General features: G+C 42.1%; 51 protein-coding genes (1 of these 51 running past the window's edge). 7 read left to right on the top strand and 44 right to left on the bottom strand.

Annotated features, from left to right (window positions below; translation table 11 throughout):
- Positions 1–315: 315 nt before the first annotated feature.
- From ACNQGS_RS02690 to ACNQGS_RS02665, 6 genes are all read right to left on the bottom strand, one after another.
- Positions 316–1,920 (bottom strand): FAD-binding oxidoreductase, encoded by a 1,605-nt coding sequence (locus ACNQGS_RS02690; protein ID WP_491486012.1) that lies wholly within the window; start codon positions 1,918–1,920, stop codon positions 316–318.
- 15 nt (positions 1,921–1,935) lie between these two features.
- Positions 1,936–2,337 (bottom strand): acyl-CoA thioesterase, encoded by a 402-nt coding sequence (locus ACNQGS_RS02685; protein WP_491486011.1) that lies wholly within the window; start codon positions 2,335–2,337, stop codon positions 1,936–1,938.
- Between the two features lie 14 nt (positions 2,338–2,351).
- Positions 2,352–3,503: an iron-containing alcohol dehydrogenase gene (locus tag ACNQGS_RS02680; protein ID WP_491486010.1), complete on the bottom strand. Its 1,152-nt coding sequence runs from the start codon at positions 3,501–3,503 to the stop codon at positions 2,352–2,354.
- Positions 3,504–3,632: 129 nt separating this feature from the next.
- Complete coding sequence (locus ACNQGS_RS02675) at positions 3,633–4,685, bottom strand: zinc-dependent alcohol dehydrogenase family protein (protein ID WP_213140032.1); 1,053 nt, start codon at positions 4,683–4,685, stop codon at positions 3,633–3,635.
- A 96-nt stretch (positions 4,686–4,781) separates the two neighbouring features.
- Positions 4,782–6,272, bottom strand: coding sequence for a long-chain-fatty-acid--CoA ligase (locus ACNQGS_RS02670; protein WP_491486009.1), 1,491 nt, complete (start codon positions 6,270–6,272; stop codon positions 4,782–4,784).
- A gap of 201 nt (positions 6,273–6,473) precedes the next feature.
- A complete protein-coding gene (locus ACNQGS_RS02665) occupies positions 6,474–7,574 on the bottom strand; it encodes a metallophosphoesterase (protein WP_491486008.1) in 1,101 nt (366 codons plus the stop codon).
- Between the two features lie 195 nt (positions 7,575–7,769).
- Between ACNQGS_RS02665 and ACNQGS_RS02660 the strand changes: the two genes are divergently transcribed.
- On the top strand, positions 7,770–8,138 hold the full coding sequence (locus ACNQGS_RS02660; RefSeq protein WP_378581737.1) for a hypothetical protein: 369 nt from the start codon (positions 7,770–7,772) through the stop codon (positions 8,136–8,138).
- Positions 8,139–8,190: 52 nt separating this feature from the next.
- Here ACNQGS_RS02660 and ACNQGS_RS02655 read toward each other — a convergent pair whose 3' ends face one another.
- The 4 genes from ACNQGS_RS02655 to ACNQGS_RS02640 form a co-directional block, all read right to left on the bottom strand.
- Complete coding sequence (locus tag ACNQGS_RS02655; protein ID WP_491486007.1) at positions 8,191–9,780, bottom strand: amidohydrolase; 1,590 nt, start codon at positions 9,778–9,780, stop codon at positions 8,191–8,193.
- Positions 9,781–9,906: 126 nt separating this feature from the next.
- Positions 9,907–10,683, bottom strand: coding sequence for a dioxygenase family protein (locus ACNQGS_RS02650; RefSeq protein ID WP_491486006.1), 777 nt, complete (start codon positions 10,681–10,683; stop codon positions 9,907–9,909).
- 17 nt (positions 10,684–10,700) lie between these two features.
- On the bottom strand, positions 10,701–11,132 hold the full coding sequence (locus tag ACNQGS_RS02645) for a DoxX family protein (RefSeq protein WP_491486005.1): 432 nt from the start codon (positions 11,130–11,132) through the stop codon (positions 10,701–10,703).
- A gap of 22 nt (positions 11,133–11,154) precedes the next feature.
- A complete protein-coding gene (locus ACNQGS_RS02640; protein ID WP_491486004.1) occupies positions 11,155–11,805 on the bottom strand; it encodes an alpha/beta hydrolase in 651 nt (216 codons plus the stop codon).
- 260 nt (positions 11,806–12,065) lie between these two features.
- Here ACNQGS_RS02640 and ACNQGS_RS02635 point away from each other — a divergent pair, with 260 nt between their 5' ends.
- Positions 12,066–12,605, top strand: coding sequence for a helix-turn-helix domain-containing protein (locus ACNQGS_RS02635; protein WP_491486003.1), 540 nt, complete (start codon positions 12,066–12,068; stop codon positions 12,603–12,605).
- A 58-nt stretch (positions 12,606–12,663) separates the two neighbouring features.
- On the opposite strand, the gene ACNQGS_RS02630 is transcribed toward ACNQGS_RS02635, so the two are convergent.
- From ACNQGS_RS02630 to proB, 10 genes are all read right to left on the bottom strand, one after another.
- Positions 12,664–13,515: a fumarylacetoacetate hydrolase family protein gene (locus tag ACNQGS_RS02630; RefSeq protein WP_491486002.1), complete on the bottom strand. Its 852-nt coding sequence runs from the start codon at positions 13,513–13,515 to the stop codon at positions 12,664–12,666.
- 65 nt (positions 13,516–13,580) lie between these two features.
- Entirely contained in the window at positions 13,581–14,357 is a 777-nt protein-coding gene (locus ACNQGS_RS02625; RefSeq protein WP_491486001.1) for an alpha/beta fold hydrolase, read from the bottom strand.
- Positions 14,358–14,469: 112 nt separating this feature from the next.
- Positions 14,470–14,721, bottom strand: coding sequence for a hypothetical protein (locus ACNQGS_RS02620; RefSeq protein WP_464494247.1), 252 nt, complete (start codon positions 14,719–14,721; stop codon positions 14,470–14,472).
- Between the two features lie 285 nt (positions 14,722–15,006).
- Positions 15,007–15,288 carry a DUF1292 domain-containing protein gene (locus ACNQGS_RS02615; RefSeq protein WP_491486000.1) on the bottom strand — a complete coding sequence of 94 codons (282 nt, stop codon included), beginning with the start codon at positions 15,286–15,288 and terminating at the stop codon, positions 15,007–15,009.
- Between the two features lie 69 nt (positions 15,289–15,357).
- Positions 15,358–16,731, bottom strand: coding sequence for a nucleoside recognition domain-containing protein (locus ACNQGS_RS02610; protein WP_491485999.1), 1,374 nt, complete (start codon positions 16,729–16,731; stop codon positions 15,358–15,360).
- Complete coding sequence (locus tag ACNQGS_RS02605; protein WP_491485998.1) at positions 16,732–17,424, bottom strand: FeoB small GTPase domain-containing protein; 693 nt, start codon at positions 17,422–17,424, stop codon at positions 16,732–16,734. It abuts the gene before it with no gap.
- On the bottom strand, positions 17,414–17,668 hold the full coding sequence (locus ACNQGS_RS02600) for a FeoA family protein (RefSeq protein WP_491485997.1): 255 nt from the start codon (positions 17,666–17,668) through the stop codon (positions 17,414–17,416). Before ACNQGS_RS02600 ends, ACNQGS_RS02605 begins: the two co-directional genes overlap by 11 nt.
- A 138-nt stretch (positions 17,669–17,806) precedes the next feature.
- Positions 17,807–20,074, bottom strand: a complete 2,268-nt coding sequence (locus ACNQGS_RS02595; protein WP_491485996.1) for an ATP-dependent DNA helicase — start codon at positions 20,072–20,074, stop codon at positions 17,807–17,809.
- A gap of 77 nt (positions 20,075–20,151) precedes the next feature.
- Positions 20,152–21,393: a glutamate-5-semialdehyde dehydrogenase gene (locus ACNQGS_RS02590; RefSeq protein ID WP_491485995.1), complete on the bottom strand. Its 1,242-nt coding sequence runs from the start codon at positions 21,391–21,393 to the stop codon at positions 20,152–20,154.
- A gap of 5 nt (positions 21,394–21,398) precedes the next feature.
- Positions 21,399–22,511 (bottom strand): glutamate 5-kinase, encoded by a 1,113-nt coding sequence (gene proB, locus ACNQGS_RS02585; RefSeq protein ID WP_491485994.1) that lies wholly within the window; start codon positions 22,509–22,511, stop codon positions 21,399–21,401.
- Positions 22,512–22,959: 448 nt separating this feature from the next.
- On the opposite strand from proB, the gene ACNQGS_RS02580 reads away from it, so the two are divergent.
- The gene (locus ACNQGS_RS02580) at positions 22,960–24,198 is read left to right on the top strand and encodes an MFS transporter (RefSeq protein ID WP_491485993.1); all 1,239 of its coding nucleotides are present in this window, start codon (positions 22,960–22,962) and stop codon (positions 24,196–24,198) included.
- Between the two features lie 35 nt (positions 24,199–24,233).
- Here ACNQGS_RS02580 and ACNQGS_RS02575 read toward each other — a convergent pair whose 3' ends face one another.
- From ACNQGS_RS02575 to ACNQGS_RS02535, 9 genes are all read right to left on the bottom strand, one after another.
- Positions 24,234–25,970, bottom strand: a complete 1,737-nt coding sequence (locus ACNQGS_RS02575; RefSeq protein ID WP_491485992.1) for an AMP-binding protein — start codon at positions 25,968–25,970, stop codon at positions 24,234–24,236.
- Between the two features lie 42 nt (positions 25,971–26,012).
- Positions 26,013–27,617 carry an acyl-CoA carboxylase subunit beta gene (locus ACNQGS_RS02570; RefSeq protein WP_491485991.1) on the bottom strand — a complete coding sequence of 535 codons (1,605 nt, stop codon included), beginning with the start codon at positions 27,615–27,617 and terminating at the stop codon, positions 26,013–26,015.
- A gap of 66 nt (positions 27,618–27,683) precedes the next feature.
- Entirely contained in the window at positions 27,684–29,297 is a 1,614-nt protein-coding gene (locus ACNQGS_RS02565; protein WP_491485990.1) for an AMP-binding protein, read from the bottom strand.
- A 60-nt stretch (positions 29,298–29,357) separates the two neighbouring features.
- Positions 29,358–30,326, bottom strand: a complete 969-nt coding sequence (locus tag ACNQGS_RS02560; protein WP_491485989.1) for an ABC transporter ATP-binding protein — start codon at positions 30,324–30,326, stop codon at positions 29,358–29,360.
- A complete protein-coding gene (locus ACNQGS_RS02555; protein WP_491485988.1) occupies positions 30,319–31,335 on the bottom strand; it encodes an ABC transporter ATP-binding protein in 1,017 nt (338 codons plus the stop codon). The genes ACNQGS_RS02560 and ACNQGS_RS02555 overlap by 8 nt, the downstream gene beginning before the upstream one ends.
- Positions 31,336–31,346: 11 nt before the next feature.
- Complete coding sequence (locus ACNQGS_RS02550; RefSeq protein ID WP_491485987.1) at positions 31,347–32,186, bottom strand: ABC transporter permease; 840 nt, start codon at positions 32,184–32,186, stop codon at positions 31,347–31,349.
- 15 nt (positions 32,187–32,201) lie between these two features.
- Entirely contained in the window at positions 32,202–33,149 is a 948-nt protein-coding gene (locus ACNQGS_RS02545; RefSeq protein ID WP_491485986.1) for an ABC transporter permease, read from the bottom strand.
- 24 nt (positions 33,150–33,173) lie between these two features.
- Positions 33,174–34,736 (bottom strand): ABC transporter substrate-binding protein, encoded by a 1,563-nt coding sequence (locus ACNQGS_RS02540; protein WP_491485985.1) that lies wholly within the window; start codon positions 34,734–34,736, stop codon positions 33,174–33,176.
- Positions 34,737–34,807: 71 nt separating this feature from the next.
- Positions 34,808–35,020 (bottom strand): acetyl-CoA carboxylase biotin carboxyl carrier protein subunit, encoded by a 213-nt coding sequence (locus ACNQGS_RS02535; protein WP_491485984.1) that lies wholly within the window; start codon positions 35,018–35,020, stop codon positions 34,808–34,810.
- 260 nt (positions 35,021–35,280) lie between these two features.
- Here ACNQGS_RS02535 and ACNQGS_RS02530 point away from each other — a divergent pair, with 260 nt between their 5' ends.
- Positions 35,281–37,239 carry a helix-turn-helix domain-containing protein gene (locus ACNQGS_RS02530; RefSeq protein ID WP_491485983.1) on the top strand — a complete coding sequence of 653 codons (1,959 nt, stop codon included), beginning with the start codon at positions 35,281–35,283 and terminating at the stop codon, positions 37,237–37,239.
- A gap of 92 nt (positions 37,240–37,331) precedes the next feature.
- Complete coding sequence (locus tag ACNQGS_RS02525) at positions 37,332–37,769, top strand: Rrf2 family transcriptional regulator (RefSeq protein ID WP_491485982.1); 438 nt, start codon at positions 37,332–37,334, stop codon at positions 37,767–37,769.
- A 42-nt stretch (positions 37,770–37,811) separates the two neighbouring features.
- Here the strand turns inward: ACNQGS_RS02525 and ACNQGS_RS02520 are convergent, their stop codons facing one another.
- From ACNQGS_RS02520 to ACNQGS_RS02470, 11 genes are all read right to left on the bottom strand, one after another.
- Positions 37,812–39,167 (bottom strand): aspartate aminotransferase family protein, encoded by a 1,356-nt coding sequence (locus ACNQGS_RS02520; protein ID WP_491485981.1) that lies wholly within the window; start codon positions 39,165–39,167, stop codon positions 37,812–37,814.
- Between the two features lie 34 nt (positions 39,168–39,201).
- Positions 39,202–40,668, bottom strand: coding sequence for a CoA-acylating methylmalonate-semialdehyde dehydrogenase (locus ACNQGS_RS02515; protein WP_491485980.1), 1,467 nt, complete (start codon positions 40,666–40,668; stop codon positions 39,202–39,204).
- Between the two features lie 150 nt (positions 40,669–40,818).
- Positions 40,819–42,435 (bottom strand): PucR family transcriptional regulator, encoded by a 1,617-nt coding sequence (locus ACNQGS_RS02510; RefSeq protein WP_491485979.1) that lies wholly within the window; start codon positions 42,433–42,435, stop codon positions 40,819–40,821.
- A gap of 76 nt (positions 42,436–42,511) precedes the next feature.
- Entirely contained in the window at positions 42,512–42,730 is a 219-nt protein-coding gene (locus ACNQGS_RS02505; protein WP_213139999.1) for a hypothetical protein, read from the bottom strand.
- A gap of 13 nt (positions 42,731–42,743) precedes the next feature.
- Complete coding sequence (locus ACNQGS_RS02500; RefSeq protein WP_491485978.1) at positions 42,744–44,219, bottom strand: NCS1 family transporter; 1,476 nt, start codon at positions 44,217–44,219, stop codon at positions 42,744–42,746.
- A 135-nt stretch (positions 44,220–44,354) separates the two neighbouring features.
- Positions 44,355–45,773 (bottom strand): dihydropyrimidinase, encoded by a 1,419-nt coding sequence (gene hydA, locus ACNQGS_RS02495; RefSeq protein ID WP_491485977.1) that lies wholly within the window; start codon positions 45,771–45,773, stop codon positions 44,355–44,357.
- 22 nt (positions 45,774–45,795) lie between these two features.
- On the bottom strand, positions 45,796–47,082 hold the full coding sequence (preA, locus tag ACNQGS_RS02490) for an NAD-dependent dihydropyrimidine dehydrogenase subunit PreA (RefSeq protein WP_491485976.1): 1,287 nt from the start codon (positions 47,080–47,082) through the stop codon (positions 45,796–45,798).
- 44 nt (positions 47,083–47,126) lie between these two features.
- Positions 47,127–48,494 (bottom strand): NAD(P)-dependent oxidoreductase, encoded by a 1,368-nt coding sequence (locus tag ACNQGS_RS02485; RefSeq protein ID WP_491485975.1) that lies wholly within the window; start codon positions 48,492–48,494, stop codon positions 47,127–47,129.
- 490 nt (positions 48,495–48,984) lie between these two features.
- A complete protein-coding gene (locus ACNQGS_RS02480; RefSeq protein ID WP_491485974.1) occupies positions 48,985–49,794 on the bottom strand; it encodes a uroporphyrinogen-III synthase in 810 nt (269 codons plus the stop codon).
- 58 nt (positions 49,795–49,852) lie between these two features.
- A complete protein-coding gene (locus ACNQGS_RS02475) occupies positions 49,853–50,620 on the bottom strand; it encodes a cobalamin-binding protein (RefSeq protein ID WP_491485973.1) in 768 nt (255 codons plus the stop codon).
- A 97-nt stretch (positions 50,621–50,717) separates the two neighbouring features.
- Positions 50,718–52,298 (bottom strand): DHA2 family efflux MFS transporter permease subunit, encoded by a 1,581-nt coding sequence (locus ACNQGS_RS02470; protein ID WP_491485972.1) that lies wholly within the window; start codon positions 52,296–52,298, stop codon positions 50,718–50,720.
- 187 nt (positions 52,299–52,485) lie between these two features.
- Between ACNQGS_RS02470 and ACNQGS_RS02465 the strand changes: the two genes are divergently transcribed.
- Entirely contained in the window at positions 52,486–53,388 is a 903-nt protein-coding gene (locus tag ACNQGS_RS02465; RefSeq protein ID WP_491485971.1) for a TetR/AcrR family transcriptional regulator, read from the top strand.
- 52 nt (positions 53,389–53,440) lie between these two features.
- Here ACNQGS_RS02465 and ACNQGS_RS02460 read toward each other — a convergent pair whose 3' ends face one another.
- The 4 genes from ACNQGS_RS02460 to ACNQGS_RS02445 form a co-directional block, all read right to left on the bottom strand.
- Positions 53,441–53,926: a PaaI family thioesterase gene (locus tag ACNQGS_RS02460; protein WP_491485970.1), complete on the bottom strand. Its 486-nt coding sequence runs from the start codon at positions 53,924–53,926 to the stop codon at positions 53,441–53,443.
- Positions 53,927–53,938: 12 nt separating this feature from the next.
- Entirely contained in the window at positions 53,939–55,090 is a 1,152-nt protein-coding gene (locus tag ACNQGS_RS02455; protein WP_491485969.1) for a lactate 2-monooxygenase, read from the bottom strand.
- 209 nt (positions 55,091–55,299) lie between these two features.
- The gene (locus ACNQGS_RS02450) at positions 55,300–55,989 is read right to left on the bottom strand and encodes an LrgB family protein (RefSeq protein ID WP_491485968.1); all 690 of its coding nucleotides are present in this window, start codon (positions 55,987–55,989) and stop codon (positions 55,300–55,302) included.
- Positions 55,973–56,350, bottom strand: a complete 378-nt coding sequence (locus ACNQGS_RS02445; RefSeq protein ID WP_491485967.1) for a CidA/LrgA family protein — start codon at positions 56,348–56,350, stop codon at positions 55,973–55,975. The genes ACNQGS_RS02450 and ACNQGS_RS02445 overlap by 17 nt, the downstream gene beginning before the upstream one ends.
- Before the next feature lie 247 nt (positions 56,351–56,597).
- Here ACNQGS_RS02445 and pepF point away from each other — a divergent pair, with 247 nt between their 5' ends.
- Positions 56,598–57,671: the 5' portion of an oligoendopeptidase F gene (gene pepF, locus ACNQGS_RS02440; protein WP_491485966.1), read on the top strand. It continues 744 nt past the right edge of the window; the window shows 1,074 of its 1,818 coding nt (coding positions 1–1,074); it begins with the start codon at positions 56,598–56,600; the stop codon falls past the right edge of the window.

The raw sequence follows: 57,671 nt of genomic DNA, 5'->3' as shown, positions 1-57,671 counted from the left end.
CCCAACCCTTGAAAAAATCGCCGGTTGGGTAGCATAGGCCCTTTATATGCGCCCCAACCCTTGAAAAAATCATGGGTTCGGTAGCATAGGCCCTTTATATGCGCCCCAACCCTTGAAAAAATCGCCGGATCGGTAGCATAGGCCCTTTATATGCGCCCCAACCCTTGAAAAAATCATGGGTTCGGTAGCGTAGAGCCTTTATATGCGCCCCAATTCTTGAAAAAATCATCCGATCGGTAGCATAGAGCCTTTATATGCACCCCACCACTTGAAAAAATCAACGGATCGGTAGCATAGGAGCCCTTATATTCAGCTTTAATCAATGAGCACTCCTGGGTTAAGAATATATCCAGGGTCCAGTGTGCGTTTCACCGATTTTAATGCAGAGGCAAACAGGTCCGGCCGCTGCTTGTCATACCATGGCCGGTGGTCACGGCCGACTGCGTGATGGTGGGTAATCGTGCCGCCAAGGGAAATGATCGCCTCAGATACAGCTGCTTTGATTTCGTCCCACTGCTCCAGTTCACTGCCAGGCTTCCCAAGTGCCTTAACAGTGTAATATGGTGCCGGTCCATCAGGGTATACATGTGTGATTCGGCATGTCACCCATCCGTTATGGCCGGAAATTTCTCTAACCGCCTTTTGGGCCGTCTCCATTACTCCGGTATGAAATGCTTCAAAACGGTCCCATGTTATTGCTGTTTCGAAGGTTTCCACGATAATCCCTAAGCTGACAAGGACATCCCTTAGATACGGTGCCTGGATAAATGCATTTCGCCACGTACCCACATCACCTTCCCTGCTTGCAGAAGAATCGCTTCTAGTTTTGATAACATCCTGCCCATATACTCCGCCAAATTCCTTACAGCATTCCAACGCCCTAATCATCCAAACGTCAAGAAGATGATCATGCGATTTAAAGCCAAGCATAAGTACTGCTGTTTGACCGTCCCCTGCCCCAGAGTCATGCGCCTCTCCTGCATCAAGCAAACGGCAATTGGAAGGATATAAACCAGATTGGCTTAACACCCGGACGGCTTTCACTCCGGACTGAAAATCTGGGAAACGTACCGATGCTGCAGTCCGATAAACTGGACGATCCTGCAGCCTGACCCAGGCCTCAGTGATTATTCCAAGGGTACCTTCAGAGCCAATAAACATCCTGTCAGGGCTTGGTCCTGCACCAGAACCGGGCAGCCTTCTTGTTTCAACCACACCTTTTGGAGTAATGACACGGAGCGATTGCACCAAATCATCGATATGTGTGTGCAGGGTGGCAAAATGGCCCCCGGCCCGGGTAGCAATCCATCCTCCTAACGTGGAAAATTCGAAAGACTGTGGGAAGAAGCGGAGAGTTAGATCCTGTTCCTTTAATTGCTTTTCAATAGCCGGCCCGCGAATCCCCGCCTGAATACGTGCAGCACGAGAAACTTTGTCAATTTCTAGGACTTGATTAAATTTCTTTAAATCAATCGATACTGAACCCGAATATCGGTCATCAATTTCAGGCTCAACCCCTCCTACTACACTTGTTCCGCCGCCATAAATAATGGCAGCAGCATGAATATCATTACACCAATCTAGAATATTAATAAGCTCAGTTTCCGTACGGGGGAATGCCACTATGTCTGGGGCATTCGTAAAATCACGACGAAAAGCCCTCACGACATCCCGGTAGGATTTTCCATATGTGTGCGATAAGCGCTCGTGGGTATCATTCGTACAAAGATGCTGAAGAGATTGTGGTATGTTTATGCGAGGCTGCTTGAGAGATATTTCAGCAATAGCTGGCGGCGGCGTCTTCTTCCATTCGCTTACTCCAAACCGCTTTGCCATTGCTGCTTCCACTTGATACTGAACCTGAGGGGACAGGCCATCTTCATAGCCCCATCCCCAAAATTTCATTTTGCGAGGTGTCACTTAAATTCCCCCTCATTAATTAATACTCTCATTTAAATGAAGCTCCAATTCTTGTCTAATATCATTAGGAATTGGTTCGGATTTCTGCGTTTGGAGGTTAAAATTCACATATACTGCAGTACCAATAACGCATAGTCTGCCCTCTTGATGAATTTCCTCGTATAGCTCTAAACTGGAATTGCCGATTTTTTTCACCCACGTTTTTACCTCTACGTCTTTACCAAAATAAATTTGTGCGACGTATTCTACATTTGTTTTTAAAATAATCATCTTCCAGTCATGAAAGGTATCATCCGGGTTGAATAATTTAAAAAGCTTGTTTCGGCCTGCCTCCAGCCAAATTGGGATCGTCGTATTATTGATATGGCCGACACCGTCAGTTTCAGAAACCCTTGGTTCGATTACGGTCAAATACATGAGATAACCACCTTTTAATTTAAGCCGTTAAAAGCCATTTGATAAATTTGATAGATTTCATCTTTGCCAAGAGGTTTTGGGCTTCGGGCCAGCAGTCTTTTTTGTTTGATTGCATCTTCAGTTAAGCTTGTAAGACTGGATTCTGGTATGCCATATTCTTTTAGTGTCGTTGGAAGCCCGACACTTTCGACCAGTTTATAAAATAACGTTAAAATTTCCTCTTCAGTTTGTCCCTCACCGTGATTGGTTAATATGCTGCATACTCGATTTAATTTGTCACTGCAGCTCGAAGAAATCGATTTCATAACATATGGAAGTAACACAGCGTTGGACTCTCCATGCGGTAATTTGAATTGGCTGCCGAGCGGATAGGCTAGTGCGTGAACACCGGCGACACCCGCATTGAAAAAGGCCAGTCCGGCTAGATAGCTGCCATAGCTCATCACAGTTCTTGCTTCTTTGTCTTCCCCATTCTCAACAGCATTCCATAATGAGCCACCGATTAATTCGACTGCTTTAATGGCAAGTGCATCTGTTGCCTCGTTTGCATTAACAGAAAGAAAGGCTTCCACAGCATGTGTTAAGGCATCAATTCCAGTGGCCGCAGTTATTCTTTTAGGAACAGACAGGGTTAATTGTGGATCAACGATTGCAATATCAGCTAGTAAGAAATCGTGAGTTACGACATCCTTGGTCCCTTCAAGGGAAACAACGGCAATATCTGTTACCTCACTGCCAGTTCCAGATGTTGTGGGAATTAATATTTTCGGGATGCCCCTCGTTTTTAGCTTCCGTGTACCAGAGAGATTAAGATAATCTGCTGTATCACCCTCATTTTGTGAAATGACGGCAGCGATTTTTGCCAAGTCCAATGCACTACCACCGCCTAAACCGATAACACAATCAAACCCGCCTTCGCGGGCATACGCCGCCAATCTCTCTGCACAAGCGAGCGATGGTTCCGGCTCAACATCAGTATAAAGGCTAACATCATATTGTTCATTTAGAGGAGATAAGTATTGTTGGACCAATCCAATTTTAACAAGGGTTTGGTCGGTAACTACTAGTATACGGCTGGGCTTCATATCCTCCAGTTCTTCAAAAAGCTTCGCTATGGAGCCCCAGCCGGTATATGAACGTTTTGGGAATCTTAAGGTTGAAATCATTTACGTTGACCCTCCTTTAAAAGTTTTCAGTACCTATTAAACTATTTCAACAAGGAGTGCAATATCCCTGCTGATTTTTACATAATAAATAGCCCGGCAGACACCAGGCTATTTATTCGAAATCAATGCTTATTTAAATTTTGTAATGACATTAAAACCATATGTTTTAAAATTAGTCATATCATTGAGGACGTCATTCACTTGGTCTAGCGCAATCTCCCTAGATACCAAGGAACGTGGATTTAATTTGCCTTGGGCAATCATTGACAATAATCCATCGTACTCCGACCGTGGATTCCCAAGGCTTCCGACGATTTCTAATTCCATTGCCGTGATTGCATCAATTGGAAGGCCGGCAATTCCTTGTTCGTTATGGGTTGTTAAGCCAATTTGCACATGGCGGCCGCCCTTTCGTAGGCAAAGGACAGAATTAAGGATCGTTTCCTGAATTCCCAGCGCTTCAATAGATGCATGGGCACCGCCCCTGGTGATTTCCTTTACAGCTGTCACCACATTCTCATTTCGAGCATTCACCGTAGCAACCGCACCTTCTTTTCGGGCCATTTCCAATTTGGCATCATCCACATCTACCGCAATGACTTGGGCTCCAATAGCATTTCCAACCTGAACTGACGACAACCCTACACCGCCTGCCCCGTGGACCACCAGGAAATTTCCTGGCTTCAAGTTGGCACGCACCACACCATGAAAGCCCGTCATGTAGCGGCAGCCAATCGCAGCAGCCGTCACTGTATCGACCTCATCTGGAAGCGGGACCAGATTAAAATCACCATTCGGAACCTTTACATATTCCGCATAGGCACCATCATGGGCGAACCCAAAAATTTGCAGATTGTCACAGCGGTTAGAATGTCCGCTCAAGCAGCTTGAGCAGTGTGAACAGCCTTCATGAAACGGTGCCGTCACCCGGTCGCCTGGCCTGAAGTTTTTTACTTCTTTTCCGACGGCTTCAACAACTCCCCCAAATTCGTGCCCTGGTATAATTGGCAGCACTGGACTCAGGCCAAGCCATGCCCAGTCTCCCATCCACGCATGCCAGTCACTCCGGCATACACCGCTTGCCTCTACCTTTACAATCACATCATGTGGACCTGGTGTTGGATCAACTACATTTCCGATTCTTAATGGCTGTCTTTGCTCAATAATTTGTGCAGCTCTCAAATAGATTCCCTCCCAAGCTTTAACCTATCAATTTGTAAGTATTTACCTTAAAAGATATTCTTTGTCCTATCGAAAAAAGAACAAACTGTTGGAGATTTATTTCTTTTTTAATGGTGTTTTAAGAATCTTTCCAGTTGTTGTTTTAGGAAGTTCTTTCATAAAATATATTTTTCTAGGAATCTTGTAATGAGCCAGCTGCTGTTTACAGAAACTAGTGATCTCGTCTGGTGTGATTTCCGATTTCGTCACAACGTAAGCAGCTACTTCTTCTCCAAAAACAGGGTCTGATTCGCCAACTACCGCGCACTCTACAATATTTGGGTGAGTATAAAGAACCTCCTCTATTTCACGTGGATAGACATTGTAGCCGCCGCGGATAATCATGTCCTTTTTGCGGTCAACAATATAAAGGTATCCTCGCTCATCCCTCCTGCCCAGGTCTCCCGTATAAACCCAGCCTTCTTTTATCGTCTCGTTCGTTGCTTCTTCCTTTTTATAATAGCCTTTCATGCCGTTAGGCCCTTTAAAAATAATTTCCCCGACTTCGTTAACAGGGACTTCCCTGCCATTCGGATCGACTATTTGCAGCTCGAGACCAGGAACGGGTACCCCGACTGACCCTGGAACTTTTTCAATATTGCTAGGGAAACAGCTAATCATGACAGTGCTTTCGGTCTGGCCATAGCCTTCGCCGATTTGTACACCCATTTCCTCCTCCACTTTTTCTAGAATTTCAACCGGGAGACTGGCTCCGCCTGAACCCGCAAGTCTGAGGCTGGAAAAATCTAATTCTTTTATTTTTGGAGAATGGATAAACATTGTGTACATGGTAGGAACACCGAGGAAAATGGAAATTTGGTTGTCTGCAAGCTTCTGTAGGATAACATCTGGAATAAAGCGTTCTTCTAAGTAGATCGTAGCCCCTCTTAACACACAGATAAGTAAGCCCTGCAGCTTTGCATACGCATGAAATAATGGGAGAACGACAATAACCCGGTCTTCCTTTGTTAGCTCCAAAAGGTCAGCACTCGTTTCTGACATCCATCCCAGATTTCCGTGCGTAATCAATGCCCCTTTCGGCTTGCCAGTTGTTCCTGAAGTATAAATTATTTGGGCATTATCATATTGATTTTTTGGTTCAATATAGAAATCTGCTGGTTTACCGGAGACTTCCTCCCACGCGACATAAGCTTCTGTTTCGGTTAAATTGAAGATAGATTTTACTGACGAGAGAGATTTGTGAGCCTTTTGAACTTCACCAAGGCCAATTTCATCAACAATAAGGGCAACAGCATCGGAATCATTTAGAATATAGGTTATTTCATTTTCTTTGAAGGTAGGATTAAGAGGAATCACAGTGGCACCAATTGCTAGCAAGGAAAAATAGGCAATTACATACTCCGGCTTATTGGCCATCATGAGACCGACATGGGAACCGTTTGTAATTCCATACTTTCGAAGTCCTGCTGCTTTTTCCTTCACCTTATCAGCTAACTCCTGATAGGTAATTTTCTCGTTCCGAAATACAATAGCAGCATGATTGGGCATTTCTTTTGCCGTTTGAAACAAAACTTCACTAATATTCAACAATGTTCCCTCCCTATTCTATTGTTCAGAAAAATAGGCATATAGAAAAAGTGTATGCGCTTACATATTAATCTATGAAAAAGAAAAGTGTCAAGTAATATGGTAATATTTTCATATTGCTTGACACTTAGGTTTAATATATTTTTAATTAAATCCTGCCATCCAATAGACAATAAAAAAAGAACCAACTTGGCCCTCATTTCATTGATTAAACTCTACTTTTAATTGAACAATTTCAGACTGAGTACCGATTCTTAGGGGCGTTCCCCAGAACCCATATCCGGACGTGACAATTGAATGTAGCTGTCCTTTTTTAAGGTAGCCCCAATCATTTTCATAAATCTTATTTGTTATCAAATTAGCTGGAAACAATTGTCCACGGTGAGTATGTCCGGACATCATCAGGTCTACTCCATTATTTTCGGCAACATCCAAATCATACGGCTGGTGGTCAAGGAGAATAACCGGCTTTGATAAATCCACCTGTTTCATTAAATCGGAAAGCTTCATCCTAACCACATCCTGATAACCGCGGTCTTTCCTGCCAACCAAGGTAATCCCATTATCTAAAACAATTACTTCATCTGCCATCAGCCTCATACCACTGTTATTAAAAATTTTAATTAGATCAATACCAGGGGCCTCACGATCATGATTTCCTAATGAGGCGTAAACCGGTGCCTTTATCTTTTTCAAAATATCCGGAATTCCCTTATCGAGAAAAGGATCCACATCATCATCAATAATATCCCCTGGAAACAGCACAAGGTCAGGTTTCAAGGCATTGATGTGCTTAACGAGATTTTTAGCATGGTTTGAACCCGACATTTCACTAAAATGCATGTCGGATGCCATGACAATGTTAAGACCTTTTACCCCCTCCACATGCTTCGGAATGTTGATTTCATAGGTTCTTACGACAGGAGTAAAGGCATTGTATAAGCCTAATGTAAATAATCCTGAAATAATTAATACAGTGGTAAAACCGGACCATTTTACAACCTTTTCTTTTTGAATACGGGTAAACCGTGTTAAAAATACAAAAAGATTCACAAATGGAAGCAGTAGAACCGAATAATAAAAAATCCCTAGCCAAATCCCGCCAAGCCATGTAAAGATGGCACTGTCATCCAAAAACCTGGCGTAGACAAATGTATAGGCAACAAAAACAAGGATCAGCCAGTAGAAAAACCTTGCCCGTTTTTTTTCTATAATAAATGTTTTCATCCATTTCCAGCCATTCCAGCCGATATAGAACAATAGTAAATTATAGATGACTAAAACACCTGCAAAAAACCCCACACATGATTCCCCTTTACGATACAAAAATACTAATTCTATTAGACCTTATTTAGGATAAATTGACAACTTTTAGGGCAACTGACACAATTTCGGCATATATTTGGTGTTTTTCAAAAATATTACCGGGTATTATGGAGGAGATTGTCGAAATAAACAGAATGATAGTACAGAGTTTAATTAAAGGAGGAAAAAAGTATGAAGAAAAAAATGTTAGCCCTTATTTGTGGTGGATTTATTGCTCTTTCACTTTTTGCTGCACCCGGTAATCCTGTAAAAGCAGCGGAAGATGAAGATTGTACTTGTCATGATGTTACTCCTATTTACGGGGCACAAAAAAACAAAATAATTGCTAATTTAATCAGCAGTCAGGAATTTAAAAATGCAAAACTTTCTATTATTAAGGATGGAGATAACTGGAGAGGGATAAATAACACTGAAGTACTCGTACATAATTCTTATGGAATTACAATTGTAGGGGTACCTTTTATAGATCAAGATGGCAAAATTATGATGGCAACTTTCATTGATGGATTCTTTATGGGTTCTGCACCAAAATATGAATAGGGGTTTATAATTCCTTCCCAATTTCATTTATTGGGAAGGAATTAATTTAATTTTATTGTATTTCTCCATCAATAATAGTCATTTCAACCGAAGTTTGCAGCAGTTCATCCGGGTCTTCAAGTTGGAATAGATTTTTCGAGTAAACTGTCATATCCGCCAGCTTTCCTCTAGAAATTGTTCCTTTTAAAGTTTCTTCGTTGGTAGCGTAGGCACCACCAACCGTAAACAATCTCACAGCTTCCTGTATAGATAGCTTTTCTCCCACATTCCAGCCTTCATGGGAATCCCATGGTGCTCTGCGGGTAACGGCAGCGTGAATGCCTAACAGTGGATCCACAGGTTCGACTGGTGCATCAGAACCACCCGCACATATGACACCTGCCGCAAGCAGCGATTTCCAAGCGTACAAATACTGCTCCCGCTTCTCCCCTAATCTTTCCTTAATCCATGGATAATCACCGACCACAAATCTCGGTTGAATGTCGGCAATCCGGCTCGGTACCGCCAGTCTTTTAATCAAATCCGGCCTAACTAAAGAAACATGGATAATCCGGTCACGATACTCGACCGACGGGAATTGCTCAAGCACATCTAGAACATTTTCCAATGCTTGATCACCAATGGTATGTACCGCAATTGGCATGCCATGATCCCTTGCGTTTTTAACGATCTCATATAGTTTTTCTTGGCTAAGCATTGCATCCCCATACGCATCAGGTTTATCATGATATGGCTCGGATAATAGCGCCGTTCTTCTGCCAAAAGCGCCGTCTGCGAATATTTTAATAGAGCCGATTTTCAATTTCTCATTCCCGTAACCGGCATACATTCCCTTCGCTTTCAAAGCCTGAAGGTAAGGATTATCGATCAATAGATTGCAGCGTAAGGCCTTTCCTTCCTGATTAATTAATTCATCATACATTCTATAGGTTTGCTCAAATCCGCCAAAAAAGGCTGGATCATTCGTGTGAACACTTGTTAACCCTTTTTTCACAGCAAAGTTCATTGCCTTTTCTAGACCGCTTTTTAACTCTTCGTAGTTTTTATCCGGAATGTGTTTGGTAAATAGTTTAGATGCTGATTCCAAAATCATTCCTGTCGGTTTTTTCGTAATAGGATCTAATACAACCGTTCCCCCGGCGGGAACCTCAGTGGTAGGGTGGTAACCAGACACTTCAAGAGCCTTGCTGTTTACTAGAAAGGCGTGGTGGCAAATCCGTTTTAAATAAATTGGACAATGCGGTGCTGCATAATCCAGCTCTTGAAGAGTCGGAATTCCGCCTTCGGTAAACAAATTCTCATCCCAACCCATTCCGACCAGCCATTTTCCAGGCGAAACGCTGTTTGCTTTTGAACGGAGCTTATCAAGCATTTCTTGTTTTGATTTGACCCCCGTTAAATCAAGGTCTAAGAAATTAAAGGCCACGCCAGAAAGATGCAGATGACTGTCAATCAATCCGGGAGTAACCGTCCTCCCTTGCAAATCTACAACATTAGACCCATCTCTACCCCATTGAAGGGTCATTTCAGCATGAGTACCCACATCAACAATTCTTCCATTCTCTATTACAACTGCCTCTGCCAATGGCTGCAGTTCATCCAGCGTATAGATTGCTCCGTTCGTGAAAATTGTCTTCGCCATCCAAACATTCCTCCAAAAAACTGATATGTATACCTTCCTATATAATACCAAAGCCGACAGGGAAATGGACTAAATGTATAGTCATTTCCCTGTCGGCTTGTTAAATGAATTTGAATCTATAAACAATTATCCAAATTGCCAAACACTATGTGTCAAGTTTCCATATCGGAAGCTGCGGTGCAGCAAGGCCGCTTTTTTCCCATTGTCTGCCGCTCCCATCGCGTAAAACAGCGGGATAAAGTGTTCTCTTCCATACGGAGGAACGGCATATTCCGCATTTGGAGCTAAGGTATCATAATGGAATAATGAGTCTAGATCCCAATGGTTCAGATGGTAGGCAAGCCAATCTTCAAATTCAAGAGCCCACTGGTCCACTCCGCTGTCTGCCCAATTGACGGCTCTTAAGTTATGAGAAGTTCCCCCGCTTGCGATGATTAAGATATCTTTTTCTCGTAGGCCGGTTAAGGTTTTGCCGATTTTATACTGTTCCTCAGGCGACAAGCGGGAATTGACCGACATCGCAATAACAGGAATATCAGCGTTCGGATACAGCATCCGAAGGACAACCCATGAACCATGGTCGAGGCCGCGCTGCATTTCAGTTTCAAACGGAACCTCATTGGCAGCAAACAGATCCATTATTTCTTGCGAAAGTTCATGATTTCCCTGGGCGGGATATTGAATCGTATATAATTCAGGAGGAAATCCTCCAAAATCATAAATGGTACTATATTGTTCAACATCGCTTACTTTTTGCAAACGGGATTCCCAATGGGCTGAAAAAATGACAATAGCCTTTGGACGAGGCAGATTTTTTCCTAATTGACTTAAAAACTGAGTGTATTCATTGTTTTCAATTGCCAGTAATGGTGCACCATGTGCGATAAATAATGATGGAAGCATAATTATTCCTCCTTTAATTAAGCCGCTTTTCTAATATTAGTGTCTTTCTTTTCTTTATTAAATAATAGTTGGTCAAGAGCGAACAGCTTACTGTTATTGATAGCGATAAATAAAGCCATGGCCATAAGTGCAAGATCTAATTCATAACCAGCACCTTGTCCATTCCCTAAAAAGCCACCTGCTAATTTTACTTTAATAATGGCACCAGCCATTAACAATACAAATAAAGCGGAAACGATTCTGCTTCCAAATCCGACAATTAAGGCGATACCCCCAACTATTTCAATAAGACCAACCGCATAGGCCATGAAACCTGGCAGCCCAATACTTGCAAACCAGCCGGCAATATTATCGATTCCGCCTTGAAATTTTACCAGTCCGTGGACAAAGAACGTTGCTCCTAAAACTACACGTAAAATGAATGTACTTACCTCATATTTTTTTAACATTTTCTCATCTCTCCTATTATGTTTAATTTTCTAGTTTGTTTACTAACCATTTTGTAAAATCTTGTTGATTTTTTAATGTGACAGTATGACCTGCCGGATACGTGTGGAAATTGACTTTTGCTCCCACACTTCTAAAGTATTCCTCGTTTTCAAGACCCCATTGGTATGGAAGAATCTGGTCAAATTCACCGTGGGATATAAACAACGATAGTTCATCTAACGGGTTCTTTTCATATTCTTCTTTTACAAATCCAGGAATGTACCCACTTAAAGCGGCAATGCCTTTAATACGGTTACCCAGCTTTATTGCGAGGGTCATCGAAAGAATTGCTCCCTGACTAAAACCGGCCAAATATAGTTGATTTGGATCTACTGGATATTCAGTTAAAACATCATCAATAAAATTGGCGATCTTCCCTACTGTCTCATCAAAAACATCGCGGTGCGGTTTTCCAAAGCCTTCAATCGTAAAAAACGCGAAGCCAGGTGGCTGCATTAATGGACCACGGATACTAAAAATGAAAAATTTCTCTTCCAAACCGGCAACTAATGGAAGCAAATCTTGTTCATTACTGCCCATTCCATGCATCAAAAATAAGGCAGGATAGGATTTATCGGGATCAACTTGTCCAGGCTTAAGAAGTGCGTAAGTCAATGATGATTTCAATGCCATCACCCTTTCTATAAGTTTAAATTATTGATATCTATAGGTTGGCTATAGACGTAAATACTAATCCCAAAGATTTGAGAGCCGGTGTATCTAAATAATAAATAAAGATTCATATAAGAAAACTGAAATGCAAAAAAATAAATATGTTTCTTAATATGAATATTTGTTATTTATAAGATAACAACAGATTATATGGATTGTCAATTATTTTTTTGCTAATATATAAATAAGTTCTATATAAGAAAACGTTAGAGGTGGAAAACTTGGATATTGGATCGAAAATTCGCGCTATCCGAAACAGAAAAAAGATAACAATTGCCCAAATGTGTGAAGGCACAGGTCTTTCAAAAGGGTTTATTAGCAATGTTGAAAATAATAACACCTCTCCATCGATCAATACTTTGCAAACGATTGCTAATTATTTAGAAATCCCATTACCTTATTTATTATTAGAGAAAAAACAGCACATGCGAGTTGTCAAAAAAAATGAGCGGACCTACTCCTCTTTTAATGAGTTGAAAATCGAGCATATCGCATCAATTGGCGGATTGAGATTGATGAGTGTGGAATTTCCCCCCGGAGCATCAATGGGGGAAGCAAATGCCCATGAGGGTGAAGAATCACATTTAGTCTTGGAAGGCAAGGTGCTTGCTGAACAAGGAGAAGACTCCTACATGTTAGAGGAAGGCGATTCCTTTAGCTGGAATGCGAGTGTCCCGCATTTTGTTAAAAATATCGGAGATCAAAAAGCAGTCATCCTGATTGCAACTTATACTGATTCTGAACATAATGGCATTTATTAAAAAACAGACCTCAGGATCATAAAATCTTGAGGTTTGCTCTTTCTGTAATATAAATGGATTAAGCTAAGACGTTCCTTAATGTCCCAATATTCTCAATCGTGACTTCCATTTCATCACCAGGCTTCAACCATACCTGCTCATTCTCCGGCAATCCTAAAATAACTCCTTCAGGTGTTCCGGTGAATATTAAATCTCCCGGTTTTAAGGTCATATGTTTGGATATGTAACTTACGATTTTGGCACTATTAAATATCATATGTTTGGTATTGGATGATTGGCGGACTTCACCGTTTACTTTACATTCAATATTTAAATTGAATGGATCAACTTCTTCCGCTGAGACAACATACGGTCCTATCGGAGCAAATCCGTCTGGCGATTTCCCAATCAGCCACTGGCCGGTCAAAAACTGCAGGTCACGGACAGATAGATCATTTCCTGCTGTATAGCCGAAAACATAGGACAGAGCTTCCTCTTCTGATACATCCTTTGCTTCTTTCCCCACCACCATAACAAGCTCAGCTTCGAAATCAAATTTTTCCCCAACTTTAGGCAGTGGGATATTTTCACTGTGTGCTGCTAAAGCATTGTTAAATTTACTAAATAAAACAGGGTTCTCAGGTACATTTACCAGCTTTGCTTCCTCTACGTGGCTTTGATAATTCAGGCCTACACATATAATTTTTTCCGGATTCAGTAATGGCGGTAGAAATTCGATTTCTGCCTCACTTAAGTAGTGTTCTGAGTCCGTGCTATTGATGATTTCTTTCACAAGTGACAGACTGTTTTCATTTTTTACTAAATCTTCGAGATTTAAATCAAGTCCTGATTGATTTAGGTCAAGGATGCCATTGTCTGTCTTCACACCAAGCCTGACTACATCGTCTTTTTTAAAGGTTAGTAATTTCATACGTAACTCCTCTCTCCTGAAAAAATATATATCTAACTTTAAGTATTACCGAATTGTCAAAATTGTCAAGAAAATGTCGTGATAAGTTTTATAAGCTCATCTGGATTTTCATACATACTCATATGGCCGGCATTTTTTATTATAGCTTGCTTGATGTTTGTTCTTGAAACTGAAAAAGTTTTTTCAACTGGGACAATTTGATCCTGCTCTCCCGCAATTAATATGACGGGTACTTTGGTATTTTGTAATACATGATTGCGGTCAGGGCGATTTTTCATTGCTAAAAGGGTATCCATTGCTCCCTGTGGTGAAGTGTTGTATCCAATTTGTTTTGCTTTTTCTACATAGCTTTCATTTAGGTTTTCTGGGGAGAAAAGCTTCGGAACCAACCCATCAATAAAAGTATGAATGCTTTCGTCCTTTATTTTTCGGGCGCCTGCCTCTCTTCCCTTTTTCGCTTCATCAGAATCCGGGAAGGCAGTAGAGTGTACAAGGGAAAATCCATTTAAATAGGAATTAAATTTTTCCGCAAAGGCAACCGTTATGTATCCGCCTAGGGAGTGGCCAAACATCGACACCTTCTCAATGTTTAATGCATCTAATAATTCTTTAATTTTTTCTGCGAGGTCGTCTATTGAAAATCCGGGCTTTAGTGGTGAAGATTGCCCATGCCCTGGCAAATCAGGGGCGATGACACGATAATGTTTGGCCAACTCAGGAATTACTTTTTCCCAATACTGAGAACTTCCGCAGAAACCGTGCAGAAGTACAACAGGATTCCCAGCGCCTTCGTCTATGTATGCTAGTGTGGATTCATTTAATTGATGTTTCTTTAAATTCATCAGTTTTCACCTGTCCTTTTTGTATATTTATCCCATTAAATATTCTGGATTTATAGTTCATTTCCTACCCCTGTAAAATAAAAAAGAGAGAGATTTATTTATCCCTCTCCATCTAACTAATATGTTCTTCAGTGTCTTCGCTTGGACTCAATAAAGCTCGTTTATTTTGAATTTTTGTCAGGTTTGATCTTTTAAGAAGATAGTTCATATGGTCAACCGGCATCGCCCCGTAACCCTTTCCTTCCCCCAGTGTAAATTGAACGGTTACGCCATTATTTGAAATGACCGTTAATAAATCTGCGGAGTTAAACAAACCTTGTGCACCTTGAGAAATTTGAAACTTGGCACCTTCTTCAATAGGCATTTTGTCTCTCCTTTGAATCTTATTATCCCTAACATTATGCCAAGTATTTTTTTATTCATACATATATTTTCCAAAAACAGATACGTCTTTGGTACTGAATTTAAGACCGGAATGTTTCGTAAAATTCTAGATTGGCAGTTATAAGCCTTTCATAACGAATGAACCATCATCAAAAATCTGACTTCGGGAGTTATAAGCCTTTCATATCGACCGAACAAAATAATAAAACCCTGTTAAGGTCGTTATCAACTACAGATAACTTCCTAACAAGGCTTTAAATCAAAATTATTCCTCTTCTTCTTCCGCTTCCATCATTTCTTCAAAAGCAGCGACAACCTTATCAAATTCCTCGTCACTTTCAATGGCTGAAAAATCGCCATCTCCATCGACCTTTAAGAAAAAGATATCAATATCTTCTTCGCCAGCCTCAAGGATATCCTCTACAAATCCCACAGCCACATAATCGGTTCCCTCAAGGGTCATGACACCAAGAACTTCAACTTCCTGCCCCTCTTCATTTTCATCATCACTGATTGTAAAAATTTCGCCTACTTCAACTTTACTCATCGTAAATTCCTCCCAATAGAAAAATCCATCCTTATTCATTATCTCATTAAGGATGGATTTTAAACAGCATTATATTAAGCCAAGCATTCTGACGGTTTGTGTAATAACGAACGGAACGATAATGGCAATCACTGTTGGAATAAGGAACGATAGGAAAGTCCATTTTTTACTTTTCGTTTCTTTATAGACATTCAGAAGTGTCGTCCCGCAAGGATAATGCAGTAAAGAGAATAACATCATATTTAAAGCCGTCAGCCAGGTCCAGCCGTGGTCCACTAAAATCTTTTTCAAAGCAACTAGACTATCAACCTCTGTTAAGGAACCCGTTGATAAATAGCCCATCAGCAAAATCGGAAAAACAATTTCATTGGCCGGCAGCCCAAGAATAAAGGCCATCATGATATAGCCATCTAGCCCAAGCAGCTTTCCGAATGGATCTAAAAACTGAACGGCGTACATTAAGATGCTGGTGTCACCTATATAAATATTGGCAAAAACCCAGGTTAGGATTGCTGCTGGAGCGGCTACTTTCACTGCCCTTACCAAAACTGACCAAGATTTAGTCACCGAGGAACGAATAACGGTATCAAAAATTTTCGGCTTGCGGTATGGCGGCAGTTCCAGTGTGTAATGAGTTGGGACCCCCTTTAAAGCTGTTTTGGATAAAACCCAAGAGACAAAAAAGGTAACAATAACCCCAAACATAACAATTCCTATCAGGACACCAGTTGTCACGAGGGATTTCACTCCTCCTGTATAACTGGCTGCCATGAACAATGAGGACAGAACAATCAGCGTTCCCCAGCGCCCGTTACAAGGGACAAAATTATTTGTTAAGATGGCCAGCATCCGTTCGCGAGGAGATTCTATGATTCTCGTAGAAATAACCGCTGCCGCATTACAGCCGAAGCCCATAGCCATTGTAAGTGACTGTTTTCCATGAGCCCCAACTCTTTTAAATAACCGATCCATATTAAAGGCAACACGCGGCAGGTAGCCGTAATTCTCCAATAAAGCAAACGTTGGAAAGAAAATGGCCATAGGCGGAAGCATGACACTGATTACCCAAGTTGTGCCGCGATATAAGCCAAGAACCAGTATCCCATTCACCCACGCAGGAGCATGAATAAATGTAAAAAAGCTAGTTATATATTTTTCAAGCGAGCCAAAGAACTCAGCCAGCATCGCAGAAGGTATGTTGGCCCCTGCTATCGTGATATAAAAAACCAAACCAAGCATGGCAATCATAATCGGAAACCCAAGGATCGGTGAGGTGAAAATAGCATCCAATTTTTCCGTCCTTAGGTCTCGATCGGATTTGGTATAGGAAACGCCTTCGCGGCATAATTGATGGCTTCGATCATAAAGCTGCTGCACGATATCGTCCCGCATCTTTGCCGTCGACAGCTGCTGAGCCTCATTATAAAGCTCTTGAATGCCCATTTACCTCACCCCTTCTGGTACGAACCGCTTATTTAATTCATTCAATAGGGCCTCATCCCCATCAAGCAGACGTAATGATACCCAGCGCGACGAAATGCGGTCGCCAACCATCTCCCGGACTTTTGGTTCAATTTTTCGAATTTGTTCCTCAATTTCATCCGAATACTTCATTTGTGCCGGATGACATTCAATTGCACCAGTAATAATGCGGTCAATTGTATCCAAAAGCAGCGGAAAACCTATTTTATTACGGGCAGAAATTTTTATAACGGGTACTCCCAAACGGTTCATCAGTAATTTTTCATTAATTTTAATGCCTTGTTTTTCTGCTTCATCAATCAAATTAATGCAAACAATTACATTCTTGGTCATTTCCAATACTTGCAGGGCGAGATTCAAATTCCTCTCAAGAGAAGTGGCATCTAAGACTACCAGAGTAACATCCGGCTTTTCAAAGACGATGTAATTTCTTGCCACTTCTTCATCCTTGGAATTGGAAAAAAGCGAATACGTTCCAGGCAAGTCAACCAATTGAAACACTTTATCCTTAAACGGGACACTCCCTTGTGCCATTGAGACGGTTTTCCCAGCCCAGTTTCCTGTATGCTGTCTAAGACCAGTCAAGGCATTGAACAATGTGCTTTTACCAGTATTCGGATTACCGGCCAAAGCAATTCGGTATTCATTTCCCACTGGAAACCAGCTCCCCTTCAATTTTCGCACTTTCCTCTTTGCGAAGGGCAATGGTCGTTTGACTGACTCGAAAAGCGATCGGGTCGCCGAGCGGACTTTTCCGAACAACCTCAACCAATGCACCCACAACGAACCCTAAATCTAATAATCTTCTTCGCATGACACCTTCTAGATTTATAGAAGTAATTTTTATAATATTTCCCTTTTCACCATTAACCAACTTAACAAGTTTTGGCTCATCCATCACTCTTGCGCCACCTTCAAAGTTTTTACCTCGTGCAACTTTTTGTTAATTATATGATAAAGATTCTAATTTTGTCATCAAATTTGCAAAAATTCCGCAATAAAAAAAGCACCATTTCCATGTCTGGCAAAAAGTGCTTTAAATAATCGTATACGTAAGCCATTCTTCCGGCATGAGCGCTTGATATTTCCGCTGAAGAAACCGGTCATCAACAAGGACGATGGTGCCCTGGTCCGTTTCTGAGCGAATCAGCCGGCCGCCTGCCTGCAAAACCTTGTTCATCCCAGGGATAACATAGGCATAATCATAGCCATTTTTATTTTTTTTCAAAAAATGATCCTTGATGAGATTCCGTTCAAAACATAGCTGAGGCAGCCCAACACCAACTACGACCACCCCATTCAACCGGTCTCCTTTTAAATCAATACCTTCGGAAAAAATGCCGCCAAGAACGGCAAAGCCTACTAATGTTTGCTGTAAATCTGGTTTAAATTCAGCTAAGAACTCTTCTTTTTGTGCTTCCGTCATACCCGTTGACTGCAGAAGTAATTTCGCTTCTTCATTGAACTGTTGAAACTGTTCATAAACCGTCATCATGTATTGATAGGAAGGAAAGAAAATTAGATAATTCCCCTGCTGGTTTCGTGTTAATGAATGTATTAATGTAGCGATTTCACCAGCCGTTTGTTCCCGATCGTTGTACCTTGTAGATAATGGTTTAATGTAAACCTCAGACTGTTCCTTGGAAAATGGAGATTTGACTGACAGCCTATAGTCCTCTACTTCACCACCAAGAATGTCCTGATAATAGGACATTGGTTCTAGCGTTGCCGAAAAGAATACTTTGGAGCGAAATCCTTTTCCCATTTGCTTAAGTAGGTTTGAAGGGTCAATGCAAAATAGCTTGACCATTACGTCGTTTTTATTCCTCTCTCCATAGATGATATAATTCTCATCCAGTAGGTGGAGAATTTTCAGGAAGGATTGAACTTGAAAGTATGCATCTAATAACGGTGGGGTGCTTCCTAATGCCAATACCTTTTCCGCTTCCGCTGCGAATCCTTCCAGTAGTTCTGAAAAGGGTTCATCCAGCTTTTCCAACACAAATTCTGTCTTATTTACTTTTTTTAAAGCAATAAACCAGGCATTTATTTTAGTGGCTATTTCATAGACAGGTCTATTCAGTTCTTTGAATTCACGTTTTATTTGCAGAAACATGTCTTTATTGATAGAAGCTGAAAACATTTGCCGGCCGCGGTCAACCAAATTATGGGCCTCGTCCACTAGAATTGCGGTGGATTTCTTTTGATCTTCATACAATCTTTTTAAAGACACTTGGGGATCAAAGATATAATTATAGTCGCAAATGATGGTATCTACTGCATAGGCAAGATCAATCGAAAACTCAAATGGACAGACTGTATGTTTTCGGGCATAGGCTTCTATTACATCGCGTGTCATTTCGTATTCATTCGTCAAAATATCGAGAATGGCATCATTAATCCGGTCATAATAGCCATTGGCAAACTCGCAATATTCCTTTTGGCAATTGGTTTCGTCTTTAAAACAAACTTTGTCCTTCGCCGTAATCGTGACACTATTCACGCATAGACCGCAACTGCGCATTTGTGCGAATGCCTCTTCAGCCGTTGTTCGGGTAATCGTTTTAGCTGTTAAATAAAAGATCCTATCAAGGTGACCTTCACCTATGGCCTTTATGGACGGAAACAGGGTTGAAATGGTTTTGCCGATTCCGGTGGGAGCTTTGGCGAACAGATTTTTACCTTCTGCAATGGTTTTGTAAACAGCACCAGCTAATTTCCGCTGGCCTTCCCGGTAAGATGGGAATGGAAAGCATAACTCTTTACTGGATTTATTCCTTTTTGAACGGTGTTTTGTCTGCCAGCTTGCATAGGGTGCATAGCTTTTTATAACGTCGAAGACAAAATGCTCTAGTTCCTCTGCCATGTACTTTCTTTTAATATGTTTCTTTTCTTCGGTATCAACCTGGACATATGTAAGCTGAACATCAATTTCGGTTAGCTGATGATCCAACAAGTACATATAGGCATACATTTTAGCCTGTGCCCAGTGGACCGGATAGCCCTCGCCTTCTAGTTCATCAAAAGGGTGGGAAAATGATTTAATTTCATCGATGGTTACCTCTTCACCATCGAAAAGCAGCCCATCGCAACGTCCATCAATAACATAATGAAGTCCTTCGAAAGGTATCTCGGCACGAAGGTAGACTTCCTTCTGGTCACCTTCGTTATATGTCTTTTGTATTTTTTGATGGGCTCTCGTCCCCTCTAAAAGCGTTGATGTCGAACGAAACCGCGAATCAATGCTTCCGCAGCGAAAGACATATTCAACGAGGGTTCTAACTGATATACGGATTTCTTCCACGGAATCACCGGCCTTTAGAAAACAGAATATATGTTTGCACCTTTATTATAACAAAAAACTCCTCAAGTTGAGGAGTTTTAAGAACGAATCTGCCCAGTTCCGCGTACAATTGCTTTTGATGTTGTGATGGCTTTAAGCCCCATTGGTCCGCGGGCATGCAGCTTTTGCGTGCTGATGCCGATTTCAGCGCCATAGCCAAATTGCTCACCATCGGTAAACCGGGTTGAAGCGTTATGATACAGCACAGCGGCATCAACGGCCCGGAAAAATAAACTAACGTTATCATCATTTTTGCTAATGATCACTTCCGAATGCTTCGTTCCATATCGATCAATATGGTCAATCGCTTCTCGCACATCACCGACAAGCTTTACCGCAGCAATTGGAGCTAAAAATTCAGTATACCAATCGTTTTCCTCAGCGGGCTTCACAAAAGCATTTGCTCCCGCCAATACTTCATCCCCTCGCAGCTCTACTCCTTGGCCATGAAGAGCGTCTAATAATTCAGAAGCATAAGGCCATTTCTCATGAATTAGAATCGTTTCTGCTGCGTTGCAAACAGACGGGCGGTGCAATTTTGCATTGATGGCAATCTGGATGGCCATTTCCCGCTCAGCCGTTTCATCAATAAATACATGGCAGTTGCCGACGCCTGTTTCCAACACGGGTACAGTTGCATTTTGAATGACAGTTTGAATAAGGCCGGCCCCGCCGCGCGGGATGAGCACATCCAAGTACTGATTCAGCCTAAACATTTGCGAGGCTGTTTCCCTGCTGGTATCCTCCAATAACTGCACGGCATCCGATGGAATCGCTGTTTCGGTCAAGGCAGCACGCATGACATGAACAAGTGCCTTATTTGAATTCAGTGCGGATGAACTTCCTCTCAACAAGACAGCGTTCCCTGCCTTCAAGCAAAGGCTAGCCGCATCCACCGTTACATTTGGCCGTGCTTCGTAAACCATCCCAATAACGCCAAGTGGAACACGGACTGTTTCAATTTGCAAGCCGTTTGGCCGTTCCCATGATTCGATTACTTCTCCGATAGGGTCCTCGAGACTAATAACCTGCCGGATTCCATCAACGATTTGATCGATTCTCTCAGAAGTTAGGAGCAGGCGGTCTAAAAGGGAATCAGATAGACCATTACCCTTGCCAGCTGTAATATCCTTTTCATTTTCCTGAAGAATCCATTCCTTTTCCTCAGCAATGCGAGCAGCCATTTGGCCTAATGCATCATTTTTCTCACTAGCTGAAAGCATCCCTAATCTCTTTGAGGCAGCCTTTAGCAGCTTTGCCTTTTCGATTAATTCACTCATTCCATTCACTCCTCCCGTAAAATAACCCAATTATCACGATGAATCACTTCTGCACGCTTATTGATGGAAAAAATCTTCGATTGTTCGCTTGGCAGCCCTTTTACTTTTTGTAAATCATGTGAAGAAAAATAAATTTGCCCTTTTCCGATGGTTTTCCCCTTTTTGTTCCGGACCTCGACCACATCCATAGCGTTAAAATCACCAATGACGTTTGTAACCCCAACAGGAAGCAGGCTTTTCCCTTTTTGCACGATTGCTTGTTCTGCTCCGTCGTCCACTTCAATGATTCCGCCAACCTGTGAATGATAGGCAATCCATTGTTTTCTCATTTGCATTTGTGTTTGGAATGGTCCGCCGAGATACGTTCCATCCCCTTTGCCAGCTAGAATGTCTAACAATTTTTCCGGCCCCGAACCAGTTCCGACAAACACACTAACACCAAGCGATAATGCTTTTTTTGCAGCCAGAAGCTTGGATTTCATCCCGCCAGTCCCCAAAGAAGAACCGCTCCCGCCTGCCGCTTCAAGCATTTTCTCCGATACCTCAGGGATGAAATGATATTTCTTGGCATCCTTTGAGACTTTCGGATTCCCGTCATATATACCATTTACATCCGTTAAAATAATCAGGGCATTGGCATGAAGAAACCCGCTGACCAGCGCGGAAAGCATATCATTGTCACCAAATGTCAGCTCATCAATAGATACCGAATCATTTTCATTGATGATTGGCAGCATCCCTCGGTGAAGCAGTTCAGTCATTGTGGAAAATAAGTTTTGAAACCGGACCTTGCTGTAAAAATCCTCCCTAGTTAATAACATTTGTGCGGGTACAATCTGAAACTGTTGAAACATCTGGTTGTATTGCTGCATTAACAGGCCCTGCCCAACAGCAGCGGCTGCCTGCTTGCCCGCAACTGTTTTCGGACGTGCAGGATAACCTAGAGAACCAAAACCGGCCGCAATTGAACCTGATGAAATAAGGATGACATCATGCCCTTGTTTTTTTAATAGGGCAAGTGCTTCCACATGATCGCGCATTTTTTCTTCGGAAATTGTCCCAGTCGGAGTCGTCAAAGAACTGCTGCCAATTTTCACTACCACTAATTGTTTCTTCATTTTTAAACCCTTCTTTTTGAAAAAATAAAAAAACGATTCTTCTGCCCTTATACAAAGGACGGAAAAATCGTTTCCGCGGTACCACCTTATTTGATGCCATGCACCCACTTGAAACCTTAACGCGGACTAGACGGCTTATGTTTGCATAAGCAGCATTCATTAGGGCAGGTTCAACCTCTTCCCGTGAGAAACCTTCCAGCCTTTAGGGTTTCACTCTCTTGCACGTTCCAAAAATTTACTAGTCCCTTGCTTTTAATATAATTTCTTTGATTATCTTAGGAAAAATAGGAAAAGTCAATAGAGTTTTTTGAAAATTTGAAGTAATATTAAAATGAAGTAAAGATTAAGAAAATTTATAATTTTTAATCTATAATAATGCTTCTATACTCGAAATAATGGTAAAATAAAAACTACAATACATTGTTAAAAATGTAAAGGAGCGTACTAAATGAAGCAAAAGAACCAAAATAATCTGCTTACATATGCCCTGATTGGAATGTTAACAACCGCTGTCGTACTAGCTTTTGCAAGACTTTCATATGGGGTGATACTGCCATTTATGCGGGATGGATTAAACCTGTCATATAAAGAGGCTGGCTTACTAGGAACAACTACCTCATTTGGGTATTTAAGCACACTGATTTTCGCTGGCATTCTTGCATCTAAATGGGGCAGTAAAAGGACCGTTTTACTCGGTATTTCATTGGTTACAGCAGGACTCGCAGGGCTTTCTTTAGTCAACTCATATTTGTTAGCCTTTTTGTTTATGCTTTTATTGGGGATTGGTACTTCGTTTACCTTTACTCCCTTGATCACTTTGCTCGTTGCCTGGTTTCCACAGAAAAAAGGAGTTGTCATTGGTTTAACAACTAGTGGAGCGGGAATCGGTATTCTTTTTGCCGGTATGATTGTTCCCTATCTTAGCAGTATTAATGGCGAATCCGGCTGGAGATGGGCATGGGGGATTTATGCGGCAATCGGCCTTATGGTTGTCATATTAACGATGATTTTCATAAAAAACCCTCCTGCAGAGCCTGTATCTGAGCATCAGCAGCAAAAGACACCGGCAAAGGAAATCTATAAAAATCCAAAAATAATTAATATTGGCTTGATTTACGGTGTCGTAGGGCTTACCTATATTGTTCAGGTTATTTTTATTATGAGTTATATGATAGATTCGGGACTAAGCGTCAAGTTTGCAGGACAGCTAATGGCTTTAAACGGGGTATTATCAATCTTCGGCGGTCCGTTTTGGGGATTTGTTTCTGACAGGTTCGGCCGGAGAAAATCGTTAATCCTGACAATGGGATTGACCATGCTCTCGATGCTCCTTACTGTACTCTTTCCTACACAGCTTGGCTTCACACTTCATATTGTTATTATGAGCTGCACCTCCACCGGTCTTTTTACCTTAACGCAGGCAGCGAGTATGGACTATGTTAAGCCTTCTGAGATGCCAATTGCGTTTAGTTATGTCACATTCTATTTCGCTGTCGGCCAATTGGTCGGACCCACCATCGCAGGCTGGTTGATTGAAGATTTGGGAGGCTTTAAAACAGCGTTTATTTTTTCAACCATTTGCTTGGCTGTTGGAATTATCTTAACTTTGAAGGTTAAAAATCCGGCACAGAATGAACAGATAGTAACGAATTTAAATACGGATTTTAAAGAGCGAGTGAGTCCATAATAAAAAAGCATCAATTGATGCTTTTTTATGTTTCTTTATACTGTTTCTTTTTCCTTTTCCAGTTCCGTCATTAATTCTTGGCGTAATTTATATTTTTCAATTTTGTTTGTCGGTGTCCTTGGAATGTCCAGGGTAAAGCGGATATGCTTCGGCCACATATATTTCGGCATTTTATCCTTCACCCAGATCCTTAATTCTTCTTCATCGATTTCTGCGCCATTTTTCTTCACCACATAAATAGCGACGTCATCTTCATCACCGACTTCAGCCGGTACAGGAAAGGCGGCACACAATTCAATATCAGGATGGCTATTAATGATATCCTCTAATTGGTAGGAAGATATTTTTTCTCCACGGCAGCGAATCACGCCTCCAAGGCGGTCAACGAAGTAGTAAAAGCCGTCTTCACCTAGATATGCGGCATCTCCGCTGTGGAACCAAAGATTTTGAAAAGCTTTTTTGGTCGATTCAGGCTTGTTGTAATATTCGGACAAGACAAGATGCGGCAGACGCGGGCGGAAGGCAATTTGTCCTACTTGCCCGACAGGAACCTCCTCATCTTTTTCATTCAAAACAATGACATCAAAATATTGGTTGGGTTTCCCCATGAACCCTTTATTTAATTCTTTTTTGCCGTCAATAATCGGAACTTGCTCCTTTTCGCAATTCGCAATAATCTCCTTTCTTGAAAGCCCTTTATAAAGGTGCATTGGGGTACCTTCACCCTCTTCTGTTTCCAAGATAATGCTCGACATAGGCGCTCCGGCTTCCGTCTGTCCAAACCCGGCTGTGACGATATCAAACCCGAATCGTTTGGCCACCTCATTGTGATATTTTGGCAGCGGCTGCATGTGTACTTTATTGAGGGTATTGAACCTGTCGTTTTCTGAAGGTTTTGCATTCATTAGCCAAGGGATCATGACATCAAGTAAAATTGCTACACTTGCCCCTGATTTTTCAACTCTTGTCCAGAATTGATTAGGGCTGAATTTATCCCAGATCGCGACCGTACATCCTGCATAACAGGCTCTGGCAATATTGGCAAATGCACCGCCGACGTGATACAACGGAAGATCGTTATAAACAACATCCTCTTGCGTCAAACAAGAGCGTAATCTTAATGTATAGCCATTCACCCATCGATGGGACTGAACGACTCCTTTAGCCGGTCCAGTTGTTCCGGATGTATAAATGATATTGGCGATGTCATAATAGTTTAACTCGATATTGAGATTATGTGTTTCAGCCTGCAGCATCCGATCAAAGGAAATTTCATTAAAAACCAGATTTAATGGGATATCCGCCATTTCCGCTATATAATCGTGATCGCCTTCTTGGGGATTAAAGACAACGGTTGACAACTGTTCCACTTCTGAAGCAATTTCGTTTAAAATTGGTACCATTGAACGCTCGGTAAAAAGTACTTTTGGCTGGGTATCGTTTAACTGATAACTGAGCAGTCTTCCGCGGTAGTTAAAATTTATGGGGCTGAAAACAGCCCCGCATTTCCAAATTCCAAACATCACCATGGTAGTAACAAGAGGGTTTCTTAAAAAGACCGAGATCCGATCCCCCTTTTGGACTCCCCTGGCTTTTAAAGAATGGCCAATGCTATTGGCAATCTGATTAAATTTTTGATACGAAATTTTTTTATCGGATTCCCCGTAATAAATAAAGGTATTCTCCCCTGCTGTTTCTGCCCAATACTCAAGACATTTGGGCACCACTTCCTCACGGGAAGATAATTCATTTAATAATTCTCTCTGATTCATCTCCTCAAACCACCTCCATTATCCCATCTTTCTATTTATAAATTATGGTCTCATTCCGTGACTGGAAGGACCCAATTGCTGCGGAAGCAGCTCGTAGGCATCCCGGACCCATTCACAGAGCAAGGGACGGGTGTCTCTAGGGTCGATAATTTCCTCCACGCCAAAGGCTTCAGCTGTTCGAAGCGGGGATCGTACGGATTCCATTCGTTCTAATAATTCCTTTAGTAAAGCTTCAGGATTATCGCTTGCTTCAAGCTCGCGGCGATAGGCTACATGGACACCGCCCTCAACAGGGAGTGATCCCCAATCACCGGAAGGCCAAGCGTATCTTAAGTTTAATCCGTGTCCATTGGACATTCCTGCCCCGCCGACACCAAATACTCTTCGGAGGATAATTTCCATCATCGGAACAGTAGCCTGATAGATGGCTGAAATAGCGCGGACCCCTTTGCGAATCGTTCCTTTCTTCTCAGAAGGAAGTCCGATTATCATGCCTGGCTGATCGACTAAGTTCACAATTGGTAAATGGAAGGTTTGACAAAGGTCGACGAATCGTTCTATTTTTTCTGAGCTTTCGGCGGTCAATCCGCCTCCATTGACAAACTGATCGTTGGCCATTACTCCAACCGGATATCCATCAAGTCGCGCGAAACAAGTGAGAGTACCACCACCGTAATACCGTCCCATTTCAAAAATGGTATCCTTATCAAAAATCATTGGTAAGATTTCACGGATTTTATAAGGAACCCGGCGATTTTTCGGAATCACGGAAATTAACCGCTCCTCCCGGCGTTCTGGGTCATCATTTGATGGCAGAACCGGCGGGAGCTGCCAAACACTAGATGGCAAATAGGATAAGAACGTACGGATTTGTTCGAATGCATCTTCCTCAGACTTCGCTATATTGTCAATAGCACCGCTGGTACGATGAACTTGTACACCGCCAAGTTCTTCCTTCGTTAAATCCTGTCCCATGCCATATTTGACAACTGGCGGGCCGGCAACGAATAACTGGGATGTTTCCTCCACCATCACCGAAAAGTGTGATGCGGCAACCCTAGCTGCTCCGAGTCCGGCAACTGAGCCTAAGCAGGCAGCTACAACTGGCACGCGCTCCATGTTGCCTACGACCAAATCCCAGGCAGGATTAACAGGAACATAGGTATGACCCTCCATATCCAGGAACTTCACACTGCCCCCGCCCCCGGTTCCGTCTACCAGCCGAATAATCGGCAGCTGCAGATCATGGGCCAGACGTTCCGCATAAACCTGTTTGCCGCGGATAGCTCCATCTGCTGCGCCCCCTCTTACGGTGAAGTCATCTGCACCGACAACCACCTTCCGGCCATTGATCCTTCCGGTGCCCACGAGAAAATTCGCTGGTGTAAAGTCTGTTAAATTGCCATTCTCATCATATTTGCCTTTACCGGCTATCGCTCCGGTTTCATGGAATGAACCAGAATCAAGCAAACTATCAATTCTTTCACGTACTGTCAATTTCCCTTGTGCTTTATGTTTCGCGACACGCTCTTCGCCGCCCATCTGGCGGGCAAGCTCTTCACGGCGCCGCAGTTCTTTTATTTCTGGTTCCCATGACATCTTGTTCTTCTCCTCCTTATGAGTAGAATCGATTAGTTTTTCCACCATTGATAACCTCCTTGGCCGAAACCATTCTAATTTATGTCAAATTTCTACTGTAGAAATTATTCTTTCTTAATTAATCTTTACTTTCGCTTTTTCTTCGTCTGCGAGTACTCTTCGCAGCAATTTTCCCGTCCCTGTTTTTGGCAGGGATTCACGGAATTCAATATGACGGGGGTACTTGTAAGCCGCCATTTTTTCTTTGCTCCATTGGATGAGCTCTTCCGGAGTTATGCTGTTTTCATAGTCTGGACGAAGGACAACGAATGCTTTAACGGTCTCACCGCGGATTGGGTCTGGTACACCGATTACAGCGGACTCAGAAACAGCCGAATGTTTGTTCAATAAAATTTCGACATCCTCCGGAAACACACTATAACCGGAACATTTAATCATTTCTTTGATACGCCCTAAAAAGTAAAGATAACCATCTTCATCAAACTTGCCGATATCCCCGGTATACACCCAGCCCTCACGCAGTGTTTTGGCGGTTGCTTCGGGTTTATTCAAATAGCCTTTAAATACTCCAGGACTGTTGACCACAATTTCGCCCTGTTCACCGATTGGAAGTTCTCGACGCGGTTCATCTAGGGAAAGAATTTTAATCTTCGTTCCTGGAATTGGTTTTCCAGTCGTCCCGAATTTAATAGCTTCTGGTGACATCAACGAATCTCCTGTGTGCGTTTCGCTTAAGCCATAAGCAGATTCAAATAATTTGCTTCCTGTCAGCGCCTTCCATTGATTTGAGATTTCTTCTGTCAATTGGATCCCAAAGCTGGTACAGGAATTGACCCTTAGAGAACTGAAATCGACTTGGGCTGCATGAGGATGATTTATTATGGCCACATTCATTGGTACAACAGTTTGCGCGACCGTTACTCGATGCCGTTCGATGACATCCATCGTGGCTTCAGGTGTAAATCGATTAAGCAGAACGATTGTTCCGCCTGTGTAAAAACTTACATTCATAAACAACATGCCCGCAATATGGCAGATTGGCATAATTGATAAGGCAATATCATCTGCATTAAATCCCCTTGCTTCTGCAACACCTTGAGATTTGTAAAGTGCGTTTCGGTAAGTGAGCATCGCACCTTTTGGCAGACCAGTCGAACCGGATGTGTAGACAATAAGGCATACATCTTCATCAATATCTAAATCGACATTTGGACAATCTGCACTCCATGTACGAAGGATGTTGCTTAAATCAGTTGCATCAGGATAATATTTCTTTTCCTGCAGTTCCTCAGGGAACCCAGGAATCGGTTTCTCCGGGAGGAAGTCTATGTAGCTAGTTGTAATCACCAATTGGAGAGTGGTATTTGACTTTGCCTTTTCGACGATTGGATACAATTGATCCAGAGTCACAATGGCTTTTGCCCCAAGGTCATTGACTTCATATTCCAGCTCCCATTCCTTGAACATCGGATTACATGGCCCTACAATCGCACCAATCTTTTGGATTCCAAAATGGCAAATGATATATTGCGGGCAGTTTGGCAAAAACAGAGCTACTTTATCTCCCTTGCGAATCCCTTGTGAATACAGATAATGGGCAAAACGATCCGAGAGCTCATCAAGTTCCTCATATGTCAGCGTTCTTCCATAAAAGATGACGGCTGGTTTATTTGGGTTCACATTTGCATGGTTTCTTAGGTACTCGTGTAATGGCTTTCCACTATTCAAGGAACACATCCCTTTCGTATACATAATTACTTTCAATCTTTTTATATCTAAAACTATGAATCACCCATGATAAAAACAAGCAACCCATCTACCCTCGGAGATCTGTTCAAGCGGAGGCTCTTCACGCCTGCAGCGCTCATCCGCAAGCGGGCACCGAGTAGAAAATCTGCAGCCTACCGGGGGATTCGCCGGATTCGGAAGATCTCCGCTTAACAAAATGCGTTCACGGTTCCGAACAGTTGGATCAGGCTCTGGAACCGCAGATATTAAAGCCTCTGTATAAGGATGGAGCGGCTGTTCAAAGAGCTGATCTGTTTCTGAGATTTCCATGATCTTTCCTAAATACATCACCACAATCCGATCACTAATATGCTTAACTGCTTGCAGTCCGTGGGCAATGAATATATAGGAGAGACCCATATCTTCCTGGATTTCTTTTAATAGATTTAAGATTTGAGCTTGAATCGACACATCTAATGCTGAAACTGGTTCATCGCAAACGATCAAACTTGGATTAAGGGCCAACGCTCTGGCAATGCCGATTCGTTGACGCTGGCCGCCAGAGAACTCTTCCGGATAGCGGCTTCCATGAGCCGCTGTCAGCCCTACCTTTTCAAGCAGCTCATCCACACGTTTCTTCCTCTCACTGCTGGTACCAATTTTATGAAGCACTAATGGTTCCGCAATAATGTTGGCCACATTCATTCTTGGGTTGAGCGAAGAATATGGGTCCTGAAAGACCATTTGAATTTTTTTTCCCAAATCACGCTTATTACGTCCTCTGGATAAAAGCGAATTTCCTTCAAATACCACTTCACCTGAAGTCGGCTCCAAAAGCCCGACAACCATTCTGCCAAGTGTCGATTTTCCGCAGCCTGATTCTCCAACCAGACCAACTGTCTCGCCACGGTGGACATCAAGACTTATACCATCCACGGCCTTTAACCATTTTCCTTTTTTGCTAAATAAACCGCTTCCAATTGGATAGTGTTTTTTGACGTCTTTAATCGATATCAATGGTTCAGGCATGTACAGTCACCTCTTCCGTTTGCAAATCTACAATATGCCAGCAGGCTGCTCTTCGGTCTTTCCCTGTCTCCACCAGGTTTGGAGCCTCAGTGAGACATTTTTCCGTGGCATAACTGCACCGCCCGGAAAAATTACAGCCCTTCGGCAGTTCAAGTGGATTCGGCACAGCGCCTGGAATCGTGTGAAGAAGCTTTTCCGATGCCCCCCTGAGTTTTGGGACGCTTGCTAGTAATCCCTTTGTATACGGATGCTGGGGATTTTTGAACAGTGAATAGACATCTCCCTCTTCGACAATTTCCCCGCAATACATGACAAGAACGCGATCAGCCATTTCCGCCACAACGCCTAAATCATGCGTAATAATCAGGATGGAAATGCCCGTATCCTTTTGCAAATCTCTCATCACATTCAGGATCTGCGCCTGGATCGTTACATCAAGCGCTGTTGTAGGTTCATCGGCAATCAGCAGTGATGGATTACAGGCTAATGCCATTGCAATCATAATCCGCTGCCGCATTCCCCCGGACAATTGATGGGGATAATCATTCAGCCGATTTTCCGGATTAGGAATTCCGACCTTCGCTAGCAAATTGACGACAATTTCCTTTGCTTTCTGATAGCTGACACCCTGATGAAGCTGAATCGGCTCGGCAATTTGTTTTCCAATTGGATGCAATGGATTTAACGATGACATCGGATCCTGAAAGATCATCGAAATCTCATTTCCTCGAATCTTTTTCATCTGCCTTTTTTTCATCTTCAGCAAATTCTCACCTTTAAAGGAAATCACGCTATCCTTCTCATATTTAATAATTGACGGTGAATTCAACCCCATAATGGACAATGCCGTTACACTTTTGCCGCTTCCTGATTCCCCAACCAAAGCAACAATTTCACCTGCTCCGATGGAAAATGAGATATTATTTACTGGTTTGATGACTCCCCTGGATGTGGGGATATATGAACATAGATTTTTCACCTCTAAAACAGGTTCATTCGGACCTCTCAATTCAATACCCCCTAAGTTCTCTTCATTTTTGGATCAATAGCCACTCGTAATCCGTCTCCAAAAAAGTTACCCGCCAACACAGAAATCAGTATGGCTAGGCCCGGGAAAAGCATCATGTATGGATTCACAAATATCATGCTGTAAGCTTGATGCAGCATTCCGCCCCAGCTGACCTGAGGCGACTGCGCCCCCATGCCGAGAAAGCTTAAGGAAGCCTCTACTAAAATGGCAAGACTGAAGCTAAAGGACGCCTGAACAATGATGGGAGATAATATATTGGGAAGGATATGTTTCATCATAATCCACAAAGGACCTGCACCTGATATTTTGGCCGCTTCCACATAAGGTTCCCTTCTGACTTGAAGGGTCTGCCCTCTTGCAAGGCGGGCAAATTGCGGCGTAAAGATAATCCCGATCGCAATCATCGCATTCCATAAACTAACCCCTAATGCTCCGGTAATCCCCAGGGCAAGAAGAATAGCGGGAAACGATAAAATGGCATCGACAATTCTCATGAAAATATCATCGACAATTCCGCCTAAATATCCCGAGATAATGCCAAGCGGAACTCCAACAAAAAGAGGAATTAAAATCGCAACTACACCAGCTTGAATCGCTGCCTGCGCTCCCATCAGTACACGTGAAAACACATCACGGCCCAATTCATCCGTTCCAAACCAATACGTTCCGTCAGGTGGCAGCATGACTTTGGTCAAATCTTGCTTATTTGGATCAAAGGGAACAATCCAAGATGCAAATACTGATAGGAATACTAAAAGTAGCAAAAAAATCAAACTTGCGAATGCCAGCTTTTCGTGAAATAATCGTTGAAACATCAAACGGAATTGCATCAAGCCGCCTCCTTCTTATTTAAATTCAATCCTTGGATCCAAAACACTATATAATACATCGGTCACGAAATTGATAATCAATACCAAGATAACCATGACTAACACAACGCCCTGCAGCATCGGGAAGTCCCTCTGTAAAATAGAATTCACAGCAAGCTGCCCCATTCCCGGGATGGCAAATACCGTTTCGATGACGACGGTTGCACCTAACATGTTCCCAAACAACAGTCCTGTTGTTGTGATAACTGGGAGCAGGGAATTCCGTAGTGCATGCTTCCAAATAACCGGCCAAAGCAATAAACCCTTTGAATATGCTGTACGAATATAGTCCGATTCCAGCACTTCAAGAAGGGACGATCGTAATTGTCTTGTGATTTGGGCTGCCCCAAAAGCCCCTAAGCAGATAGACGGAAGGATGATACTCTGGAAAAAGCCGCCTAGATTATCAGAAATACTTGTAAATCCTGTTGCCGGCAGCCAGCCAAGGTTTACACTAAATACAACGATAAGGAGCATTGCCAGCCAAAAGTTAGGGATGGCTGTGCCGATAGTTCCCATAAATCTTGAAATGTAATCCATCCAGCTATTCGGTTTAATAACCGACCCAATCGCGAAAATCATTCCAAAAATAAATGAAAAGACGATGGAGGCGACGACAAGCTGGAAGGTAATACCAAGTCTTGAAAAGACTGCATCACTCACAACTTCCCCAGTAAAGAGAGAACGTCCCAAATCACCTTGAACCGCATTGGTAAGCCAATTCCAATACTGAATCAGTACGGGCTGATCCAGCCCGAGCTGACTTCTTAACAATGCCAATTTCTCTTCAGTCGCATTGTCTCCTAGAAGTGCCAGAGCAGGATCTCCCGGAATGATCAAGATGAGGGAAAAGACGATCAGTGTCGTTACAATTAGCATCGGGATTACATACATCAAACGCCGCAGTAAGAACTTAAAAAACATGGATCTCTTCCCCTCTCTCCAATTCTATTGATCTAACCATAAGGTTGAAAATTTCGGTTTTCCAAGTAATGTTCCTTCAAAGCCTTTCACTTTCGTTGACATAGCAGCTGTTGAAGGCTGGAACAAAATCGGAACTTGCATAGCTTCATCTAAAATAGAAATCTTGTTAATTTCCGCATATAATTTAGCCCGTTCCTTTTGATCATAAGAGGAAGCAGCTTTCAATATTAATTCTTCCTTTTCCGGTGAGGATTCAGCGCCGACATTATAAAAACCTTTTTGGCTTAGGAATAAATTGACGGTTTGCTGCGGGTCTGGTCTTCCGGTCCAGGCAGTTAGATTAGCAGCGATTTGCTTTTCGTTAAAATAAAGCGCTACTCCTTTTGTTAATTCCATTGGCTGGATATTAATATTAAATCCTGCATCCTTTACCTGACCTTTTATCGCTTCACCCAACCTTGTATAGAAGGTGTTGGTAGGTACAAACATATCAAAAGTGACGCTATCAAGACCGGCTTGTTTTAATAATTCCTTTGCTTTTTTCGGGTCATATGCAATTTTTGCGTCAGGAGAAGCTGCCCAATAGTCTTTTGGAAAGGTTTGATAGGCCGCCTCTCCCTCGCCGAATGTTAACGCTTTTACCAATGATTCGCGATCGATGGCATATTCCAATGCTTGTCTGACTTCCTTCTTGTCAAATGGAGCCATTTTCGTATTGAGGTAAATATTATAGAAAGCCACCTTCATTTTCGTATCTAACACGATATTCTTGTCATTCTTTAATACCTGGCTGTTATCAGGCGAAACATTCCAATAGAATTGAATCTGACCTGATTTCAGAGCATTTAAACGCGTATTTTCATCTGGCATGATTTTGGCTGTAATTTTATCCAAGTACGGAAGCCCTTTTTGCCAATAATCTTTATTTGCTTCAAATTGAATTTCCCCATTGCGGACCCATTTGACCATTTTATATGGTCCAGTACCGACTGGGTTTTGGGAATAATCCGCACCGAATTTTTGAACGGCGGCAGGTGAAACCATCATCCCAGAACGATCTGATAAGGCAAGAATGATAGAAGAATCTGGCTGTTTAAGATGTAATTTAACCGTATAATCATCTACAGCCTCTACCGATTCCACATTGGAAAGATCGGAAACCTTTGAATCCTTGGAATTAATCCGTTCAATGTTAAACTTCACTGCTTCCGCATTAAATTTGGTGCCATCGTGGAATAAGACATTTTCTTGGAGGTGAAGTACAATCGTTTTATCGTCCGGTGTGTCCCAGGATTTCGCTAGTCCTGGTTTGGGCTCTAGATTTGCGTTGTAGTTTACCAGCGTGTCATAAACAGGATATAGAAGTGCATGGTCATTACCGGAATTGCCCAGAATCGGGTCATAGTTGCTTATATCGGAATCATAAGCGACAACAATGCTTCCACCCTTTTTCGGTTCGGCTTTTGTTGCCCCATCCGAAGTAGTTCCTGAAGATTGTTTTGTCGTTGAATTCTTTTGTGAGCAGCCAGAGACAAGGAGAAGAATTGCTAAAAATATGGCACCAAATAGTTTACTAGATTTCTTCATATGAAACCTCCTTAATAAGTGGGGCTTGACGGGCAAGTAAGCGCAAATATTCGCGTAAGGTATGAATGGTGCTATTCGAACTTAATTAGGACATCCCCTTCGTTTACAAAATCGCCTTCATTCACCGGAACTTCAATAACTGTCCCCTGCGCTTCTGCTGTAATCGGTATTTCCATTTTCATTGATTCCAAAATGACAACATCTTCACCAGGTGAAATTGTATCCCCTTCTTTTACTAGGACTTTAAAAATGTTGCCTGCCATATACGATGTGATGGAATTCATCTTATTCGCCACCTCCTTTTAAATAACCGCTTAAAGAAAGCGATTTCATAAATTGTCGATTTATGTCTGAATATTCAGTATTTACTTAAAGTATATATAATTGGTAGAATTGACACAATGTAGGTCCATTTACATTTTGGGTAATTTAAATAGAGTTTTTTACATTGAGGTGTTGTAAAGTGGTTGACCATTCTCTTTTAAGGTCATTTCTTAAAAGAAAATTATCTATATCTTCCTATCAAATTTGGATTTATTCTCCCGTGGAACATAAATGGGAGCTGATCGACAGCTATGGTTCTGATATTGAAAACATTGATCCCTCTGTACAGGAATTATCGCCTTTAAAACTAGTTCATCAAACCATCATCACGCTAGATTACCCACAGAGCTACATGGTATATCTTTTATCCTCCGACGAAAATATCAGCAAAGAAAAAGAAAATATTGATATTTTTTATCATCTTTTATACCCCATATATACACAGTACGCATTAAAATTGAAAAATTTAGAAATGGAAAAATTGATTGAAGGGGTTCAAAACATCACCTCCTCCCTCAACTTAGATGTGCTTCTTACAAAAATCCTTGATAATGTAGCCAGCATCATCCCAGGCGGAGACACAGCGGCCTTCTGGCTTTATAATCCAGTCATCGACCGGCTGGTATGCAGGGCTTATAGAGGCTGGAAAAAGGAAATTGAACAAGTAAAATATAGAGTTGGAGAATCAGTGACAGGGAAAACATTTTTAGATGGAAAACCGCGCATCTATAACTCTTTTCGCGAGGCAAATGAAGCTATGAAAGGGACTTTCAAGGAAAATGATGAACTCTTGAAAAAAGCTTTTCACGGAGGGAAAGTGAACGCAACCATATCAGTTCCCGTTCGTTTTCACAATGAAATTATTGGCGTTTTAGGAATACATCGGGTTAACCTCGAACATGAAATTACTGACTGGGATCTTAAACTATTAAATGGGCTGACCGCTCAAATTGCCATTGCGATTGAGAATGCCCGCCTATTTACGGAAATAAACAGGAAAAATCAGGTCCTCATTAAACAGAATGAAGTGCATGCCACACTGACACAGTTATCCATCCAAAACAAAGGTATTGATGTGATTGTTAAAGAGTTGACCGGAATGCTGGGAATGTCTTTAATTTTTGTCGATCTATTAAAGAACGAATATTTCCCCAGCAGAGCTATTTTAACCTTCAGTATGGAGGAATTAGCACAGATTATCGGCGCAAAAAACTATCCTATATATGTGGATCTTTATGACCATGATGAGAAAGCTTTCTTTTTCTATCCAATTTTTACTGACAGCAGCTGTACCGGCTGCCTAATTGTTTCTGCCCAGCGCTCTATAACTCAGCTCGAACACATGATTATAGAACGTGGCGGATCCGTATTGGCACTAGAATTGGCAAAGCGGCAATCCCTTACAGAATTCTACTTTAAAAAAACAAGTGATTTTTATCAAAATCTATTAAGAAAAGAGGCGCCGCGTCTTCTCTATAAACAAGGGCTTGATATTGGTATTGATTTAAATAATTATCTTTGCACAACGATCATCGAACTAACCAATTTTATTGACCATCATGTTTTGCAAACAAGTATTCACCGATTAGTTTCCAGAATCAAATCCAAGCTCTCCGGTATAGATAAGATCGTTTTCGGAAATAGCAACAAAGTGATGCTTCTGCTAACGTTTAAAAATAATGATACTTTTCCGAGAGTCCTAAATAATATTAAAGACATATTAAAAGAGTGGGAACAAAATGAAGGTGTGGCACTAAGGGCAGGAGTTGGCGGGGTGTATAAGGGTGTAGAATCTGTCTATAAAACCCATAATGAAGCAGCTAGAGCCATTGCCTATTTAAGCTCCAGGCACCGTTCTGGATTAATGGAATTTTCGGATATCGGCATTAACCGCCTCTTTTTAAATCAATCCAAAGAGGAAATTGAAAGGTTTTTAGAAGAAATCTTTGGGCCGCTAAATTCCAATAAACTGAGAAACAATGAATTGGAAAAAACATTAATCACTTATGTTCAAACGAATCAATCGGCGGTGAAAACGGCCGAGCTCCTTCATGTTCACATCAATACTTTGTATCAACGGCTGAAAAAAATTGAGGATCTGTTAAATGTTTCTCTTGAGGAACCGGAAAACAGATTGAAAATTCAGCTTGCCTGTCATTTAAAGGAGTCATTTTTTTAAATGTCCGCTAGATTGTTACCCAATGCAATCATTAACATTGTGTTATACTGAATGACAGATGATTTGAATGAAGAAAAAGGAAGGCGAAGAGTATGTCCATCAGTAGTCGTTTTTCTGTAGGAATTCATATATTATCCTTGTTGGAAGTTAATAAAGATGAAGTCAATACTTCTGAATATATTGCTAGAAGCGTTAACACAAATCCTGTTGTGATTCGAAAAATCATGGGGATGCTGAAGAACGCCGGTTTGGTCCACGTCAGGCCCGGTATCGCCGGCGCAGAATTGGCAAAGGGGCTATCGGACATAACATTATTGGATGTTTACAAGGCAGTTAATGTTGTATCAGATAATGAGTTGTTTAGTATCCATGAGGAACCAAATCCGGCCTGCATGGTCGGGAGAAATATTCAAGATACAATCGGGCCCCTATTCTCCACAGCGCAATTGGCCATGGAAAAAGTTCTGGCGAATGTGACGATTGAGGATGTTGTAAAAGGAATACTGGAGAAGGAAAAGCAAGCCCAATAAAAAAGAGCACTTAGTGAACATTCACGAGTGCTCTTTTTTCACCTATTTTATCTTATTAAGTGCCTCTCCCACCGTTTTTACTAAAAAGTTCAAATCCTTTTGTTCAATGCTTAATGGCGGTGCAAGGGTAAGAACGTTGTTATATCCGGCTACTGTTGCCCCGTTTTTACCAATAATAATGCCTTTTTCCTTGCAGCCGGCGATTACCTGGTTAACAAGGCCGACGTCTAGGGGCTCTTTTGTGACCTTATCCTTTACTAACTCGATACCAATTAATAGGCCCTTACCACGGACGTTGCCGACGTACGGGTGGTCTTTAAGCAGGTCATTTAAATCATTTAACACTTGTTCTCCTAAATCCCGTGACCTGTCAAAAAGCTTTTCTTTTTCCATAATTTCGAGGTTTTTCAAAGCTAACGCGCAGGCTGCCGGATTTCCTCCAAATGTGTTGACATGACGGAAATAGTCGTATTCCTCGGTTCCTTTAAACGCTTCATATATATCCTTGCGTACAGCAGTTGCTGATAGAGGCAGATACGCACTTGTTATCCCTTTTGCCATCGTTATTATGTCAGGTTTGACCCCATAGTTCATAAAACCGAACGGCTTGCCGGTACGTCCAAATCCGCAAATGACCTCATCCACAATTAGCAGCGCCCCGTGTTTTTTGCAAACCTCCTGGGCTGCTTTCATGTATCCATCCGGCGGGACAAGAATGCCGCCTCCCGTAATGATTGGCTCCATGATCATCGCAGCAATCGTTTCACTTAACTCCCAGGTCATCGTTTTATCAATCTCTTGAACGGAGGATAATTTCATTGGATCGGACACATTCGTATCATCGCGGTAAGAATCTGGCGGAGATACATGGATAAAGCCTGATGCAAGCGGTTCATACTTATATTTCCTTTGCGCCTGGCCCGTGGCAGCGAGCGCCCCAAAGGAATTTCCATGGTAACCACGGTACCTGGCGACTATCTTATAGCGATTGTGATCGCCCTTTTGCTGGTGGTATTGGCGCACAATTTTAAAAGCAGTTTCATTTGCTTCAGAACCGCTGTTTGAGAAGAATATTACATAATCATCACCAAGCATTTCGTTTAACTTCTCTGCCAGCTTTATTGCCGGAACATGGCTTTGTGTAAGGGGAAAATAGGCCATTACCTTTAATTGCTCATAAGCGGCATCAGCCAGTTCCGTTCGTCCGTAGCCAATATTTACACACCAGAGGCCGGACATCGCATCCAAATAACGCTTCCCATCTACATCTGTAATCCAAGAACCTTCCGCCTTCTCAACTACAATCGTCGCATCCGGACTGTATGGACGCATCGCATGCCAAACATATTTATCATCATTCTTCACCAACGATTCCTGCGAACGGTCCGTTTGAACCATCACACTTCCCTCCAATTCTAACAGTTATTTATACTTATGCGTCAAATCGTGAAGTGACCATTTTCTTCCGGGTGTAGAAATTGAGTCCGTCTTTGCCGTTAACGTGAAGATCGCCATAGAAGGAATCCTTCCAGCCTGAAAACGGGAAAAAGGCCATTGTGGCTGGGACCCCTACATTGATTCCGAGCATTCCCGCCTCTGCCTCTTCGCGGAACTTCCGGATCGCTTTAGCGTTATTTGTATAAATGGTGGCTCCATTTCCATAACGTGACCTGCGAATAAAATCCAAGCCTTCATCCAAATTCTGGGCACGCAGCAAGCTCAAAACTGGTGCGAAAATTTCATCCTTCGCAATGGTCATCTCTGGAGTAACATGGTCAAAGATGGTTGGGCCTAGGAAGTTGCCCTTTGGAAGGTCACTCATTTCCTTTCGGCCATCCCTAATTAACTCCGCTCCCTCTTCTATGCCTTTTTCAATATAGCCAAGGGCCTTATCACGGTGTTCCTTGCGAATGACCGGGGTTAATAACACTTCCTCATCCATGCCGCTGCCGATATTTAACTTGTCAGCTTCCCTCTTTAATGCTGCGACAAACGCTTCGTTAGCTCCCACGACAACGACTGCACTGCAGGCCATACAGCGCTGTCCGGCGCTGCCAAAGGTTGCACTCATTACATGTTGAACAGCTTTTTCTATATCCGCATCCGGCATGACAATATGATGGTTTTTCGCACCGGATAAGGCTTGAACCCGTTTGCCTTCCCCAGCAGCCCGCTCATAAACGTACTTTGCCACCGGCTGTGAACCGACAAACGATATGGCGGCTACGTCCTTATGCTCAATCAAACCGTTTACGACATCATGCGCTCCATGCACGACATTCAAAACACCCTTCGGTGCCCCCGCCTCCGCAAACAACTCTGCTAATCTATTTGCTAGAATTGGCGTCCGTTCAGAAGGCTTTAACACAAAGGTATTACCGCAGGCGATGGCGAGCGGAAACATCCATAACGGCACCATCATTGGAAAGTTAAAAGGCGTAATTCCCCCGACAACACCCAACGGATAGCGGAACATTTCCGAATCAATGTCTTCAGCTATACCAGACAACGTCTCACCCATCATTAATGTCGGTGCTCCGCATGCAAACTCGACACACTCAATTCCGCGCTGCACCTCCCCATAAGCTTCCTTGTAAGCCTTGCCATTTTCGTGAACAATTAAGCGGGCTAATTCTTCATGGTTTTCTGTTAATAGATGGTGATACTTATAGAAAACACGGGCTCTTTTCGGGACCGGGACATTCTTCCATGTCCTAAACGCTTCCTTCGCGGCAGCCACTGCCAGATTAACATCTGCCTTGGATGAAACAGGCACCTTGATTAAAAGTTCATTTGTGGCAGGATTCGGTACATCCAGCGTCTGTCCGCTTGCCGAAATCACCCATTCCCCATTAATAAAATTCTTTAAAACCGCAGTATCATTTTTTGTCACGCTCATCCTTTATCCTCCTTCTTTTATATATAGCTTATAAACTATTATCTCTTATCCTTAAAAAGCATTCATTAGACAATTCGTAAAACGACAAAGAGCAATTCATCGACAGTGTGACATCTTTAAAGGTCTATAAAGACTCGGAGCATGTTATTTCTAGCGTACCTGATTCATTTTATTCGGCTGTGATGCCGCTAGATAATCATGAACGAGCAGCATAAATTCAATTGCTACCCTCTTCTCACGCTCCATAAAATCCTCACCAAGAAGGTTTTCCAACTTTTGCAGACGGTGATAAAGGGTCTGCCTGACAATATAAAGCTTATTGGCGGTTTCCTGTTTCGAACCGTTACATTCTAAATAAGCCTTCAAGGTTTCCAACAGCTTCGCATTATATTTTTGATCGTATTGAATAACTGGCTCAAGATACTCCGAGGCCAATTCCTGTAAATCCGTCTGCTTGCTCAGCTGCGAAATTAGTCTGTATAAATGCAAATCTTCATAAAAATGATAGATTTGCTGCTGTGACATATTTTTTTGAATTCGCAGTGTTTCCTTGGCTGTTTGATAGCTTTTATGTACCTCGCATAATGAATTCGAAAACTTTCCAGCAGCGGCAGTAAACCGCGCTGATGTTTGTATACGGAAAAATTCAGAATTTCGGATAGAGTCAATCGAATTTTTAACCCGATCCTTCAAATTCTTCTTGGCACGGTTATTAATAAGAATAAAGATAAGCTCATTTCTTTTTTCAACGATAAAAACAGTAAAGCCGTTTTGTTCAAAAACCGAGCGAAATAATAGCTTTAGATAGGTTACGTCATGACTAGATTTTTCTTTTACCGGGAAAAGCTTCGAAATGACCACTACCGCTTCATTTGTTTTTACAGTCAACCCATTTTCAACGAGGTATTCCTGAATATCTTCGAGTGAATGCTCACCTTCAAGCCAGCCGTGCAGCCATTCGAATTCTTCTGCCCTCTTCTTTTCCTCCACATATAAATCCCTTAATAAATGCTGGGCTAAAGCTGTCGCGGTTCGGTCCAGTATCAATAAATCGTATTCGCTGATTGGGATATCTGCAGAATAGATCGCTAATTCCGCGTATTCTTGCCCGAATAAGAATACAGGTACAGAAGCGATGCGGTCGCATCCTTGTTCATTTGTACTCAGCAACTGCTCGAGAATATTGGCTTGTTCTGCAGAGGAGATATTCGGAACAAATTCATATTCTTGATTTTTTAAGCGAAAAATAATTTGAACATCCAATGCTGAAAAAATAAATTGCAAAATGTCCTCATATGTTTCGATGGTTAGAAGCCGTTTATTTAGTCTTTGCGAATAATTTTCTAAATCAGAAATTTTTTGGTACTGCTGGCTGATAATCACAGAATGAATGTCCTGGGTGATTTCAACAAAAGGGACCTCCTCTTGAAAAATAATTATCGGGAATTGGTGTTGATTGGCAAGTGCAATGACTTCATCGGGAATTTCCGAAATATAAGTACCCATTTCGATACACAATCCTGCCGCCTGGTTTTCAATAAACTCTTTCACCATGGAGATAAACAGACTGGGCTGTTCCTTCCATGCAACACCCGTTGATAAAATTAGTTCTTGACCTTTTAAGAGATTCCGAATACTGGTCACTTCGACTACATGCACCCATTTGACAAACCGGGTCAGCCCCTCCTGTCCGGCAATGACACGTGTATTGTCAAAGTGCTTTCTTGCTAAAATATCTAACACTTTAAGCTGGAATTGTTCTTTCATCCCGCAGTTCTCCCCTAAAAATGTCAGCTGAATTTCGGAAAAGGATTGGCTAGAAGTCAATCCTTTTCCGAAACCATTATTTGCCCATTGAGTTCTGTTTGATTAAAAGGCTCGAAAAATATTTTCGCGCATTTGCATTGCTAATCAACAAAGCTTCGGTAACGTTTCCGTTTGGATGTACAAATTCAACAGTAGCCCCATCCAAATGCTCATTTACAGAATGTATTCGATATCCCTTTTGGATGAAAAAGTCTATTTTGTCCCTTTCCGTAAGAAATTGTTGATGCTCAGACATGTCCCACCCTCCTCTAATATAAATCGAGATTTTCCGGAACTTCTTCAGCAACCGGTTCATAGATTCGTTCCTCTTCAATAACCCAGTCACGTCCTACTGAAATTCCCAAATATTTTTCATCACTCGGCTCTTCAATTTCGGCTTGACGGAATAGTTTAAACCACCAATATTTAGCCAGAACATAATAAACTGCTGCACCTACAAGAAAGCCGACGAGAAAGCCATATTCCGGAACAAAATAAGAAGCTGCTGCCCCGATAATCCAAGCAATAAATCCGGCAGCGTTTACTCCTCCAAGGTATTTAAATTGCCCATGATCTTCATATAGTTCAGGAACATTGACCCTTCTTTTTCGAATCAGATAGTAATCGGCAAATAAAATACCAACGATGGCCGAAAGGATTCCCCCTACAAATAAAAGAATCGGGATAATAACACCAAACAGCTCCCACGGCTGAACGACCGTTCCGACGATGCCAGCTGTAATGACACCGGCCCAAAATGGAAACTTAGGACCGCCTACGTTTGAAAAAATGGTCGCAGCAGGAACAACATTGGCTGCTGTATTGGTTGACCATTGAGCCAACACAATCATTAATAGTAAAATGGCAAGAATGAAGCCGCCGGCAGCCTTCTGAAGAGCCACCACGGGATCATAATTTAGTACCGCAATATATGAAACTGCACCAATAATAATCATAAAAGTCTGTGTTAATGGCATCGCCACAAGGTTACCAATCAACGAGCCTTTATTCCGCTTAAACCAGTTCTTTTCGTTGGCAGGTGCCTTAATAAACCGAGATATCGTTGGAATATCTGCACTTAATGTCGCCCAAAAGCCCATATTGGAAAAAATAACGACCAAAAACGCTGTAAATGCAGCACCGCCAGTAACAGGTGATTCCACCCAGCTCCAAACGTCCCTTCCGGCTGCAGCAGCCTGGTCTGATAACGACACGTACATCCAGAGCGAGATTATAAGAATAATCGGAGCAGCCAAATCCGCAAATCTCTCAATCGATTTAATCCCCAATGCAGTGTTGACCAACTGAACAACCGCAAAAATTAGGAAGCAAATAAACCAGTTATCAAAGCCAAATAAAATATTTAAAATACCGTTCATTGCCGTTGCCCCAAAATAGGTGTTAATCCCAAACCACATTGACGCCGTTACACCCCGGGTAATCGAAGGAATATGCGTGCCGATCGTGCCGAACGGCGCCCTCATATAGACTGGAAATGATAACCCATGTTCAATCCCAATGTCCGCGATCAAAGATATAAAGAAACCAATGGCAAGGCTTCCGATAATTGTTGCAAGGATAACCCAAGGCAGCGATAGGGTCATGACCCCCGCTCCGCCAATGGCGAAGGTGGCAAGAACGACGACCATCCCCACCCACATAAAGGAGTAGCCTAAATTGGTGATTTTCCGATCCTTTTGCTGGATGGGCAATAAATCGGGTGATTTTAAATGGCTTTTTTTCATATGAACACTCCAATTCGGTTAAATTTTTATAAAAAAATTTAATGAAAACAACCGACATGAATAATTCATTAATGGGGCAATCACTCGAGCACGCCCGAGCAATTGCAGGAGTGATTCAAGAATAGAATAGGTCTGCTAGATTGATAGTGTTTCATTCTGAGTTACCGGTGAAGTTGAACTATATTTCTCCCTTTTTAAGTATTGACCAGAGCCTGGCTTGCCGACGAACTGCTTGTCGCGGACCACGTATTCACCGCGAACAAGAACAGAAACTGGCTCTCCGGTGACTTTCATTCCTTCGAAGGCATTGTAGTCCACGGCCATATGATGGGTTTCCGCTGAAAGCACCCGCTCGATATTCGGGTCAAAAATGACAAGGTCGGCATCAGCACCAATGGAAATCGTTCCCTTTTTCGGGAAAAGGCCAAAAAGCTTGGCAATCCGTGTCGAGGTAATGTCCACAAACTGATTCAGACTGATTCTTCCCTTTTTCACCCCCTCCGAGAATAAAATGGTTAGACGATCTTCAATCATCGGTCCGCCATTTGGAATCTTCGTAAAATCGCCACGTCCCAGGTCCTTTTGGCCTTTGAAATCGAATGAACATTGGTCGGAGCCCAACGTTTGCAGCTGGCCGCTTTTTAACGCATTCCAAAGGACATCCTGATTCCATTTTTCACGGAGCGGCGGCGACCATACGTATTTCGCACCTTCAAAATTCGGTTTTTCCAAATAGCTTTGATCAAGAACGAGATATTGCGGGCAGGTTTCCCCCCACACCTCATACCCTTTCGCTCTTGCCTCCGCTATTTTTTCAACCGCATCAGCACAAGAAACATGAACAACATATAATTGCGAATTCGCCAGTCCGGTAAATCGGGCAGCGCGGCCAGTCGCTTCACCCTCTAACTCCGGCGGTCTTGTTAAGGCATGATAAATCGGATCCGTGTTCCCTTCCGCGAGGGCTTTTTTCGTTAAGTAATCAATAACATCCCCGTTCTCGGCATGGACCATGACCAGCGCGCCTAGGTCCTTTGCCGTCACTAGCGTCTTAAATAAGGTCTCATCATCCGCTTGGAAGACGTTTTTATACGCCATAAACACTTTAAAGGAGGTGATTCCTTCCTCATTTATAACTTGAGGTAATTCATTAAGTACTTGATCATTGATTTCGCTAATCATGAGATGGAAGCTATAATCAATGACCGCTTTATCCTTGGATTTGTTATGCCAGGTTTGAATTGCATTTTTTAACGGTTCACCTTTATTGGTCAGACAAAAATCGATGATCGAGGTTGTGCCACCGAAGGCAGCGGCAATCGTGCCCGATTCAAAATCATCCCTCGTTACAGTACCGCCAAATGGCATGTCTAGATGGGTGTGTGGATCAATTCCTCCGGGGAAGACGAGGCAGCCTTTTGCGTCAATCACTTCTGCTCCAACAGCCGAAAGATTGGCGCCAATTTGTGTGATTTTACCGTCTTCAATTAATATTTCTCCTTTAAACGTATCTGCTGCTGTAACAATCGTTCCGTTTTTAACGATTTTTTTCATAGGTTTAGCCCCTCCTAATCTATCATTTCGTTGTATCCACTTTGCAAGTTATGGCTGTGTTAATAGCTGCCTGACGTTCATTCCAGGTCATAGGCGGCATTTCATTCGGGACTTCAATCATATCAATTGCCCCATCTACGGGACAGACAATTGCGCATAAGTTGCAGCCGACACAATCCTCTTCCCTCACTTTCAGATAGCTTTTTCCTGATGCATCAGAAATCATTTCAATACATTGGTGCGATGTATCCTCACAGGCTATATAACATTTGTTACAGTTAATGCAAACATCCGTATTGATTTTCGCCACGATATTATAGTTCAGATCAAGATTTCCCCAATCCGAGTATTTCGGCACTGATTTGCCGATAATGTCGGAAACAGCAGCGATTCCCTTGCCGTCCAGGTAATGATTCAGCCCCTCAATCATATCCTCGACAATCCGGAAGCCGTGATGCATAGCGGCGGTACAGATTTGGACTCCGGTTGCCCCCATCAGCATAAATTCAACCGCATCCCGCCAGTTGGAGATGCCGCCGATTCCGGAAATCGGGACATTGATTTGTGGATGTCTGGCGCACTCTGCCACCATATTTAAGGCAATTGGCTTTACGGCAGGACCGCAATAACCGCCATGGGCACCCTTCCCGGCGACATGCGGGATCGTATTCCAAGTATCAAGGTCCACGCCCATAAGGCTGTTTATCGTGTTAATCATACTAATAGCATCGGCACCGCCGTTACAAGCTGCTTCCGCAGTTGCTGTAATATCGGTAATATTCGGAGTTAGCTTGACGATAACAGGTGTTTTTGCCACTTCTTTTACCCAAAAGGTTTGTTTTTCTACAAGGGCCGGCACCTGCCCTGAGGCTGAACCCATGCCCCGCTCTGCCATGCCGTGCGGACATCCGAAGTTTAGCTCAAGTCCATCGACCCCTACAGCCTCCACACGTTTAACAATTTCATGCCATTTTTCCTGCTTCGGCTCTACCATCAGAGAGGCGATGATGGCATGGTTTGGGAACTTCTTTTTCGTTTCATAGATTTCCTTTAAATTTACATCGAGCGGACGGTCAGTAATCAATTCAATATTATTAAAGCCTGCGACCCGCTGGCCGTTAAAGCTGATGGCAGCAAAGCGGGAGCTTGTATTCAGAATGGGATCCCCAAGCGTTTTCCAGACGGCTCCTCCCCACCCCGCCTCAAAGGCCCTTTGAACCTGATAGCCTGAATTTGTCGGTGGTGCAGACGCCAGCCAAAATGGATTAGGCGAACTGATCCCTGCGAGGTTAATCCGTAAATCAGCCATCAAATTTCCCCCTTTAAAGTTTTCATGAGATTAATAGACTCGAGTCAAGTAGTTCCCACCGTTATAAATTGTTTGTGAATGGCATAAGCTACTTCTTTTCCTTGCTGGGCAGCCGTCACAACCATGGCTTCCCCTTGTCCTTTGCCAAAAATCACGTCGCCGCAGGCAAATATGTCTGGATTTGATGTCTGCAATGTAACCGGGTCAACCTTAACCACCCCTCCGTCGTGCTCCAATCCAAACTGCTCAATTAAGGAGAGATGTCTTGTTTGTCCGATAGCTTTCACCACAACATCAACCGGAATGACATGTTCTGACCCGACAACCGGTACAGGACGGCGCCGTCCATCCGCCTCAGGTTCACCTAGCTTCATCTTTAAACACTCAATACCTGTCACCTTGCCGTTCTCGTTTCCAATAATCCTTTGCGGTGCAGCCAGCCAGCGAAACTCGACACCATCCTGCTTGGCAAACTCATATTCAAAATCGTAGGCTGTCATTTCATCTATAGTTCTTCGATAGAGGATCTTCACGTTTTCAGCCCCTAGCCGAATGGAACAAGTCGCACCATCTATGGCTGTATTCCCAGCACCAATTACAACCACACGCTTACCCACAAATTCATTAGACAGTTCCCCACCCTTGGTTGCTTTGACAAACTCAATGGCATCATAAACCCCATCCAGCTCCTCGCCTGAAATGCCGAGCCCTGGCACATGTCCCATTCCAGCTGCAAGGACAATCCGGTCAAACCCTTCCATTAATTCTTCAGTCGTAATGTCCCTTCCTACCATCGTATTGGTTCGGATCGTAACGTTTAATTTTTTCACCTGCTCGACTTCCCAAAAAGAAATACGCTGCGGCAACCGAAACGAGACAATACCAAAGGTATTTAAACCGCCAGCCTTGTTGGCAGCTTCAAAAACAGTCACTTTGTAGCCCAGCCGTGCAAGCTCACGTGCTGCCGATAATCCGGCCGGTCCAGCCCCGATGATCGCTATTTTCTTTCCGTTTGATTTCCCTTTTTCAAATAGAGTTTGGTTATTGTGGATGGCCCAATCTGTCGCATAACGCTGCAGATTGCCAATCATGATTGGTTTAGTGGAGTGATTCAGTACACAAGCTCCTTCGCAGAGTTCCTCTGTCGGGCATACTCTTGCGCAGCTTGCTCCTACCGGGTTAGCAGACATAATCGTCTTTGCAGATCCCAGCAAGTTTCCTGAGGCAATTTTTTTAATAAAGGCAGGAATATTGATGCCCGTTGGACAGGCTTTGATACATGGGGCATCATAACAGTAGAGGCAGCGATTAGCTTCATCTATCGCTTCTTGTTTCGTAAGTCCCGGCTCAACCTCTTGAAAGTTTTTTTCAAGATTCGTTAAGGAAATTCGTTGTGTTTTTTCGAATGCCAAATAAAAGCCCTCCCTTTTTGTTCACTAAACAACATTTATGAAAGCGCTTTAATATAAAACTTTTTTAACCCCCTTTTTCAATATATATTTTACAAAAACTCTGCATACTCCATTTATTTTACAGTTTGTAAATAGGCATTACACCTTACATCCTGTTAAATAGTTCTCCCTATTCATTAATCACTATGTAAAAAGAATCCTGTCAAATACGCAAATATTCTTAGCTGTACTCTTTTCTGAATACCTTTTCAATTTAGCACAATTCACCTGAAAAAAATGTAAAAAAGTGGCGTATTGTCAATTATCCTTACAAACTTTTTTATCGACAATTTTTTCAAAATAAATGAAAACTCGCCGATTGGCGAGTCCGTTAGGACGATGACAGAGGCGTAGTTGAATTTATGCGTTAAGACAAGTAAAAAAATTGGTAAAATTTTATACTTGTCTTATTAGCCGAAAAAAGTGCTCCAAAAGGAACACTTTTATACTGTTAAGCGTTGAAATACTTAGCAAGTTCGATAATCATTGCGCCCATTCTTTCATTATCGGGAACGACGAGACGGTTTACACCTTCTTCTCTTAAGGCTTCAGCGGTAACGTTTCCCACTGCTGCAGCTACTACGTTTTTATTCATGGAATATACTATAGAATCAAAAATATTATGCTCCCGTGCATAATTAAAAAGCGAGTGAACCTGTGTTGCCGTGGTAAAACATACAGCATCACATTCAGTAGTCATTAATTCTTGAGACAATTTTTCAACCATCTCCTGCTCAGGCGCGATATGCTGATAAGGGAGGATTTTTTGGACTGACCCGCCTCGGCTTTCAAAAAACGCCGTTAACGTCGGTGCCAATTCTCCGTGCAACTGTATCATAATTTTTTTATTGGAGAAATCATAGGACTCAAGTGCTAGAGCTAATCCCTTCGTAGTACCATCATCTGCTGTGGCAACCGGTTGTACTGCTAATTTTTTTAGCGCCGAAATCGTTTTATAGCCTCTTACCGCCACCTTAGCCTCACGCAGTCTTTTTAAGAAAAGCTCCTCCAAACCGAGCTTTGCCGCTAAGCTAACGAGTGTTTCAGTTCCAATTCCGGTCGTAAGTATTACCCAATCAGCCCCGTTATTTACAAATTTAACTAGGTCAGACTCCACTTCTTTTTCAGCTAAAAAAACTGTCCCTTGGAGGGGCCGGACGATTGGAATTCCGCCTTGTTTCTCAATGATCGTACTAATCTCTTCGATTTTTCTTGATCCGCAAATAATAATCTTCTTCCCTCTCAACCCTTTTTCGTTCATATTTATCATTCCTTTCACTTCGCTCAAGGCAAAACGTAATTTCAGACTTAACCCCTTCTTATGTATGTATCAGCTTGTATAATTTTTCCAATCCCTCTAATAGTCTTGGTGATGGACGACAGTATAGTTCCTCCTCAAGGATGAGAATCAGGTCATCTGTCAAATAGTTTAATCGTTCAAAACCTGGCCGCTTCTTGACTGCATTTTTTTGAACCTTCTCCCTCCTAACCCCTACCCAAGCGAGACAAATAAAGTCAGGTTTCCGGTTTAGAACATCCTCCCAATCGGTTTGAACACTTGCCAATTCCACATCTGCATAAATATTCTTCGCTCCTGCTGCCTCCGATATTTCTGTCAGCCAATTAATTTTTCCAGGGGTAAAAATCGGCTTTGGCCACCATTCCCAATATAATGAAGGACGATTCGTTACATTGGAGGCTAAGGATTTAATGGCTTCAAGCCTTTCGTAAAATTTCTTCGCAGCCGTCGTCCCCCGTTCCGGCATTCCGAGTATGTCAGCGGTTATAATTAAGTCCCGCTCAATATCGTTTAATGATTGCGGGTTTAAAACAATATGAGGAATCCCCCGCTCCTTTAAGGCCTCTACATTTTTCTCCATTCCGGGTACACTTAGTGAAGCCAGAACCATATCTGGCTGCAGCTCTTCAACTAAGTCCATATTTATTGATAAATCAGGACCTAATTTAGGCAGATCTGAAACGGCTGCCGGCCAGTCAGAAAAATCGTCAACCCCCACTAACAAATTTGTTAAGCCTAGGTACTCTATCAGTTCGGTATTACTCGGACATAATGAAATTACTCGCAAAGCATCCTTCTCCCCTTCGAAACAAGTCTTTTTTTCATTATATATAAAAACCAGGCATTCGAAAGGAATACCTGGTAAAAAGTTTATTTAGTGCAGATTAATTTCCCGCTAATTTTCTGGTTGCCTTAGCACCCATTGGCTTTGTTTCACCTGAATCTTCAGCCTGCTTAGCCCGCTTAATAAAGAAGGCAAGGACGAGTGCAACCGCCGCGATAGCTGTTGCAAAGAAGAAGGAGTAATTTATTCCATCTAACATGGCTTTCATCATAATTTCTTGTTTCATTTGCGCGATAACTTCCGGTGTTGGAGACTGGGTAGCGTTTTTCATGGCTGCCTGCGCAGCAGTCCCAAGTTCCTCTGCCTTTGCAGTAGTCCTATTGGTCATAACCGTTACTAACAAGGCAGTCCCAATCGCACCAGCCACCTGGTTTAAGGTATTGTTCATGGCTGTTCCATGTGGATATAAGCGGGCTGGTAATTGGTTTAAGCCATTCGTTGATACCGGCATCATGACCATCGACATGCCAAACATCCGGACGGAATATAGAATAATCAAGTGAGTATAGGAAGTATGCAGTTCAAGCTTAGTAAACATAAAAGTTGTTACTGTCAATATAGTTAAACCGGTAATCGCCAGGATACGGCCGCCAAACTTATCAAACAGTTTTCCTGTAATCGGAGACATGATCGACATTAAAATCGCTCCAGGAAGCAGCATTAAACCTGCATCCATAGGCGAAATGCCGCGAATGGTCTGAACGTAAATTGGAAGCAAAATCATCCCAGAAAACAATGCCATATTGACAACCATGGCGATTGCAGAAGATAATGCAAACATTGGGTATTTATAAACTCGGAAATTCAGTAAAGGATTTTCTTGCTTTAACTGTCGCACAATAAACACAATCAAGCAGACGACTCCAATAATAATTGAGCCATAGACAATCGGGTCATCCCAGCCGCCTTGGCCCCATGTACTGCCGCCTGTATCTCCTGAAGTATTCCGCTTTCCAGCGGAACTAAATCCATAAAGAATTCCGCCAAAGCCGAGGCTGGATAACACAAGTGAAATTAAATCAATACGCATATTTACTTTTTCTTTTTTATCCTTCAGTAAGAAAAAGCCGATTAAAACTACAACGATGGCTATTGGTGTAATAAAGTGGAAGAGCATTCTCCAATCATAATGTTCAATAATCCAGCCTGAAAGGGTAGGCCCAATGGCTGGTGCAGACATTAAGATGAGGCCGAACACGCCCATTGCCGTTCCCCTTTTTTCAACTGGGAAGCTTACTAACATAACATTCATCAAGAGCGGCATTAAAATGGCAGAACCCGAAGCCTGCAGCATCCGTCCGCCTAATAAAATAGGAAAAACATGAGCAGTACCTGCGAGAATTGTCCCAGCTAAAAATAATAGCATTGCTGATAAGAACAATCGTCGAACTGAATATTTTTGAATTAAATAAGCAGTGGAAGGAATTAAAATTCCGTTTACCAGCATAAAGCCGGTGGTCAACCACTGCACAGTTGATGCTTCCACATCCAGGTCCTTCATAATTGAAGGCAAAGCAATATTTAATAATGTATTATTTAAGAACGCAATAAAAGCACCGACCATTAACACCGCTATAATGCCATAAGGCGGCCGGCCGGACTTATTTATGGTTTGATCCATTCTATTTCCCCCTATAAACTTGTTGTTCATTTTTTTATACCCCTGTTTCATACTTACATAATAATATACGCGCTGTTCAATTTTTGCAATAAAAAAATCTGCGTGTTTTATTGGTTTGTAAACTAGTAAAAATTCAGGTACTATGATTTTATACACTCTGTACAAAAAAAAATCAAGGTGATAAATGATGAATGATCGAAAAAAGCATGTTGTCAAAATGGCACATCAGCTATTTATTGATAAAGGGTTTCAGTCAACATCGATTCAGGATATTTTAGATTACAGCGGTATTTCCAAAGGGACCTTTTATAATTACTTTTCCTCAAAAAATGAATTATTAATTGCTATTTTTAAAACTGTTTTTTCTGAATTAGCGACATTACGAAATGAACTATTAATTGGCCAAGACCGGTCAGATATTGAAATCTTTATTAAGCAGATTGAACTTCAATTAAAGACGAATCGAAAAAATAAGTTAATCACCCTTTTTGAAGAGGTAATAGTTTCTAATGATGCCGACCTAAAGCAATTTATCGAACGTGGTAAGGTAAAGAACATTCATTGGGTTTACCTGCGATTAATTGATCTTTTTGGCGAAAAAAAGAAAGACTATTTATTAGATTGTGCCATTATGTTTATGGGCATGCTAAGAGAGAACTTAAAGTTTTCACTGTTGGCCCATGATTCAAATGTCAATCTCAGCCGTATTGTACGCTATACGGTTAACCGGTTAGTAAATATGGTGAATGAAGTGGCTGATCAGAATGAACAATTAATTAGTCCGCAAGCTTTGGAATCCTGGTTCCCTGATTGTAAAAAAAATCAGCATGATTTTCAAAAGAGGATTCATCATGCCATTTTTACCCTTAAAAGCAAATTGGGCCAAAATGAGCAATCTGCCTATATTTGCCTATTGGATTTTATTGAAGAAGAGCTGCTCGATACAAAAAAACCTCGTAAATTCCTAATTGAAAGCGCCCTTTTTTCTTTAAATGCACAACTACGGGACATTCTGAAGGAAGACCTAAAGAAATTGGAAAGTATTGTTGAAGATTTTTTTATCAGTCTTGATAAAATTAATAAAAAATAGAAAAAAGCAGTCCTTTTACCCGGTTAAGTAAAGGTACTGCTTTTTTCATTAATTACCCCTTTTGGACAAATGTGCTAGGCATGACAACTGCAACAACTTCACCTTTTGCACATAGAGTTTCATTTGCAAAAACTTCGGTTGTCACCTTAAATTTCTTAGGGTGAATCTCCTCCACTATGCCCACCGCTTTTAATGGTATGCCATGTGGAGTTGGCTTCATAAAATTGACATTTAAGGATGCTGTGACAAAACGAGGCGGTTCAGCCCCTTCCCCCGGTTCATGGCCATTTTTTCGGTGCAGGACCAGAGCTGCTGAACCTGTACCATGACAATCAATTAAGGAAGCAACAAGCCCTCCATAAACAAAACCCGGCAGCGCTAGATGTTCAGGCTTTGGGGTATAGGTGGTAACGGTTTTTTCCCCGTCCCAGCCGGTCCGAAAGTGATGACCTGCTTCATTTAAGCGGCCGCAGCCATAACACCAGGCAAAATCATCCGGATATTCATCCTGAATTGCGTTTAACACTAATTCCTCCATTTTGCTTACCCCCTAGACACTTTTTAACAAATCTCTATTTAATTCGGTAACAGAGCGTTTACCGGATAAAGCAAGTGTCAAGTCAAAATCGGCAATCAGGTTTCTTAATACTTGTTTAACCCCCTCTTGACCCGCCAATGCCAAGCCGTACATGTATGGACGTCCGACCAAAACTGCCTTCGCCCCTAACGCAAGTGCTTTAATAATATCAGAGCCTCTTCGAATTCCGCTGTCCATTAGTACTGGAATTTCACCGTTTACAGCGTCGACGATATCTGGTAATGCATCGATTGCTGCTATGGCACCGTCGACCTGTCTGCCGCCGTGATTGCTGACGATGATTCCATCTACACCATGTTCTACTGCAAGCCTTGCGTCTTCAGGGTGTAATATTCCTTTTAGTAGAATTGGTAAGGAGGTTTGAGCTTTAATGAATTCAAGGTCCTCCCAGGTTAAAGTCGGATTGCCGAAAACCCTCGCCCACAGCATGATAGCCGCTTGCAAATCCTCTTGTGGAGATTTTTCTAATCGAGAACAGAAAACTGGGTCTTCTAAATAATTGCCAATTCCTTGTGCTTCCAAGAAAGGCAGATAGGCATTCTCAATATCCTTTTCGCGCCATGCCATCATCGGTGTGTCCAAGGTGATGACGATCGCATCATATCCAGCTGCTTCCGCCCTTTTTACCATACTCGCGGCAATTTCCCTATCTTTACTCCAATATAATTGATACCAGCGGGGAGCTTGTCCCATCTCACCTGCTATTTTTTCCAAACTGTATGTAGAGGCTGTACTTGCAATGAACGGAACATCCATGGCCGCCGCAGCCCTTGCTGTTGCGAGTTCACCTTCAGGGTGGACAATGGACTGAACCCCAACTGGTGCCAACAAAACTGGGTAAGCCAATTTTTTGCCGAATAGCTCGATGCTTAAATCTCTAGAAGATGTATCGCAAAGCATTCTAGGGACAATTTGCCATTTTTCAAATGCCTTGTTATTTTGCTTCGCCGTGATTTCGGCACCCGCTGAAGCAGCTACATAATAATAAGGCTTATTTTCCAGCTTTTCCTTTGCCTTTGCCTCTAACTCTTCGTAGGATACCGGAATGATATTTTTCTCATACTGCTGATAAACCTTGAATTGGACGTGATTACCGAAACTCATATTTACTTCCTCCCCAATGATTTTTTTCTTAAAAACTTTTTTAAAATAATGTTAATCGAAAACGTTTACAATGTCATGATATCATTGGAAAAATAGCTTGGTCAACGAGTTGACGAAATATTATAAAAACATTTTTGTTATTAATAGAAATAGAAAAAGAAGGAAGTTGAGTATCTTCCTTCTTTTAATTTACAACATGTCAATCTTGTTCAGTAAATATAAAGGATTAAAGGAGCGAATACAGACATAATGATGGCAGCGGTAATCATAGCAATGCTTCCCATCGCACCTTCTAGTTCTCCCCACTCAAATGCCCTCTTGGCCCCGATTGCTTGCGCAGAAGTTCCCAATGCCAAGCCTTTGGCAATTCCACTTTTGATACGCGCGTACTTTAACATAGAAGGCCCAATAGTAAGGGATAAAATACCGGAAAACAGAACAAACATCAAGGTTAGTGAAGAGCTTGCTCCAACCGATTGCGAAATAGAAAGTGCAATAGGTGCAGTAACTGATTTTGGAATGAGGGTAATCATTATTTCCCTATTTACGTGGAGCAATTTGGTCAAAAACACAACCGTCGCCACACCCGTTATTGTACCTGACAGGACTGCCAATAGAATGACCAATAAATATCTTTTTATTAGCTTGATATGTTTGTATAAAGGAACAGCTAATGAAACAGTGGCTGTTCCCAAAAGGAGAGAGAATACCTCTGAGCCTGATGTATAATCATCCATTTTTAAGTGGAACAACGAAATCATCGAAATGATGAAAACTGTAACGGTGTATAAAGGGTTTAACCACGGCTTTTGATATCTATTAAAAACTTTCAATCCGATTAGGTAGCTGATTACCGTGACAGCTGTACATAAAAGGATGCTTTCAATTATTTTTTCCATTTTGCCTCCCCCTCTTTGTTTTGATTTCGAAAAACTCTGCCATTCCCGCCGTAACCAGCAATACTGCGATGCTGCTGGCTGCGAGTATTGCAGTCAGTTTTAATCCTTCGATCCGAAAGATACCAGTATAGTGCCACACCCCGACAGCAAAAGGAATAAAAAGAAGTGTAATATGTTTGATATGGAGCTGTGCTATAGCTTCGACCCATTTGAGTTTACAGATCTTTAATGTCAAACCTAGAAACAAAAGGGCCATTCCAACGATGCTTCCTGGAAGAGGAAGATTAAGACATCTCACCAGACCATTTCCAATAAAATAAAACAAAAGGACTGTGATGAATTGAACAAAATAATTAACCATCGGTTCCCACCCTCCTGTCAGCTCATTTTTATCGTTTAACGAGCAGGAATCGTTTTAATAATGCTAGTATGGCATATATTGAAGGAACATTCTGCAAATTTGTAAGGTTTCCTAACACTGAAATGTAAATCAGAGCTGATGTTTGTGAGATATCCTAACTTTTTCTATAAAATAAAGTTGACTAAATTTTCAGGGTAATTATATGATGAAATTTAGGGAAGCTAAATATTTTAGGGGGAATACATGTATGGATAAAACAATCGAAAAACGGCTGAGCAGGTCCGAAGTACCCGAGGATTTCACTTGGAATCTCAGTGATTTATTCCCATCCATAGAGGCATGGGAAGCAGAGTTAGACATAATAGATAAAGAGATTGCCTTCTTCAATCAGTTTAAGGGTACTTTACATACAAGTTCTAAAGCCTTGCTGGATTGCCTGTCGGCACAGGAGCAACATTCGATGCGGATTATCAAAGCTTGGACATATGTGAACTTAAAGCAATCGGCTGACGGGTCAGATCCGGAAAACCAAGCCAATTCCGCAAAATTTGCTTTACTACGGACAAAGAGTATTGCTGCCCTATCGTTTATCAATTCGGAAATCCTTGATTTTGAAGAAGGAACCCTTGAAAAGTTTTTTCAAGAAGAGCCTAGGTTAGAACCATTCTGGAAAAGTTTAAATGAGCTTTTAGAAACGAAAAAGCATCGGCTTTCACCAGAAACCGAAGAAGCGCTTGCTGCACTTGGAGATGTTCATGGTGCCCCCTATCAAATCTATCAAATGACAAAATTGGCAGATATGGACTTTGCGACAATTCAAGATTCAAACGGAAAGGAACTGCCGGTCTCTTTTGCCCTTTTTGAAAGCCGCTATGAGTTTTCGGAAGATACAGATGTTCGACGTAAAGCCTATAAGTCTTTTGTTTCGACGCTTAAACAGTACACGAATACAATGGCAGCTACTTATTCGACAGAGGTGAAAAAGCAAGTTACACTTGCCCGCTTACGCAATTATGAATCTGTCACTCACATGCTCCTCGAGCCTCAGCAGGTTTCGCTTGAAATGTATAACAATCAGATTGATATCATTTTTAAAGAATTGGCTCCGCACATGCGCAGGTTTGCACTTTTGAAGAAGAAAGTCTTGGGTCTTGATGAAATGCTTTTCTGTGATTTGAAAGCACCGCTCGATCCGGATTTCAATCCAAGTACCACCTTTGAAGAAGCCAGCCAGGTAATCTTGGAATCTTTGAAAGTCCTGGGACCTGAATACTGTGAAGTAATTGAAAGAGGTTTTAATGAAAGATGGGTAGACCGGGCG

The sequence above is a fragment of the Neobacillus sp. PVCKKU3 genome, from assembly GCF_058323225.1.
The sequence above is the reverse complement of the archived record's forward strand: the minus strand, read 5'-3'. Positions and strand labels throughout refer to the sequence as shown.

What these genes read in the sequence shown, in the direction of transcription:
- ACNQGS_RS02685 (WP_491486011.1), bottom strand. Translation starts at nt 2,337, where the DNA reads ATGTATTTGACCGTAATCGAACCAAGGGTTTCTGAAACTGACGGTGTC.
- ACNQGS_RS02680 (WP_491486010.1), bottom strand. Translation starts at nt 3,503, where the DNA reads ATGATTTCAACCTTAAGATTCCCAAAACGTTCATATACCGGCTGGGGC.
- ACNQGS_RS02660 (WP_378581737.1), top strand. Translation starts at nt 7,770, where the DNA reads ATGAAGAAAAAAATGTTAGCCCTTATTTGTGGTGGATTTATTGCTCTT.
- ACNQGS_RS02655 (WP_491486007.1), bottom strand. Translation starts at nt 9,780, where the DNA reads ATGGCGAAGACAATTTTCACGAACGGAGCAATCTATACGCTGGATGAA.
- ACNQGS_RS02650 (WP_491486006.1), bottom strand. Translation starts at nt 10,683, where the DNA reads ATGCTTCCATCATTATTTATCGCACATGGTGCACCATTACTGGCAATT.
- ACNQGS_RS02645 (WP_491486005.1), bottom strand. Translation starts at nt 11,132, where the DNA reads ATGTTAAAAAAATATGAGGTAAGTACATTCATTTTACGTGTAGTTTTA.
- ACNQGS_RS02640 (WP_491486004.1), bottom strand. Translation starts at nt 11,805, where the DNA reads ATGGCATTGAAATCATCATTGACTTACGCACTTCTTAAGCCTGGACAA.
- ACNQGS_RS02630 (WP_491486002.1), bottom strand. Translation starts at nt 13,515, where the DNA reads ATGAAATTACTAACCTTTAAAAAAGACGATGTAGTCAGGCTTGGTGTG.
- ACNQGS_RS02625 (WP_491486001.1), bottom strand. Translation starts at nt 14,357, where the DNA reads ATGAATTTAAAGAAACATCAATTAAATGAATCCACACTAGCATACATA.
- ACNQGS_RS02620 (WP_464494247.1), bottom strand. Translation starts at nt 14,721, where the DNA reads ATGCCTATTGAAGAAGGTGCCAAGTTTCAAATTTCTCAAGGTGCACAA.
- ACNQGS_RS02615 (WP_491486000.1), bottom strand. Translation starts at nt 15,288, where the DNA reads ATGAGTAAAGTTGAAGTAGGCGAAATTTTTACAATCAGTGATGATGAA.
- ACNQGS_RS02610 (WP_491485999.1), bottom strand. Translation starts at nt 16,731, where the DNA reads ATGGGCATTCAAGAGCTTTATAATGAGGCTCAGCAGCTGTCGACGGCA.
- ACNQGS_RS02600 (WP_491485997.1), bottom strand. Translation starts at nt 17,668, where the DNA reads ATGGATGAGCCAAAACTTGTTAAGTTGGTTAATGGTGAAAAGGGAAAT.
- ACNQGS_RS02590 (WP_491485995.1), bottom strand. Translation starts at nt 21,393, where the DNA reads ATGAGTGAATTAATCGAAAAGGCAAAGCTGCTAAAGGCTGCCTCAAAG.
- proB (WP_491485994.1), bottom strand. Translation starts at nt 22,511, where the DNA reads ATGAAGAAACAATTAGTGGTAGTGAAAATTGGCAGCAGTTCTTTGACG.
- ACNQGS_RS02580 (WP_491485993.1), top strand. Translation starts at nt 22,960, where the DNA reads ATGAAGCAAAAGAACCAAAATAATCTGCTTACATATGCCCTGATTGGA.
- ACNQGS_RS02575 (WP_491485992.1), bottom strand. Translation starts at nt 25,970, where the DNA reads ATGAATCAGAGAGAATTATTAAATGAATTATCTTCCCGTGAGGAAGTG.
- ACNQGS_RS02570 (WP_491485991.1), bottom strand. Translation starts at nt 27,617, where the DNA reads ATGGTGGAAAAACTAATCGATTCTACTCATAAGGAGGAGAAGAACAAG.
- ACNQGS_RS02560 (WP_491485989.1), bottom strand. Translation starts at nt 30,326, where the DNA reads ATGCCTGAACCATTGATATCGATTAAAGACGTCAAAAAACACTATCCA.
- ACNQGS_RS02550 (WP_491485987.1), bottom strand. Translation starts at nt 32,186, where the DNA reads ATGCAATTCCGTTTGATGTTTCAACGATTATTTCACGAAAAGCTGGCA.
- ACNQGS_RS02545 (WP_491485986.1), bottom strand. Translation starts at nt 33,149, where the DNA reads ATGTTTTTTAAGTTCTTACTGCGGCGTTTGATGTATGTAATCCCGATG.
- ACNQGS_RS02540 (WP_491485985.1), bottom strand. Translation starts at nt 34,736, where the DNA reads ATGAAGAAATCTAGTAAACTATTTGGTGCCATATTTTTAGCAATTCTT.
- ACNQGS_RS02535 (WP_491485984.1), bottom strand. Translation starts at nt 35,020, where the DNA reads ATGAATTCCATCACATCGTATATGGCAGGCAACATTTTTAAAGTCCTA.
- ACNQGS_RS02525 (WP_491485982.1), top strand. Translation starts at nt 37,332, where the DNA reads ATGTCCATCAGTAGTCGTTTTTCTGTAGGAATTCATATATTATCCTTG.
- ACNQGS_RS02520 (WP_491485981.1), bottom strand. Translation starts at nt 39,167, where the DNA reads ATGGTTCAAACGGACCGTTCGCAGGAATCGTTGGTGAAGAATGATGAT.
- ACNQGS_RS02515 (WP_491485980.1), bottom strand. Translation starts at nt 40,668, where the DNA reads ATGAGCGTGACAAAAAATGATACTGCGGTTTTAAAGAATTTTATTAAT.
- ACNQGS_RS02510 (WP_491485979.1), bottom strand. Translation starts at nt 42,435, where the DNA reads ATGAAAGAACAATTCCAGCTTAAAGTGTTAGATATTTTAGCAAGAAAG.
- ACNQGS_RS02505 (WP_213139999.1), bottom strand. Translation starts at nt 42,730, where the DNA reads ATGTCTGAGCATCAACAATTTCTTACGGAAAGGGACAAAATAGACTTT.
- ACNQGS_RS02500 (WP_491485978.1), bottom strand. Translation starts at nt 44,219, where the DNA reads ATGAAAAAAAGCCATTTAAAATCACCCGATTTATTGCCCATCCAGCAA.
- hydA (WP_491485977.1), bottom strand. Translation starts at nt 45,773, where the DNA reads ATGAAAAAAATCGTTAAAAACGGAACGATTGTTACAGCAGCAGATACG.
- preA (WP_491485976.1), bottom strand. Translation starts at nt 47,082, where the DNA reads ATGGCTGATTTACGGATTAACCTCGCAGGGATCAGTTCGCCTAATCCA.
- ACNQGS_RS02480 (WP_491485974.1), bottom strand. Translation starts at nt 49,794, where the DNA reads ATGAACGAAAAAGGGTTGAGAGGGAAGAAGATTATTATTTGCGGATCA.
- ACNQGS_RS02470 (WP_491485972.1), bottom strand. Translation starts at nt 52,298, where the DNA reads ATGGATCAAACCATAAATAAGTCCGGCCGGCCGCCTTATGGCATTATA.
- ACNQGS_RS02465 (WP_491485971.1), top strand. Translation starts at nt 52,486, where the DNA reads ATGAATGATCGAAAAAAGCATGTTGTCAAAATGGCACATCAGCTATTT.
- ACNQGS_RS02460 (WP_491485970.1), bottom strand. Translation starts at nt 53,926, where the DNA reads ATGGAGGAATTAGTGTTAAACGCAATTCAGGATGAATATCCGGATGAT.
- ACNQGS_RS02455 (WP_491485969.1), bottom strand. Translation starts at nt 55,090, where the DNA reads ATGAGTTTCGGTAATCACGTCCAATTCAAGGTTTATCAGCAGTATGAG.
- ACNQGS_RS02450 (WP_491485968.1), bottom strand. Translation starts at nt 55,989, where the DNA reads ATGGAAAAAATAATTGAAAGCATCCTTTTATGTACAGCTGTCACGGTA.
- ACNQGS_RS02445 (WP_491485967.1), bottom strand. Translation starts at nt 56,350, where the DNA reads ATGGTTAATTATTTTGTTCAATTCATCACAGTCCTTTTGTTTTATTTT.